This window comes from Acidimicrobiales bacterium (assembly GCA_035294085.1).
Taxonomy (GTDB): Bacteria; Actinomycetota; Acidimicrobiia; order Acidimicrobiales; family Bog-793; genus DATGLP01.
Genome location: DATGLP010000013.1, coordinates 1 through 57671 on the forward strand (window position 1 = coordinate 1; position 57671 = coordinate 57671).

The following is a 57671-nucleotide window of genomic DNA, read 5'->3' on the forward strand; positions in this document are numbered from 1 at the left end:
GCGGGGAATTCCGATGGCCGCGCGCGGGGAATTCACATGGCCGTCCGCGGGAAGCGAGGTGGCCGCGCGCGGGGAATTCTCGTGGCCACGCGCGGGGAGAAGTCATGGCCGCCTGTGGGGAGATCCTCGTGACCGTTGACAGCCGATCCGGCGAACATGCGCGATCCGATGCGCGGACCGGTCCCGGGACGGCCCGAGAGCAGCTCACGGAAGAGGTGGACGAGAGAGCCCTCCTCGATCTCGCCCGCACGCGCCTCACGACGTGCGCAGAGTCTGTCGATCTCGGCCGGCAGCTCGGCGATGCCGCGTCCGATGGTCACCCAGTGGTGGCGCTGGCGTCACGACGAGTACCACCGCGGCAACCTGGGCACCGTCACCCGCGTACCGGAGCCTCGTTCCGGTCCCGGCAGGTGACGGCGCTCGTCACCCGCTCCCGGGGCCGTCCAGCATGTCGCCCGCCGCTAGGGTGCCGTGACGCCCGACTCCTTGGGCTGCACCCTCACCCCAGCGCTCGGGACGAACAGCGTCTCGTGCCCGTCGTCCCAGCGCACCCAGAGCCGCTGGTGCCCCTCGTCGCCCTCGACGCGGACCACCTCCCCGCTCCGTCGCGCCTGACCGACCTTCTTCGCCTCGACCACGACCCGGTCACCTACTCGTGCCTGCACGTTCGCCTCCTTGTCCTCGGACCTCGCTCTCAGGATGAGACATGACGTCCTGGCGCGCGCTGGATGGCGGCCCGCAGGGCCACCTCGAGGCGGGCGTTGGCGATCGATCCCGCCTGTTTTCCGGGCGCTTCTCGCCAGGACCTCGCGGCACCGGGCGACCTCCTCGGCTACGTGCGCCGCCGGGCGTGCGACTCCCAGGGGCGCGCCGGACACCTCGGCGCGCCGCAGATCGAGCTCCTGCAGGACCGCGAGCGCCTCGGCGGGCGGCGGGTTGGCGTACTGCGCACCGGCGCACAGCCGCTCGTACCGGGCGGCCAGGCCGCGGAGCTCGGCCGTGGGGGAGTCAGCGGCGGCGCTGCCCACGATGGCCGGCGCGCTCACCGAGGACCTCCAGCGCTGGAGAGCGGCAACGGCGGTGACCACGACCTGGTCGAGCGAGGCCCGTCGCTCGGCGACGCCCTCCGGGTCGACGGCCGACCGCACCATCGAGGTTGGGCTCCCCAGCCGACTCCTGATCGACTCCCTGTTGCCTCGTCCTGACTCTTAGCACTCTCGGCGGGTGAGTGCCAGAGGCTCCGATCCTCCAGGCGCCGGGGCGGCACCCGGCCTCACGGTCCGGAGCCGATGAGCGACAGGACGTGGTCGACCGCTGCCTGGCCGCGACCGAGCGCGTCAATGGATGCCGCGAGCCGCCTTGCCGCGTCGGCGTAGGAGGGGTCGTCGAGCACGGCGGTCAGGGCCGCAGCGATGGACTCGGAGGCGGCTCCCGCCTCGAGGGTGATGCCTGCGCCACACGCCTGCACCCGCGCGGCGTTGAGCGGCTGCTCGCGCCCTTGGGGGATGCACAGCAGGGGAATGCCGTGGGCGATGCTGGCCATGACGGTGCTCAGCCCGGCGTGGGTCACCACCGCCGAGACGAGCGGAAGCACCTCGGCGTGAGGGAGGTAGCGGTGGACGGCGACGTTGGGAGGCACCGAGGGCAGCTCAACGGCTATCCCCCCGAGGGTGAGCAAGCCTCGCACCGACAGCCCGGCCAGCGCTTCGAGGATGGGGGGAAGGGCCTCCTGCTGACGCATGGGGGTCGTGCTCAACGACACGAGCACGAGGGGACGGTCGTCGGTGGGGTCGAATCCCAGGTCGTGCGGCGTACCGGGAGGGGCCGGGTCGAGGATGGGGCCCACGTAGTGGGTCTCGTCGCCGCGCGGCGCGCCCGGGTAGTCGAAGGCCTCGGGTACGAGCACGAGCACCTTCGCGGCGCGCCGCAGCTGGTCGAGGGTCGCCGGTGCAGCCAGGTCGGCCATCCCGAAGGCCTTGCGGCACTGGCTCACGTTCACGGAGATGTCGCCCCAGAAGCACACGAAGGGCTGGTACAGCACGTGCACGAGCACCGCCGTGGGGAGCCCGAGCCGCTCCGCCGCGACCAGGCCGGCGCCGAGCATGCAGTCGACCACCACGACGTCGGGGCGGAACTGTGCCGCCGCGGCCAGGACGTCGTGCGCGGTGGCGAGCCCGTTGCGCATCTCGTGGAAGCGAGCCGGGTCCTCCTCCAGGCTCACCCCGGCGGGCCAAGGCTCCACCGAGCGGTACTCGAGGAGCTGCGCGCCAGACCGGGCCACGGCCTCGGCGACCGAGCGCTCCGCCGGTGCGGCGTCCGCCAGCAGGGCGACGTCGTGGCCGGCGGCGACCAGCCGGGCCGCCAGGGCTAGGGCGGGGGGGAAGTTGCCGCCGCCTCCCCAGCTGACGATGAGCACGCGCCCGCCGGCCAACAGGACGTGGTTCCGCCTCCGGCTTCGGCCTCGGCCTTGAGGCGCTCGAGGGTCTGGCGCATGGCCTGCTCGCGCCGGCGGTCGCGGTCGGCCATGAGGTAGTCCTCGGCGATGCGGGCCGACAGGGGAAGCCAGTGGACCTCGAAGGACTCGACGAGGTTCACCCCTCCGTCGGAGGGCTCGATCCGATACGACCAGGTCACCATCTCCTTGCCCCGTACCAGGGTGGACCAGCTGAGCTCCTTGTTGGGGACCGCCGTCTTCACCTGGCAGGCGACCGACCACCTCATGCGCCCGTAGCGGTTCCAGCCCCGAAAGCGCGCCCCGGGCACGGCGGGCGAGCTGGCGCCACCCTCCCAGGCGACTCGGTAGCACTCGGGGCTCCACTCCCCCATGCGCTCGAGGTCCGACAGCAGCGCCCAGACCCGTTCCGCTGGGGCGTTCACGTGGACCTGGACGGTTCCCGTGCGGGCGGTTCTCATCGTGGACCTCCCTGTGTGCTCGTCCCGGCCGGCCGGCGCGCGCCCTGGCGCCCCTTCCGGCGCTGCTTGCTCTTCAGGTGGTCGTAGGCCATGTCGGCCACGACGTCGATCAGCCGTGCCCAGCGGTCCCCGCCGGGGTCGTTGGCGATCTGCTGGTCGACGAGGCCCGAGCTCAAGGCGGTGAGCAGGTCCTCGTCCTCCTGGTCGTGCACGAGCCCCGCCCTGGCCAGGTCCTCCCGCAGCAGCGTCATCACCTCGACGGCCTTGGCGTAGGACGCAGGGGAGGGCTCGAAGCCCGGGACGGTCCTCTGGAACAGGAGCTGGTACCGGGCCGGGTCGGAGGTGCAGAACTCGAAGTACAGGCGGAACCCAGCGCGCAGCCGCTGACGGGCGTCGGTGGGCAGCTCGGCCCGGCGCTCCTCCAGGAAGGCCAAGAACTCGTCGTTGCCCTGGGCGAACATGGCGTCGTAGAGGTCGTTCTTCGAAGCGAAGTACTGGTAGAGCGATGGCACCCGCATGTCCACCCGGGCCGCCACCTCCGCCAGGGTGAGCCCCGCCAGGCCCCGGTGGCGGGCCACCTCCCACGCGGCCACCACGATCTCGGCCTTGGTCGCCTCGTGCCGGCGGGCTCGTCGATCGTGACTCGGTAGTCCTAATGCCACTAGAACATTCTCCGTGGCTTCGGCTGCCCTGTCAAGGTGCCGCCGCGCTGAGGGCGCTGATACCCCATGGCGTATACCGCCGACCGCGGCCTGCCTTCCCGCCGTCGGGCAGGTCGCTCCGCTGGCCAGCCCGCCGGCGCAGCCGGCCGGATTCAGAGAGCAGGCAGCCAGGGTGGCGCGCGATCGTCCGGCAGAAGCGCGCTTCGGGTCGCATCCGACGGTGGCCGCGCCTGTCGTGGGCGGGCCATCGGTCTCGGCGCGCCAGGCCCCGAGCCGTTGTCCGAGGGACCTGCCGAGCACTCGTCACGCCCGGCGGGGCGGATGCGGCGGCGTGCTGCACGAGGCTGTTGCGGAGTTCCAGAGGCGTGGCGTTCGCCCCGCGACGGCCGGTTCGCGGCCGTGGGCCGCGGGCAGTGACGATCGGCCCTTGTCCACGGCGCTCGGCGCGTGTCGCGATGGCAGGTGTGGGCGGCGGCGGCACCTCGGTGGGCTCGCAGGCGTTCTCGATCCGAAGCACGGAAGGAGGCCGCATGAGCGACATCGCACGGGTGACAGAGATCTCGGCCCGCTCACCGGAGAGCTTCGAGGCCGCGATCAGGCTTGGCGTCAAGCGGGCGACCGAGACGCTGCGGGGCGTCACGGCTGCCTGGGTGAAGGACCAGCAGGTGAAGGTCCAGGGCAACGAGGTCGTCGAGTTCCAGGTGAACATGCTCGTGACCTTCGTGCTCGAGTAGTCCCGCGACGGAACGGACGCTCGGGCTGGCCCGAGCCTGTCGCGCGTCCAGGGCGCCTCGGGGACAGGCTCGGCGGTGCGACGGGCTCACTCCGACCGCCGGGTTCGTGTCCGCTAGCGTCCGAACGGATGTGCTGAGGCATGGAGGCCACCGAGCCCTGGCGGCAGCGCGCAGCGGATGCCCGACGCTTCCTGGAGACGGGCGAGTGGGTGGAGTGACGAAGGTGCTCACGAGGGAGGACTGCGTCGTCAACTGCTCGATCCTCTTCGGGGAGTACCCGCTTCGCGATCGGCCGTCGCGGGCGTTCGCCGCCGGTTTCCGCCGCATCGAGCTGTGGTGGCCGTTCGCGAGCGCGGTACCCGGCGATAGCGAGATCGACAGGCTGTGCTCGGCGATTGAGGACGCGGGGGTGCAGCTGTACGGGCTCAACCTGTTCGCGGGGGACATGGCCGCGGGGGAGCGGGGGATCCTGTCGGCGCCGGCGCGGTCGGCGGAGTACGACGACAACCTGGCGGTTGTCGCGAGCATCGCGACCAGGCTGGGGTGCCGGACGTTCAACGCGCTGTACGGCAATCGGCTGGAGGGCGTCACCCCCGACGAGCAAGACGAAGTCGCCTGCGAGCGACTGCGCGAGGCGGCGGCGATTCTCGGACGGGCTGGCGGTCGGGTGCTCGTCGAGCCACTCAGCGGCGGAGCCGGCTATCCGCTCCGCCTGGCTGCCGACGCGGTACGGGTGATCGAACGGGCCGAGGCGGCGTCGCCGCTCGGGAACGTCTTCCTGCTCGCGGACCTCTACCACCTGGCCGTCAACGGGGACGACGTCTCGGCCGCGATCCGGCGCTTCGGGCCTCGGATCGGCCACGTGCAGATCGCCGACGCGCCGGGCCGCCACGAGCCAGGCACCGGCGGGCTCCCGCTCGCGCGGTGGATCGGCGAGCTGCAGGCCGCGGGCTACGAGGGCCCGTACGCGCTCGAGTACCACCCGAGCACGCGGACCGAGGCGAGCTTCGGTTGGCTCGCGCGGACGGCTGTCCCCAGGCGGTCCGCTGACGAACCGGAGAGCCTCGGTCCTTCGACGTCGTAGAAGCTGGCCGCTCGACGAGAGGGCGACCTCGTCGCCCGGAGATGGCGGACGACGCGCGAAGCGCCTCGCGCCGAGCAGGGCGAGGCTCCGGCGTCCGCGACCCACCGGACGGCGCCAGCTCGCGCGCCGGCTGGGCCGGAGGTGCTGGTGAGGGCGGGGCGCAGGGGACGGGGCCGGGTGCGCCCGAGCCACCCTTCGTGGACCCGGCGAGCAGCTGGAGGGGACGCGCCTAGCCGAGCCTCCAAGGAGGGCGACGGGCGCATAAGGTATGCACCAGTATACGACAGTTTACGAGTTGTGGAGGCAGCGTTGGGTGCCTGGCTCCGGTCCGGTCGATCACGCGGCCCCACGCCCGCCGAGGGGCGTGGGCCCGTGCGCGCCGCAGTCGACCTGCTCGACGCGGGTCCGTTCGACGTCGTCGTCCTCGGCGGCGGGAACGCGGCCCTCGTTGCGGCGCTGACGGCGCGGGAGGCCGGTCGCCGTGTCCTGCTCCTCGAGCGTGCGCCGGAGGCGCAGCGTGGTGGCAACAGCCGGCACACGAGGAACATCCGCTGCGTCCACGACGGGAACGACGGCCGCTCGGTGGGCGGCTACGGCTTCGACGAGCTCTGGTCCGATCTCTGCGGCGTCGGGGACGGGCCTGCGGACGAGAAGCTGGCAGCGCTCACCATCCGGGCTTCGGCGGAGCTCCCGGCCTGGATGAGCGCGCGAGGGGTGCGCTGGCAGGCTGCGCTCGCCGGGACGCTCCAGCTGGATCGCACCAACAGGTTCTTCCTCGGTGGCGGGAAGGCGCTAGTGAACACCTACTACCGGCGTGCCGCCGCCCTCGGCGTGCACGTCGCCTACGGCGTGACGGCCGAGGATCTCGTCGTCGAGGGCGATCGGTGCACGGCGGTCGTCGCGAGCTGCGCCGGCCGGACCTTCGAGGTCGCCGCCAAGGCAGTCGTGTGCGCTGCTGGCGGGTTCGAGGCGAACCTCGAGTGGCTGCGCGCCTACTGGGGGGACGCCGTCGACAGCTTCGTCGTGCGGGGACCGCGCGACAACGACGGCCGTGTGCTGCGCGCCCTCTACCGTGCCGGTGCGCGCCGGGTCGGGCGTGAGGAGGGCTTCCACGCGGTCGCGGTGGACGCGCGCTCGCCCCGCTTCGACGGGGGGATCGCGACGCGCATCGACGCCATCCCCTTCGGGATCGTCGTCAACCGGGATGCGCAGCGCTTCTACGACGAAGGCGAGGACATCTGGCCGAAGCGCTACGCGCAGTGGGGCCGCAACATCGCGCGCCAGCCCGGCCAGATCGCCTACTGCCTGTGGGACTCGAAGGCGGCGGGGAGGTTCCTGCCGCCGATGTTCCCGCCGCTGCAGGCGGGCTCGGTGGACGAGCTCGCTCTGCAGCTCGGCCTGGATCCTCGGGCGCTCGGTGCGACGGTCGACTCGTACAACTCGCGCGCGGGCGACCCCGCCACGTTCCGGCCGGGCGAGCCGGACGGGTGCGCGACCCGAGGCCTCGTACCTCCGAAGAGCAACTGGGCGCTGCCGCTCGACCAGCCTCCCTTCTTCGCCGTGCCGCTGCGCCCGGGGATCACCTTCACCTACCTGGGCGTCGCGGTCGACGAGCGGGGCCGCGTCGTGGGGGCGGACGGGACGCCATTCGTCAACGTGACGGCAGCGGGAGAGATCATGTCGGGGAACATCCTGTCGAGCGGCTACCTCGCCGGGTTCGGCATGACGATCGGCACCGTCTGGGGCCGCATCGCCGGGAGGACGGCGGCCGATGTCGCGGCGTGAGGCGCTGCGCGCCGAGGCGGTGCGCCAGCTCAGGATCTGCGACGCCTGTCGCTACTGCGAGGGGTACTGCGCGGTCTTCCCAGCGCTCGAACGCAGGTCGCCGGAGATCGAGGGGAGCGTCGACTACCTCGCGAACCTGTGCCACGACTGCCGCGCCTGCTACTACGCGTGCATGTACGCGCCGCCGCACGAGTTCGCGGTGAACATCCCGCGCATCCTGCAGGACGCCCGGCTCGCTGGCTACGACGAGTTCGTGAGCCGACGGGCGCCGCACCGGCCTCTGCTGCGGGGCCAGTGGGTCGTTCCTGCCGCGGCCCTCGGTCTCATCTCCCTGCTGGTGGCGACGGTCAGCGCGGCGAGCGTGGGCCTCGGCGCGTTCTGGCGTCACGGCCACGGCGCGGCCTCCCCCTACCAGAGCCTTCCCTACCCGGCCCTGCTCGTGCTCGCAGGGATCCCGACCCTGTGGGGGGTCGCGATCCTCGCCCGGGCGAACGTCCGCTACTGGCGCGCGACGGGCGGGCTACGTGGCGCGAGCGTTCGCCCGGCTGCGCTGTACCGGGCGCTGCGGGATGCGGCGGTGCTCGCGAACCTGCGAGGTGGCGGCGGTGAGTGCTTCTACCCCGACGAGCGCCCGAGCCCGCTCCGGCGCCGCCTGCACGCCGCCGTCGCCTACGGCTTCGTCCTCTGCGTTGCGTCGACCGTGAGCGCAGCGGTCGAGCAGGACCTCCTCGGCGTGCAGCCCCCGTACGGGCTCTTCTCGGTGCCGGTCCTCCTCGGGCTGGTGGGTGGCGTCGCGCTGGTCGTCGGGTGCGCGGGGCTGATCTGGCTGAAGCTGCGGTCGGACCCGGCGCCCGAGAGCGTGGCGATGGCCGTGCGCGACTACGGGCTGCTCTTCTGGCTGGGACTGCTGAGCGCGAGCGGCCTGGCCGTCCTCGGACTGCGGTGGTCCACCGTCGCGGGGGCGGCCTTCCTCGTCCACCTCGCCGTGGTCCTCACCGCCTTCGTCCTCGCGCCGTACACGAAGTTCGCGCACGTCGGCTACCGCGTGCTCGCGCTCGTCCAGGACGCGGCGGAGCGCGCTGGGCGACGAAGCGCACCGGCCCCCGCGCCGGGCGGCGGGCGCCCCGCCTAGTCCGCGCTCGCGTACATTTCGAGGCGGATGTCGCGCGCCGCGGCCATGTGCCGGGCGGCGAGCTCCCCGGCCTCCTCCTCGCGCTGGCGCGCGATGGCCTCGATGAGCGCCTCGTGCTCGGCGAGGACGGCCGGCCAGCGTCCCGGGTAGCCGAGCGTCGTCTCCGGGTAGCGCAGGAGCTGCATCTCGATGCGCTCGAGGAGGTCGACGAGCGTCCGGTTGTGGCTGGCTGCCCAGATGAGCTTGTGGAACGCACGGTTCGCCGCGACACGATCGTCGGCCTGCTGCTCAGAGAGAGCCGCCATGTCGGCGTGGGCACGGCGCAGGCGGCTCAGATCGAGGTCGGTGCGGCGCCGGGCCGCGCCGCGGGCGGCGGCGCCCTCGAGCAGGATGCGCATCTCGTAGATCTCGAGGATCTCCTCGGGGCTGCGCTGACGCACGACGTGGGCGCGGCCGCTGCGCTCGACGAGTCCGTCCTGGCGGAGCTGGAGGAGGGCCTCGCGCACGGGGGTTCTCGAGACCCCGAAGTGGCGCGCGAGCGCCGACTCGACGAGCGGCGTGCCCGGCGGCCGCTTCCCGGTCACGATGTCGTTGCGCAGCTGGGCGTACACCGACTTGGCCATGACGAGCCGCCGACCCTCCCTCCGGCTGCCTTCGGGCCGGCGGGCGCGCCCCGGAAGGGAGCGCTCGGATCCCGCTTCGGCGCGACGAAGGTAGCACCGAGGGTGTCGATGTGACCTGCCCGCGGATGCGGCCGCCGACCCGCCGGAAGGGCGCGCGAGGACCTTCGCCTCTGGGCCGCGCCGTCCGGCGGGGCGGAGCATGGCACCGGCGTTGGCGCGCACGCTCGGGGTGGAGGCGGGATGCGACGGAGGACCGTGGCCGTGGCGCTCGGAGCGCTCTCCGCTGCGTGCGTCGCGTGGTTCGGTCGCCGGCGGTTGGTGCAGCGGGCGCGGCCGTTCGCCGAGCGCTGCCGGCGCGTGGCGCGGCGATCGACGGGGCGGCTGCGCGGCCTCGGCTACCGCCTGCGGCGGGCTCGCCCGGACCCGGACGTCCCGGACCTCGTCCTCGCCGACAGGATCCGCTCGACGATCGGTCCGCTCGAGCGGCGGCTGGACGTGCCTCGAGTCCACGTGATGGTCGAGAACCACACGGCCCTCCTGCACGGCGAGGTTGCGAGCGTCGACGACGCGCGCGCGATCGAGGAGGCCGTCTCGAGGGTCTCCGGCGTGGCCGGCGTCGAGTCCTACCTCCACGTCGGGCTGACGCGAGGCGACACGCGTCCCTCGGGTGGTCGCCACGAGCAGGCGTCGCCGGCCCGCCGGCGCCTCGTCGAGGCGGCGCGCGCCGCCGGCGTGCCCGACGACCACGCCGTCGCGGCCGTCCGGGCGGTGCTGGCGACGTTCGCCGAACGGGTCCCCACCGACGAGCTGGACCACGTCCTCGCCCACCTGCCCGAGGACGTCCGGTCGATGCTCGAGCGGCCGCGCCGCTCCGGCATGCCTCGGCGGCACGACCCGCGCGCGGCCCTCCTCGGGGCCGTCGCGGCCGTGACGCCTCGCGGCGAGGAGGTCGCCCCGGCCGTCGTGGCGGCCGTGCTCGGCGAGCTGCGCCGGCTCGTCCCGGAAGAGGCCGCGGATCTCGCGGCCGTGCTCCCCGGCGAGCTGCGCAGGTGGTGGGAGGAGGCGGCAGAGCCCGCCCGCGGGGCGGGCCCGGAGACGGGAGCAGGGTCCGATGCGCTGTGACGTGTGCGGCAACGAGTACGACCGTTCCTTCGAGGTCGTGACGGACGGCGGCGAGCGGTTCGCGTTCGACAGCTTCGAGTGCGCCATCCACCGGCTCGCGCCGACCTGCGACCGCTGCGGCTGTCGCGTGATCGGGCACGGCACCGAGTCGCAGGGGCGCATCTACTGCGGCGCGCACTGTGCCGCCGCCGCAGGCGTCGTGGGGCTCGTCGACCACCTCTCGTAGCGCTCGGATGGCAGCCTCGCCCGGGCGAGCGGTGCCGGGCGCGCGGCAGCGCGCGCGCCCGCCGACGAAGGTGCGGGCGCGCGACGGCACCATTCGCCCCTTCGACGCGGCTCGCATCGAGCGGGCCGTGGAGCTCGCCGCTCGGGAGGTGGGCGCGGCGGAACCGGCACTCGGCGCGAAGATCGCCCGGGCGGTCGTCGACGACCTGGCGAGCGCGTTCCCCGGCGGGCTCGCGAGCGTGGAGGATGTCCAGGACGCCATCGAGCGTGAGCTCATGGCGGCCGACCTCGCTGACGTCGCTCGTGCCTACGTCGTGTTCCGCCGCCGCCGGGCCGAGGTGCGGGAGTCCAAGCGGCTGCTCGGCGTGCGCGACGAGCTGAAGCTCGGCATCGCTGCGGTCACGGTGCTCAAGGAGCGCTACCTGCGGCGGGACGCGCACGGACGCGTCAGCGAGTCGACGGGCGAGATGATGGACCGGGTCGCCGGCCACGTCGCCCAGGCCGAGGAGGCCTACGAGCCCGGTTCGTCGACCAGGTGGGCCGACGCCTTCGCGCGCGCGCTGCGAGGGCTCGAGTTCCTGCCGAACTCGCCGACGCTCATGAACGCGGGCACCGGCCTCGGCCTCCTGTCGGCCTGCGTGGTGCTGCCCGTCGAGGACTCCCTCGCCTCTCTCTTCTCGGCGCTTCGCGACGCCGCCCTCGTCCACCAGAGCGGGGGCGGCACGGGGTTCTCGTTCTCCCACGTGCGCCCCGCTGGCGACCGGGTGGCGAGCACGGGTGGCCGCGCGAGCGGCCCCGTCTCCTTCCTCAAGGTCTTCGACGTGGCGGCCGAGGTGGTGCGCGCCGGCGGGAGGCGTCGCGGCGCGAGCATGGCCGTGCTCGACGTGTCCCATCCCGACATCGTGGAGTTCGCCCGGGCGAAGCTCGAGGGCGACGCCCTCCCGAGCTTCAACCTCTCGGTGGCCGTGCACGACCGGTTCATGCGTGCCGTGGCGGGCAACGAGGTTCACCGGCTGGTCAATCCCCGCACCGGGCGGACCGTGGCGACGGTGCGGGCCGGGGAGCTGTTCCAGACGCTCTGTGAGGCGGCCTGGGCGAGCGGGGACCCGGGGCTCGTGTTCATCGACCGCATCAACCGCTCGAACCCGCTGCCCTCGCTCGGTCGCATCGAGGCGACGAACCCCTGCGGGGAGGTCCCCCTCCTTCCCTACGAGTCGTGCAACCTCGCATCGATCAACCTCGCCCGCCTCGTCGTCGACGGCCGAGTCGACTGGGAGCGCCTTCGCGCCGTCGCCGGCCTGGCGCTGCGCTTCCTCGACGACGAGATCGACGTCAACGGCTACCCGGTGCCGGAGCTGGGTCCAGCCGCGCTGGCGAGCCGCAAGGTCGGACTCGGCATGATGGGGCTCGCCGAGCTCCTCGCCGCTCTCGAGGTGCCCTACGACAGCGAGGAGGCGCTGCGCCTGGCCGGCCGCGTCGCGAGGACCATCGCGGCGAGCGCGCGCGACGCTTCGGCCGCGCTGGCGAGCCAACGCGGCCCGTTCCCGCTGTTCGCCGAGAGCCGCTTCGCGCGCCGCGGCTTCCCGCCGCTGCGCAACGCGCAGCTCACCGCGGTGCCGCCGACCGGGACGGTGTCGCTCATCGCCGGGACGACCGCCGGGATCGAGCCCCTGTTCGCCGTCGCGTACGTCCGCAACGTCCTCGGGCGCCACCTCGTCGAGGTGAACCCCCTCTTCGAGCGCGTCGCCCGCCGGCGCGGCTTCTACTCGGAGTCGCTCGTCGCCGACATCGCGCGCACCGGCCGGGTCGGCGACGACCCCCGCGTGCCGCCGCGCACGCGCGCCGCGTTCGTGACGGCCCTGGAGATCCCCCCCGCCTGGCACCTGCGCATGCAGGCGGCGGTCCAGCGCTACACGGACGCGGCGGTGTCGAAGACGGTGAACCTGTCCGCAGACGCGTCCGTCGAGGACGTGCGGTCGATCTTCCTCGGGGCGTGGCGCGCCCGCCTGAAGGGCATCACCGTCTACCGCTACGGCAGCAAGGAGGGTCAGGTGCTCACGCTCGTCGGGGACGGGGACGGTGCACCGGTCGTGCGCGCGGCGGCGGAGTACGCAGGCGGCTGCGCAGGCCGCGCCTGCGAGTTCTGAGCGGCGCCGCGAGCGCGACCTGGCCGCCCCGGCGGGCTGACGTCAGCCGCGCCCTGGGTGGCGCAGGCCGTGTCGGTGCTTCGCGAAGGGCCGCGTCCCGGAGGCTGGTGGCGCTGGCGCCGGCGCCCAGCGCGCCCAGCGGCGGTGCCGGTGGCCGGGGGCGTGCGCCTCGTCCACGGCGGGCGGTTGGGCCGCGGTCGAGACCTCCGGCGCGGGCGGGGACATGACGGACGCCGCGAAGTCCTGCGCGGCGCGGGCCAGCCGTGACCGCCGGCGCGAGCGAGCCCAGGCGAGCCCGACGGCCGACGCGGCGCCGAGGGCCGCGTACCTCCTCGTGATCCGCATCACCACCACCTCCGGGCGCGAGTCGGCGTCATCGCGCCTCGTCCTCGTCCTCCGAGACGCTCCGGCCGCGCCCGACGCCGCGGGCAGGACGGCCGGCGGCGCGCGCCTGGCACGTGATGCAGCGCGTCGCAGTCGGGATCGCCTCGAGGCGGGCGCGGCCGATCGACTGGCCGCACGACTCGCACCGCCCGTAGGTGTGGGTGTCGATGCGTCGGAGGGCGTCGTCGATCCTCGCCAGCCGCTCGACGGCGGCGGCGTGCTCGGCGCGGGCGCGCTCGAGCTCGACGCTCGCCGTCTCGCCGGTGCCGAAGCCCTCCTCTGCCGACTCGCCCGCCTCGCGGCGCCGGAGGAGGGCGTTGACCTCGGTGGCGAGCATTTCGACGGTACGCGCCTCGCTGGCGCGTAGCTCCTCGAGCAGCGCGCGCTGGTGCCGGAGGAAGTCCTCGTCGACCACGTCTGCCTGCGGTGATGTGGTCACGCAGCTTTTCCTACCCAGATCGGCGTCGGCGCGCTCGCTCGAGCGAGGGGGAGGCGTTCCGGCGGGACGGGCCCGGCCTGCGCGGCGCTCCTGCCCGCCGCCCGGCACACGCAACGTGCGGCGCGCGCTAGCGCTCTGGCAGACTCGGGCCGTGCCAGGCGCGTCGGGGTGGCGACCGAGAGACGGGCGCGCCTCGCCGAGCGGCTGCCCACGGCCGTGCCGGCGCCTGCCCGTCCCTGCGGCGGGGGAGCGGGCCCGGTCGCATGGCGCAGCGCGCCGGTGCCTCGCCGGTGCGGGCCGGTCGCGCGCCGCGAGCCGTTCGCGATGCTGAGCCGCTACCCGGCCGTGATGGCGGTCGGCGCGCTCGCGCTCGCGGTGGCGGGCGCGCGCCTCGCTCGCCTCGCCCGCCTCCTCGCGAGCGGCCGGCCGGCCGAGGGTCGGACGTCCGGCTGGGACCGGCGCCTGCGACGGGAGCTGCGGGAGGTCGTCGCACAGCAGAAGCTCCTCCGCTGGACGGTGCCAGGGCTCGCCCACGCCTTCACCTTCTGGGGCTTCATCGTGCTGCTGCTCACGATCATCGAGGCCGTCGGCGACCTCTTCGACCCGAGGTTCGCGATCCCGGGCATCGGGCGCAGCGCCGCGGTGGGCTTCCTCGAGGACGCGTTCGCCTGCGCGGTCCTCGTCGCCCTCGTGGTGTTCAGCGTCATCCGGGCGCTCTCGGGGCCCCGCCGTCTCGAGCGACGGTCGCGCTTCTTCGGGTCGCACACGCGCGCCGCGTGGCTCGTGCTGGCGGCGATCGCCGCCGTCATCATCACGCTCCTCCTCTACCGTGCCGCCCAGACGAACACCGGGGACTTCCCCTACGGTTCGTGGGCGTTCGCCTCGCACGCGCTCGGCCGAGCGCTGCACCCGCTCGGGGTCTCGACGAACCGCACGCTCGAGACGGCCTTCGTCGACGTGAACGTCGCGGTGATCTTCGCCTTCCTCGTGTTCGTGGCGTACTCGAAGCACCTCCACATCTTCCTCGCGCCGCTGAACGTGGCGCTCGCGCGCGAGCCGCGCGCGCTCGGGGCGCTCGCCACGACGCCGAACATGGATCCGGAGCAGGTCAGCGAGGACACGGTCTTCGGGGCCGGCAAGATCGAGGACCTCACCTGGAAGCAGCTGCTCGACCTGGCGACCTGCACGGAGTGCGGCCGCTGCCAGAGCCAGTGCCCGGCCTGGGCGACCGGCAAGCCGTTGTCGCCGAAGCTCCTCGTCATGGACCTGCGCGACGAGCTCTTCGCTGCGGCGCCGCGCCTGCTCGCCGCGAGGCGGCAGCGAGGCGGCGAGGTGGGTGGGGTGCCGGGCGCGAGGGCACTCGTGCCCGACGTCATCGCGCCGGAGGTGCTGTGGGCGTGCACGACCTGCGGCGCGTGCGTGGAGGAGTGCCCGGTCGACATCGAGCACGTCGACACGATCGTCGACCTTCGCCGCTACCAGGTGCTGATGGAGGCGCAGTTCCCGTCCGAGGCGGGCTCGATGCTGCGCAACATCGAGGCGCGGGGCGACCCCTGGGGCCTCGGCCCGGCGAAGCGCCTCGAGTGGCTCGCGGACCTCGGCTTCGAGGTACCCGTCGTGGCCGATGGCATGCCCCCCGACGTCGAGTACCTGCTGTGGGTCGGCTGCGCCGGCGCTCTCGACGAGCGGGCGAGACGCACGACGCAGGCGGTCGCACGGGTGCTCCGGCAGGCCGGCGTCTCGTTCGCGGTGCTCGGGCCCCGGGAGTCGTGCACCGGCGACCCGGCGCGGCGCCTCGGGAACGAGTTCCTCTTCCAGGACCAGGCCCGCCGCAACGTCGCGACCCTCGAGGGCGCCGGGGTCAAGAAGGTCATCGCGACGTGCCCGCACTGCTTCAACGCCTTGGCGCGCGAGTACCCGTCGCTCGGCGGCACCTTCACGGTGGTGCACCACTCGCAGCTCCTGGCGTCCCTGCTCGCCGACGGCCGACTGGAGGCGGGCTGCCTCGACGCCACCGTCACCTACCACGACCCGTGCTACCTCGGACGGCACAATCGGGTCTTCGACGAGCCGCGAGCGGTGCTCGAGGCCGTCGACGGCGTGCGCACGGTCGAGATGCACCGCTGCCGCGAGCACGGCTTCTGCTGCGGGGCAGGCGGCGCGCGGATGTGGATGGAGGAGACGATCGGCACGCGCATCAACGCGAACCGCATCGACGAGGCGCTCGGCACGGGCGCGGCGGTCGTCTCCACCGCCTGTCCCTACTGCATGATCATGCTCGACGATGCGGTGAAGGCCGCCGGCCGCGGGGACGACGTGGAGGTCCTCGATCTGGCCCAGGTCCTCGAACGATCCGTACACGCTCGTGTCGAGGCCGCCACCTCCGGCGGCCGCCGGACCGGTGCCCCGGAGGAGCCGGGGCTCGCCTGACCCTCGCCGGCTCGCCGAGCGTCTCGGGGGGAGCGACCCCGAGAGGTCGCTCCCCCCGCGCCCGTGCGGCCCCCGGCCCCTACGACGCGTGGCCCTGGTCGATGACCTCGAAGGCGCTGCTCGCCTCGAGCGCCGCGACGTCGGCGTCCTTCGGCGCGCGCACCTTCACGATCCCGCGGTCACCGGCCGTGATGGGCGCCCGGTCGTGGAGCACGACGCGGGTCTTCGTCGTCGTGGGGATGACGAGGGTCTGGCCCCGGAGGGTCGCCCGCCCGAAGTTGGACGCGGCGACCGTGATCGAGACCGAGCCGTCCGCGCTCGACGACGCCGGCGTGTAGGCGCCGAGCGTCCCACGCAGCACGAACAGGACGCTCGGCGACGGCGCGGCGGTCGGCTTGCCGCGGGTGCCCTGGCTGCCCTTCGAGGCAGGGGGGCTCCCGCTGCCGGCGGAGCCGTGGCCCTGGTCGATGACCTCGAGGGCGCTGCTCGCCTCGAGCGCCGCGACGTCGGCGTCCTTCGGCGCGCGCACCTTCACGATCCCGCGGTCACCGGCCGTGATGGGCGCGCGGTCGTGGAGCACGACGCGGGTCTTCGTCGTCGTGGGGATGACGAGGGTCTGGCCCCGGAGGGTCGCCCGCCCGAAGTTGGACGCCGCGACCGTGATCGAGACCGAGCCGTCCGCGCTCGACGACGCCGGCGTGTAGGCGCCGAGCGTCCCCCGCAGCACGAACAGGACGCTCGGGTGCCCGTGCGAGCCGCGGGTGGAGTGCCTGCTCGTGGCCGAGGTCGGTGGGCCCGAGGGGTGCGTCGGCGGTGACGCCAGCGCGCTCGCCGGCGCGAGGGCGCCGAGCAGGAGTGCGCCTGCGGTTGCCATCAGGATCCGTCTCATGTCGTTCCTCCCCATCTCAACGAAGCGGTCGGTTGACCGCTGGTTCACCGTCCCCGGATGCTCCGGGGCCGACCTGGGTGGCGCCGGGCTCTGTCGTGCCGGTCGCTCCTGGCGTCGCCGTCGCCGGCGAGGCGCCCGTCTGGTGCCGTCCGTGCCCGCCGGCGGGCGGCGAGCTCCCGGCGACGGGCGACGAGCTCGTGGTGGGCGTCGACCGAGGCGGTCGCGTCCGCTGGACGCTCCCGCTCGTGCTCGTCTGCCTCCCGTGGCTCGGTCCACGGCGCTGCGGGTGGGAGTGGTGTCGCGCGCCGGCGGGAGCGTGGCGAGGCGTCCCCTCGCCGTGCGCGCGCGTGGGCTGGGGCGAGGACGGGGCGGGCGCGGGCGGGCTCGTCGGCGGCGCCGAGGTAGCCGGCACGCTCGTGGAGCTGGGCGACGTGACGCGCGTGGCGCTCGTCGGTCGCCTCGTCGGTGTCGCGCACGGCGTGTGGTGCCGCGCGGGGCTCGCCGTGCGCTCGTGCTCGCAGCGCCCCGCGCCACGGCGCGGAGCGTGGCTCGACGTCTCGGTCCGCCGCCTGGCAGGCACGGTGCCGGCCGGCGGGCGGGGGAGGGAGATCCCCAGGTGGTGCAGCGCGCGCGCCACGGGCGCCTGCAGCGACGCGGGTAGCGCGCCCGTGGCGGCCGCAGCGATGCCCCCGGTCAGCGCCGCGCCGAGGGCTGCCGCCGCGATGCGCAGGGCGAGGCGAGGAGCGAGGCGCCGGGCGGGGGCCACCTGGGGCACCGGGCGGCTGGCGCGCACGAGCGCGGCCACCTCGGCGACGAGCTCCTCGGTGCCGGCGAGCTCGAACGGCGCGGCAGGTGCCTGGGCCGCCCGGATGAGCGCGGCGAGCGCGGCCAGGTCCGCGGGCGCGTCCTGCGGGTCGATCCGCCCGGTGAGCAGGGCCTCCTCGAGATCGTTGCGTCGCATCGCACCGGAGACATCGTCCGACGCGCTCACGGCGTTACCGCGTCCCGGCCGAGGCGCGCCGCGAGCCTGCGCAGGGCGCGGTGCTGGAGCACGCGCACCGAGACGGTGCTGCGCCCGAGCACCCGGGCGACCTCCTCGGCGCGCAGGCCGGCGACGACGCGAAGGAGCAGCACCTCCGCCTGCTCGGGCGGCAGCGCCTGCACGAGCGCCTCGATCGCCGCCTGCGCGCTCGCAGCGCCGAGGACCTCCTCCTCGGCGCCGCTCGCCGCGGGGTCGGCGGGCGCCTGCGCGAGCGGCACGGTGCGCGGCCGGCGCAGGTGCGCGCGCTGGTGGTCGACGAGGCGACGCCGAGCGATCGTGAACAGGAGCGCGCGGAACTCACCGAACGACCCCTCGAACGTCGGCAGCAGTCGTGCCGCTGCGAGCCACGTCTCCGACGCGAGGTCCTCGGCCGCCGTGGGCGCCCGCTGGCGCAGGTAGCGGAGGAGCTGGGGGTGCAGCGCCCGGAAGAGCTGCGCGACGGCACGGTCCTCGCCCCGCTGGGCCCCTGCGAGCGCCTCCTCGAGCTCGGGCGAGCTCATCGTCGGTGGCGGCGCGCGCCACGAGGCGCGCGCCCTCCCGACGCGGCCTGCCGGCGCAGGGCGCGCTCGGTCCGAGCGCGCCCGGGGCCCGGCACGCCACCGGGCGCTGGCGAGGTCGCGACCACGTGGCGTGCGACGAGAGCACGAGCCGCGCGGCGCGGCCCGCCTCGCGCTCGAGACCCGGGGCGATCGCTCGCGAGGCGCGCCACCTCACGAGGTGGCGCGGCAGCGGCGCCGGCGCTCGGGCGCCCCGGTGCCGCCTCGCAGGAGCGCTCGGGCGCGAACGGGACGCGTGCTCGCGGCTCGCGGCCCGTCGGGGCGCTCTCGCTCACGGGCGGCCTGCGCACCGGCGCAGCGGTCGCCGGCTCGTCCACCTGGTGCGGCGCGACCGCGGCGAGGGCGGGCGGTCGTCGCTCGATCGGTGCGTCGGCCTACGGCGTGCCCTGGGGCCTGCCGCACAGGTTCGCGTTGGCGCTCCCGGTGGCGGGACCGCTCGCGCCGCGCCCGTTCGGGCCGGACGGCGCCCCGCCGAGGTTCGAGATCCCGACGCCGAAGTTGTACTCCCGGCCGAAGGCTCCGAAGGACCCGTGGCCGGCGCAGGTCGTGTGGCCGAGCGCGACGGTCGACCCCGGCACCGGCTGGGAGCCGTCAGCGGCGAGCGCCGGCGTGCCGGTGGCCACGAGCAGCGCGCCGCAGAGCACGGCGGCGACGAGGTAGCGCTTCATGAGTAGTCCTCTCCCAGGCACGTTGCGGATGGCCAGTCTTCCAGCCGCTCTGCCGGCCGGCAAGGACTCGCTGCGCCGGCGCCGCCCCTGCACGGGCACGAGCAGCGAGGTCGTGTCGGTCGCGCTTGACCGGCTCGGCCGCCTCGGGCTAGCCAGGACTGCCCGCGAGGCCGACGGGAGATGAGATGACCTTCACCGATCAACTGCTCGAACGGGCGAGGCGCCGAGCGTACGAGGCGGGGGGGCCGTCGAGCGCGCCGCCGAAGGTGGCCGTGCTCGCCTGCATGGATGCCCGCATCGACGTCTACCGGCTGCTCGGCCTGTCGCTCGGCGACGCCCACGTCCTGCGCAACGCCGGCGGGGTCGTCACCGACGACGCCATCCGCTCCCTCGTGCTCTCGCAGCGCCTGTTCGGCACGAGGGAGATCGTCCTCGTCCACCACACGGACTGCGGAATGACGACCTTTCACGACGATGCGCTGCGAGACGAGATCGCCCGCGAGGTGGGCTTCCGCCCGCCCTTCGCCCTCGAGGCGTTCGCGGATCCCCGCGAGGACGTGCGCCAGTCGATCGCTCGCCTGCGCGCGTGCCCCTTCCTCCCCCACCGAGCACACGTCCGTGGCTTCGTGCTCGACGTGCACTCCGGCGCGCTCGAGGAGGTCGTCGCGCCGGGCGCGTGACCCTGGCGCGTCGACCCTCCCCGGTGGAGCGAGCGCCCTACGCGCTGTGCGGCTGCTGGTCGCGCCGGCCGGCGCCGGTGCGCGGGTGCGCCGGCGGGAGCGGCACGACCGGAGCGCCGACGAAGGACTCGTAGCGCTTGACCCGCTCGTTCACGTGCTCGGCGACGCTGCGCTCGAAGTCCGCCGCGTGGCGGGCGGCCTCCCGCAGCTGGTCCTCGGAGGTGAGGATCCGCACGAGCGAGGGGGGCTCTCGTGGTGGTGTGGCGGCTGCCCTCGGCCGCCCTCGCCGCCAGCTACCGGCGACCCCGGCGATCGAGACGACGACCGCCGCCGGAACGACGAAGAGCGCGAGCTCTCGCATCACCGACCCCCTTGCTGCAACCTCCTGTTGTCCTCGCGAACCCCCCGTGCGCGCTTCGCCTTCCCAGTATGACAGCCGGCACCAGGGTCCAAGGTCACGCCCGCGCGCGCCGACCCGTCGGCGGCCGCCGGTCCGACGGGCCGCGAGGGCCTAGGTGGACCCGGCCGGCCCGTTGAGGCGCTCTCCCGAGAGCCCGGCGTGGACGAGCATCTGCAGCGCCTCGGGCTCGAGGATGGACGCCCCGGGGCTCAAGAGCCGAAGCTCGAGCGGCACGAGCACGTCGCGCTGCACCCGCAGGAGCGTCGCCGGGTCGCCCCTCGTGAGCTGCAGGAGCTCGCCGGCAAGCTGACGGGTCACCGACGCCCACGGCCCCGCGAGGGGCGACTCGCGCCGCCAGGCAGAGAAGCGGGACCTCGCCAGGCGCCGCAGGCGGCGCGCGTCGCCGTGGGCGAGGGGGTGGATCGAGATCCACGGGGACGTCGACGGCTCGCGCCGCCGGTCGGCGCGCGGGACGTCGCCGTCGAGGAAGAGCTCGCACTGCGCGACGAGCCGGTGCGGCGCGACGCGGCGTAGGAGCCACCTGCTCCACCAGCCAGACATGGCACCTCCTTCCTCTCGACGAGCCGATCTTGGCCGGGGGTTCCCGGTCCGAGAAGGGACGAAGGTCACCGAAGCCCCGCGGCCGACGCCCTCGTCGGCGAGCTCAGCGCCACCGCGGCGACGAGCCGGTCCCGGAAGGGTTCCGACCGCGATCCCCGTCGGCCAGACCCGCCTCGTGGAGCTGGGCGAGGCGGTCGCGGAACTCGGCCTCGTCGATCTCGCCAGCGGCGAAGCGGCGGGCGAGGATCTGCGCGGGGTCGTCGTCGCGGCGGGTCGCGGGCGGTTCCCGGTGGGAGCGGTAGGACCCGACGAGGGCGAGGACGACCCAGACGAGCACGCCCCAGAACGCCACGGTGAGGAGGAATCCGAACAGGAAGCCCCACCAGTGCACCCCCGAACTCCAGTACCACATCATCGCGCCGATCCTCCTCGCCGGGCGCCGTCCGGTGCCCTCCTCGTCCAGTTCGGGCCGGCGACGGCGCTGGGTGGTAGTGGCGGAGGTCCCGAAGGCGACGCCCGACCGAGCGCGTCGGTGCGGGGCCCCGTGTCCGCCCCTCAGCGGCCTGGAGAGGGGCGCGCCGGGCGCGGGACGCCCGATCCGTCGGGCGGCAGGGCGTCCCGGTCGATCCGCGGACGGCGCGGCAGGTCGTGCCAGTCGCGCCCGCGACCGCCGGCGCGCCGTCTGCCCCAGAACGGTGCGTCGAGCGCCATGAAGCACACGATCGCCACGCCCGCAGCGCCGAGGATGTACCAGGGCCAGGGGCCGAGGACCCGCAGGAGGGTCCAGTTGGACGGCGGGCGGCGCAGGAACATGTAGTTCGCGCCGAGCAGGAAGTCCATGAGGCCGACGAACGCGGTGTAGCCCGCAGAGATGGCGGTCACGCGCACGACCGCTGCGCGCCGGGGGACGACCCTGAGCCCGAGGACGAGATCGAGCGCGGCGACGACGATCCCGAGGTGGCCCGCCACGTACTGGAAGAAGACGAGGTGGGGGAAGCCGACGCTGAGGTCGGGCGTGATGATCGCCTGCAGGGCGCCGGTGAGCCCCCAGAAGTAGGCGAGCTCGACGAGCAGCGGGTGCGGGACGAAGCACGCCGTCGCGCTGACGAGGACGGCGACGTTGCACAGGGCGAGGGGGAGCGAGGTCCTCGGCGAGAAGGAGCCGCGCGCGACGAGGGCCGCGACGTAGCTCAGGGCGTCGGCGGCGAGGACGGCCCCGACGAGGCGGGAGGAGAGGGACGCGCGTCCGGGTGGCGAGCGGCGTGCGGCGACGACGAGCGCCGCGCCGGCCAGCGCGGCGAAACCGACGGCGGCGCCGTAGGCACCGGGGCTGACGATCGCGACGAGCAGCGCTTCGGTCACCGGCGGCGCGCCTCGCCCGAGCGCGCCACCTGCACGCGAACGGTGGGGTCGGCGAAGACCGGGCGGGTCACGGCGCCGGTTCGGCAGCGCGGGGCGGGCATCGCTCCTACGACGAGGCCTCGAGGAGCGCCTCGCCGCTGAGCTCGGCGATCGCCTGTCGCGCCTCGTCGCGGCACGCGACCTCGGCGGCGAACGTCGGCGCAGGAGCGGGCAGGGTGCGTCCGACGCGGATCGTGACGTCGGCGCGTCGGGGTAGGAGCCGTCCCGGGCGCAGGATGGCGCGGGTACCGACGATGCCGACGGGCACGAGCGGGCAGCCGGCGCTCGCGGCGACGGCGAAGGCGCCGAGGTGGAAGGGGCGGATGCCCGGCGCCGGGTCGAGGCGACCCTCGGGGAAGACGACGAGGCTCGCGCCGGCGCGCGCGTGCGCCGCGACGCGCGCGAGGTCCGGCTCCGTCCGTTCGGGGGAGCCGCGGTGGACGAAGACGCAGCCGATCCGCCGGAGGAAGCCGCCGACGAGACGGGCGCGCTCGAGCTCGGTGCTCGCCACGAAGGTGAGCGGCCTGCTCGACGCGGCGAGCAGGGCGGCGCCGTCGACGAAGCTCGCGTGGTTGGCGACGACGACGACCGGGCTCTCGCGCGGCAGCTCGCCCTCGGTCTCGATGCGGATGCCCGACGCCCGGCACAGCGCGCGCGTCGCGGCTCGGGCGAGGGCCCAGCGGCGCGCCGAGGGGAGCGGCAGGCGGACGAGGAGGTAGGTGGCCGCGGCGAGGGCGAGCGCGACCGACCAGGCGAAGGCGCCGAAGGCGACCTGCGCGCCGGCGCGGCCGAGACGTCCGAGCGCGGGCCGGAGGCTCGAGGCCGCGAACCGGAGGAGCTGCACGGCGGCAGGTTCCGGGGCACGGCCGAGGGCGCCTGCCTCGTAGGCGTCGCGCGTCGCCGAGCGCCTGATCTTGCCGCTCGCCGTTCGCGGGATCGAACCCGGCCGGACGAAGACGACGTCGTCGACCGGCTGGCCCACGAGCGACGCGGCGAGCGAGGCGACCTCGGCGCGCAGCGACGCCGGGTCCTCGAGGACCTCGGCCTCGGCGACGACGACGACCCGCTCGGTGCCCTGGCGCGGGTCGGGGACGCCGAGGACGGCGACGTGCCCCTGGCCGAGCGCCTCGAGCTCGCCGAGGCGCTGCTCGAGCTCTTCGGGATCGATGTTCCTGCCCCCGCGCACGACGGTGTCCTTCGAGCGCCCGGTCAGGAAGAGCTGGCCGCCGGCGAGGTAGCCGAGGTCGCCGGTCACGAGCCAACCGTCGTGCCAGAGCTTCGAGGTCGCGGCCTCGTTGCGGAGGTAGCCCGAGGTCGCGGAGGGACCGCGGCACTCGACCTCGCCGAGTCGGCGCTCGGGCAGCACGGCGCCGGCGGGGTCGACGACACGGATCTCGTAGCCCGGGAGCGGAACGCCGCTGCCCACGACGGCCCGCGCGTCGGGATCCTCGGGCCGGGTCGGCACGGCGCGGCCCGAGCGGGCGAGCGCCGAGCGCGCGACGACGTCGACGACTGGTCCGCGGCCGATCGGCGTGAAGGTGGCGCCGACGCCGACCTCGGCGAGGCCGTAGGCAGGGCACATGGCCTCGCGCCGGAAGCCCCAGCGAGCGAAGCGGCTCGTGAAGCGCTCGATCGTGGGCGCATGAACGGTCTCCGAGCCGTTGAAGGCGATCCGCCAGGAGGAGAGGTCGACCCCGTCCATCTCCTCGTCGGCGACCCGGCGAGCGCACAGCTCGTAGGCGAAGTTCGGTGCCGCCGACAAGGTTCCCCGGTACTGGGAGATGGCCACGAGCCAGCTCGCGGGGCGGGCGAGCAAGCGGAGCGGCGAGAGGACCACGAGGGGCATCCCGATGACGAGGCTGGCGTGCCACGCGCCGATGAGGCCCATGTCGTGGTAGAGGGGGAGCCAGGAGACGAAGACGTCCGCCGCGCTGGCCGCCGCGGCGTCGCCCATCGCCGCGATGTTGGCGAGCAGCTGGGCGTGGGTGAGGACGACGCCCTTCGGCTCGCCGGTGCTGCCCGACGTGTACTGGACGAGCGCGACGTCGTGCGGGCCAGGCTTGGGCAGGGCCGCCGGCGCGCCGCCGGCGAGGTCCTCCGGGCTGCGCAGCGCCCGCAGCGAGGGTACCTGGAGCGCGAGGAGGCGGGCCGCGAGGAGGGCCTCGCGCACGGTCACGAGCATCGACGCGCCGGCGTCGCTCAGGAGCCGCGCCTGGCGACGGAGGTGCTCCTCGAGCTGAGCCGGCCGCGCCGGCGGGTAGAGGGGCACCGGCACGGCGCCCGCGAGGAGGACCCCGAGGAAGGTGACGAAGTACTCGCCACCGGTCGGGAGCATGAGCGCGACGCGCGCGCCAGGCTCGATCCCGTCGTGCAGCAGGGCGCAGGCGACCCCTCCCGCCGCGGCGCGCAGCTCGGCGTAGGTGAGCTCGACGGCTGGTCCTGCTCGATCGCCGTCGAGGATGCGCAGGCACGGGCGTCCCGGGTGCGCGCCGACGTGCCAGTCGAGCGCCTCGACGAGCGTGCGCGCCGAGCGAGGCCAGCCCTCGCCGTGCGGCGGCTCGGGTCCGGCGGCGCGCTCGTCCGCGGGAGCGAGCTGCGGCGCCGCACGCGTGCCGCGCGCCTCGAGGACCGCCTGCAGCCAGTCCCGGGGCGTCGCCGCGCTCGCGAGGACCTGCTCGGGCAGGCGCACGTCGAAGGCCTGCTCCAGGCGGCCAGCGAGCTCGACGAGGGCGAGGCTGTCCAGCGCGGCCTCGACGAGCAGGTCGCTGTCGAGCGAGAGCGGTCGGTGCGCGCCGCCGTGGAGCTGCGCGACGAGCGCGTCGACCTCGGCGAGCACGAGCGCCGCCGCGTCGCTCCGCTCATCGCGCACGGTCACCGGCGGACCTGCCGGCGGGCACGGCCGCCGGCCCGGCGACGGCTGGGATCCATCGCCGATGATCATGCACCCCGCCCTCGGGAGGCGGAAGGGCGGGCGAACCCACCCGCCTCGCCGCCTCGTCGAGCGCGTCTGGCACGGCGCGTCGCCACGGTGGACGCCCGTCGCGCGCCGGGCGGCGCCGTCGGGGAATAGCTCGCCGTGGGGCGCGGTTGGGGTCTTCTGCTACGTCATCGACCACGGGAGGTCCTCGTGAGCGCCGTCGGGCAGTCGGTCATCCCAGCAAGTCTCACGGGCGAGTACGCCCTCGATCCGGCGCACACGCGCCTCGGCTTCGTCGCTCGCCACGCCATGGTCACGAAGGTGCGCGGCTCGTTCAACGAGTTCGAGGGCCGCGGCTACCTCGACGCGTCCGATCCCTCTCGCTCACGCGCCGAGGTGACGATCAAGGTGGCGAGCATCGACACGCGAAACGCCGATCGCGACGCCCACCTGCGCAGCAACGACTTCTTCGACATGGAGCGCTACCCCGAGATCCGCTTCGTCAGCACCTCGGTCGAACAGGTCGGCGATGCGACCTTCCGGGTGAGCGGCGACCTCACGATCAAGGGGGTGACGCGTCCGATCTCGATCGACTTCGAGTTCACGGGATCGGCCGTCGACCCCTTCGGGAACCAGCGCGTCGGTTTCGAGGGCTCGACGACCATCAACCGCAAGGACTGGGGCGTCAACTGGAACGCGGCCCTCGAGGCGGGCGGCGTCCTCGTGAGCGAGCAGGTCACGCTCGAGTTCGAGATCTCCGCGATCAAGCAGGCCTGACCGCCACGCGCCGCTCAGCCGCCGGCGAGGGCCCCGACGACCAGGAAGGGTTCGGCGCCGCTGCCGACCGCCGCGGGCAGCGGCGCGTCCGGCGGCTCGTGCGAGAGGTCCTCGCCGCACGCGAAGAAGCGGACGAAGGGTCGCCGGCGCTGCGTCGCCTGGTCGCGGATGGTGCCCCGCAGGGATGGGTAGCGTGCCTCGAGCGCGTCGAGGAGGCGCCGCTGTGTCGCCACGCCGGCGAGGTCGAGCCGCACCTCGCCGGCGATGCCCGCGAGCGTCCGCAGGTGCGGTGGGAGAACGACGCGGACCACGGCAGGCCTGCGGCGGTCACGACAGGGTCTGCGCTGCGACGGCGAGGACCGGCGGGAGGTCGCGCACGACGGCCTGCCAGCTCTCCCCGCCGTCGGCCGACGCGTAGACCTGGCCGCCGGTGGTGCCGAAGTAGACGCCGCACGGGTCGAGCGAGTCGACGGCCATCGCGTCGCGCAGGACGTTCACGTAGCAGTTCGCCTGGGGCAGACCCTCGGTGAGTGCCTCCCAGTCGTCGCCGCCGGTCCTCGTGCGGTAGACGCGCAGGCGGCTGCCCGGCGGGTAGTGCTCGGCGTCGCTCGTGATGGGCACGACGAAGACGGTGTCCGGCTCGTGGGCGTGGACGGCGATCGTGAAGCCGAAGTCGCTCGGCAGGTTGCCGCTCACCTCGCGCCAGGAGCGGCCACCGTCGTCGCTGCGCAGCACGTCCCAGTGCTTCTGCATGAAGAGCACGTCGGGCCGGTCCGGGTGGGCGGCGACGCGGTGGACGCAGTGGCCCACCTCCGCCGTGGGGTCGGGGAGCATCTCGGAGCGCAGGCCGCGGTTCGCCGGCTGCCAGGTCGCGCCCGCGTCGCCGGTCACGAACACCCCGGCGGCGGAGATAGCGACGAGGATCCGGCTGCGATCGGTCGGGTGGAGCAGGACGGTGTGCAGGCACATGCCGCCGGCCCCCGGCTGCCAGCTCGGCGCGCTCGCGTGCATGCGCAGGCGCGAGAGCTCCTGCCAGCTCTCGCCGCCGTCGCTCGACCGGAAGAGGGCGGCGTCCTCGACGCCGGCGAAGACCACGTCGGGGTCCTCGGGCGAGGGCTCGAGGTGCCAGACGCGCGCGAACGTCCAGGGCCGTGGCGTCCCGTCATACCACTGGTGGGTCCCGACCGGCTGCTCGTAGGCGAAGGCGTTGCTGACGGGTGCCCAGCTTCGCCCGCCGTCCGACGAGCGCTGGACGACCTGGCCGAACCAGCCGCTCGACTGGGAGGCGTAGAGGCGGTCGGGGTCGGCCTGGGAGCCGGCGAGGTGGTAGACCTCCCACCCGCCGAACAGTGGGCCGTGGAGGTCCCAGCGACGGCGCCGGCCGTCGGCGGCGAGGATGAACGCGCCCTTGCGCGTGCCAACGAGCAGACGAACGCGCGCCATCGGCCCCGACCTCCTCCGCCCGGCACGTCGCGGGCTGGCTCCACGCTAGGGCGTGGCGGGTCCCGCCGCCGGGCGCGCCCGCCCCACCCCTCGCCTTGGGGGCGCAGCGCAGGGCCCGCCGCTCACGGACTGGCGCGCCGGCCCCTCACGAGGAAGAAGGCGAGGGGGAGCGCTCGGCCAGCCGGCCGCAGCTCGAAGGCTGCGAGGTGGCGCTCCACGATCGCCGTGGCCTCCCCGAGGCGCTCCTCGGGTATCCCCATGAAGCGGAGCTGGTCGTCGTCGACGAGGTCGTCCGGGTCGAGCTCGACGACGAGCTCCTGGGGGCGAACCTCGACGTCGCGGAAGCCGGCCCGGCCCAAGAGCGAGACGACGCGGGTCGCGTCGGCGAGGGCGAAGGGGCCGGTCGGCGACTTGCCGGGGGCGGGAGGCGGGGGAGGCGGCAGGAGGGGCTCGAGGGCGGCCGGGAGGTACCACGGGTTGGCGTGCACCGGCTGCCAGCAGACGAAGGCGAGCCGCCCGTCCGCCCGGAGGTGGCGCGCCACGTTCGCGAAGGCGGTCTGCGGCTCGTCGAAGAACATCACCCCGAACTGGCTCAGCGCGGCGTCGAACGGGCCGCCCGCGAGGGCTTCGCGCTGGACGTCCGCGACGGCGAAGGTGACGTTCGCCGCACCGGCCTCGCGGGCCCGCTGCGCCGCGATGGTCGTGAGCGGGGCCGAGATGTCGGCCGCGACGACTCGGCCCCCCGGCGTGACCTCGCGCCAGATGTCGAGCGTGGCGGCCCCCGCACCCGAACCGATCTCGAGGACGCGCTCGCCGGGGCGAAGCTCGGCTGCATCGAGGAGGAAGGGCGTGACGGCGCGCGTCAGCCGCTCCCGCCTCGGCCATACGCGCGTCCAGCGCTCGTCGTTCCAGCGGCGTCGCTCGAAGGCGTTCGCCTCGACGTCGGCGCTCGCCTCGAGGCCTGCGGGGTCGGGGTCCACGGGATGGACGATAGGCGTCTGGGCCGTCCGCGCCGGCGCGCCTAAGGTGGCTCGACGTCGTGGCGACGCGTGGCGCGAGGCGGCAGGGGACGGAGCGAGCATGGACGAGCTGTGGAGCGAGGTCGACCGGTTCATCGAGGACCGCCTCGTCGGGACGGACGTCGTGCTGCACGGGGCGCTCGAGGCGAGCGCCCAGGCCGGCCTGCCGGCGATCAACGTCGCTCCGAACCAGGGCAAGCTGCTCATGCTCCTCGCCCAGATCCAGGGCGCGCGGCGGATCCTCGAGATCGGGACCCTCGGCGGCTACAGCACGATCTGGCTGGCCCGGGCGCTGCCGGCGGACGGGCGGCTCGTGACGCTCGAGGTGGACCCCCGCCACGCCGAGGTCGCCTCGGCGAACCTCGCGGCCGCTGGCCTCGACCGGCTCGTCGAGGTGCGCCTCGGGCCTGCTCTCGAGCAGCTCCCGCTGCTCGCGAGCGAGCCGCCCTTCGACTTCGTCTTCATCGACGCCGACAAGGGGGGCTACCCGGAGTACCTGCGATGGTCGCTGCGGCTCACGCGTCCGGGAGGCCTCCTCGTCTTCGACAACGTCGTGCGCGCCGGGAGGGTCGTCGACCCGCCAGCGGACGACACGGACTCGCAGGCCATCCGCCGCCTCTACGACGACCTGGCGGCCAGCGCGCACCTGAGCGCCACGGCGATCCAGACCGTCGGGGTCAAGGGCCACGACGGGCTCGCCTTCGTCCGCGTCGGCGCCGAGGGCTGAGCGCAGGCGCGGCTGGCGCCGGTGCGCCGGCCGTTAGGGTGCGCAACGGAGGCGTGAGCGTGCGAGGCTTCGTTGCGACCGCGCTGGTCGTGCTCGCCGCGATCGGCGCCGGCGTGGGCGCGGAGGCGGCGGCGGGCCCGTCCGGGCCGCAGGTCGTGCAGCTGTACGCGCCGCACGTCGACCTCGAGCCGCTGAACGGCGGCGCCGAGGCGCTCATCGAGGCGGGCGGGAGAGCGCCAGGGACCGGGACCGTCCTCGTCGTGCACGGGGAGGGCTACGTCGTGCGCTACAGGGTCACGTCGTCGTCGCAGCTCGGCTCGTACTTCCGCGCCTACGGCGCGCTCGTCCGCTGAGCGACCGGGGCGCCCGGGTCGATAGGCACGTCGCTCGCAGGCACGCGGCGTCGTCGCGCCCGCCCACGACGCGAGCGCGCCGCGCACGTCGAGCGCGCGGGGACCGGGCGCTGCAGCGCAACCGCAGGCGGCGCCTGTGGCGCCGCGCCTCGCCAGGGCTGCGCCGAGGTCGCGCCGGCGCGACCGGTCACCGTCGTCCTCTCGTCCTCGCCGGTCGTGGCAGGAGGAGGGGCCTGCACCCTCGCCGGGGGGCCTTCGATCGCGACGGCGTCAGGCGAGTCGGAGCCGGGCCGGTGCCCGGGCGACCGGTGTCGTGGGTGGCGCGCCGGCCGCGAGGGTGCGCAGCGCCGCGACGTAGCGTCGGCGCGAGGCGGGCGAGAGCTGCCCCGGCGGGAGCTCGACGACGAAGGCGGAGTTGGCGACGAGGTGGTCCTCCCAGCCGATGGCGCTGCCGGGGTAGTCGGGGAGCGGCGTGAGGGGGAGCCCGACGCGCGCCGCGAAGAGGCGCTCGAGGCGCCGCGGACCCTCCGAGTCGTCGACGAGGCCGAGCGGCTGGTGGAACCACACCGCGACGCCGGGTCGAACCGCCTCGATGAGGCTCGCCATCGCCCGCGACTCCGGCTCGGACAACGGTCGCGCCCCCGCGTACTCCGCGCTCCCTCGCGGCCCGAGGGGGCGCCAGGCGTCGGGGAAGTTCCGGTTCAGGTCGACGCCGCGAGCGTTCGCTCGCGTCCGGGCGGCCACGCCGTCGGGGTTCATGGTGGGCACGATCCACAGCGCGACGCCGCGGACCGGTCCGCTCGCGGCGAGCGCGTCCGCCACGGGGATGCCGGCCGTCTCGTTCCCGTGGGTGCAGCCGACGACGAGCATGCGCCGCGGCGCGCGCTCGCTGCCGACCAGGATGGCGACGATGGGCCGCCGTTCCAGGGAGTAGCCGATCACGAAGCGGCGTTCGGCCGGGGGCGCAGCGCGGCGCTGGCCGGCCGTCGCGGCGTGCGTGCCGCTCGCGAGGGGGAGGAGACCGACCAGGACGGCGCCGAGGACCGGCCTGGCGCGGCGCGTCGGCCCGGTGGTCGTACCGAGCCTGGGTGCCAGGCGCACGGGGTGATCCTTCACCGGAGGAGCCGGGAGAGACGGCGGTCCGCCAGCTCCGGGCCACCCGTCTGGCACGGCGGGCAGCAGACGAGGCCGTGGTGCTCGGAGGCGACGCGCCGAGGCGGCTCGGCGCAGCGGGGCCGGGGCTGTCCCGTCCGATCGTGGACGACGAAGCGGTCGTCCGGCGCGACGCCCACCGCCCCGGCCGGGCGTGCGCGCGCCCGAGCGAGCGCCTCCTCGAGGGTCGCGTCGAGGGCCTGCACGAGCGCGAGGCGATCGACACGCCCGAGCGAGCGCAGCGGGGCGACGGGCGAGCGCGCGGCCCGGTGGAGGATGTCGTCGGCGTACCCACGCCCGAGGCCGGCGACGGGTCGCTGGTCGCGAGGGAGCGAGTGACGCGGTCGAGCAGTCGTCTCGGCGAGGACGCGCCGGGTACCCTCGGGCGAGCCCGGCTCGGGGTCGAGGTGGGAGAGCGGGCCGGCGTCACCGGGTCCGAGCACCCAGCACCCGGCCCCCCGCTCGCGGCCACGCTCACGAACGAGCTTGGCCGCGTCGGACCCGGCGCCGAGGCGCACGAGCGCGCCCCTCGGGCGGGTGGCGCGTGCCGGGAGCTCGAGGTCGAGCCGGCCACGCTGGCCGAGGTGGAGCACCACTCGGTACGCGCAGCCGACGTCGAGCACGAGGTACTCGTCGCCCCGGCGGCCGACCGTCCCGAGCGCGTGCCCGCGGACGTCGGCCGGCGGTGGCGAGGCGGTCGTGAGCGTCGAGCAGGCGAGGACGTCGAAGCGCTGGAGCACGCGATGGCCGAGCGCCGGTGCGAGCCGCTCGACGAGGGCCCGGAGGTCGGGGGGCTCGGGCACGTCAGCTGCGGGCGCCCGGCCCGTGCGCGCCCGCGCATGGCCCGGTGCGCTCGTCCCCGCCCGCGCGCTGCACCGGTGCGCGTCGGCGCGCCGCGGGCGAGGGCAGTCTCGCCGCGACGAGGGCGGAGAGCCGCCGCTGCTCGCTGGCGGGCTGGTAGGCGCCGCGGGCGAAGCGCTCCTCGTAGAGCGCGACGAGGTCGGGGCGCTCGCGGCGGAGGAAGGCGAGGAAGTGCTCGCGAACGCCGGCGCGCAGGTGCAGCGGGACCACCGTGACCGAGGCCGCACCGGCCGCCGCGCACGCTTCTGCGAGCTCGCGTACCTGCGCGTCGGCGTCGGAGAGGCCCGGCAGGATCGGGGCGATGAGGACGCCGCAGGGCACGCCGGCGTCGTTCAGGCGCCGCACTGCTGCGAGGCGCTTGTCCGGCGGAGGCGTCCCGGGCTCGGTGAGGCGCCACACGGAGCGGTCCAAGGTCCCCACCGACAGGTGCAGCCGCACCTCGGTGCGCTTGGCGGCCTCGACGAGCAGGTCGAGGTCGCGCAGCACGAGGGTCGACTTCGTCACGATGCTGAAGGGGTTCCGGTGCTGCGACAGGACCTCGATGATCCCGCGCGTCAGGTGGTACCGGCCCTCCGCACGCTGGTAGGGGTCGGTGTTCGTCCCCATCGCGATGTGGTCGCCCTGCCAGCGGCGGGAGCGGAGCTCGGATCGCAGGCACTCCACGGCGTTGACCTTGACGACGATCCGGCGGTCGAAGTCCTCGGCGATGCCGAGACCGAGGTAGGCGTGGGAGGGGCGGGCGAAGCAGTACGCGCAGGCGTGGCTGCAGCCGCGGTAGGCGTTGACGGTGAAGCGGAACCCCAACCGGCTCGCCTGGGGCACCTCGTTGATGATCGTGCGCGCGTTGACGTGGAGGAACTCGAGGCCCGCGAACGCACCCGTGCCGACGTGTCGGTCCACGAGGCCATCGACGTCGAACAGCCTCGGGTTGTCGTCCGCCCCGGCGAGCGCCCAGCGCAGCTTCGTCGAGGCGGTCACACGGGCAGTCTAATCGAACACCTGTTCTGCAAGCGTTCAGTCCGCGCAGGGCGGGATTCGACGGTGCGATCCCGCCGCTAGGAGAGGCCGGGCAGGCCGTCGATGCTGCGAGCGTTGTGGTCCTGCCAGTAGCGCTCGATCCCGGCGGGACCCTTGCGCGCGGCCCACTCGTCCAGCGTCGGCCGGTGCTGCTCGAAGGTCATGAGCGGCACGCCGAAGCCGCACGAGTCGGAGATCCGCTCGACCGAGACGACGATCACGCAGCGCGTGCCCGGGGACGGGTCCGCCGCGAAGGACGAGAGGAGCTCCTCGAGGCGCGAGTCGCCGGCGCCGGTGACCGATCCGGTCCCGTGGAGCCTGACGACGCGGGGCGGTCCCGAGAAGGCGCAGAACATGAGGACGATTCGCCCGTTCTCGCGCAGGTGGGCGACGGTCTCGATGCCGCTTCCGGTGCGGTCGAGGTAGGCGACGAGGCGCGGCCCGAGCACGGCGAACTCGCCCCGGTTTCCCTTCGGCGAGCAGTTGACCCGTCCCGTCGGCGAGAGCGGCGCGGTCGCGACGAAGAAGACCGGCTGCGCCTCGAGGAAGCGGGCGAGGGCGTCGTCGATGCCCTCGCGGACGCGCCCCACGGCACGAGGCTACCCGGTGCTCTGGCGTCCCTGGAGGAACGGCGCCCGCCGGTCCTGCGGGCCGCGCGGGCCGGGGCCCGGAGCCGCGCGGCACCGCGTGGACGGTTCGAGGCCGTGGCGCGCGCCGACCAGCCTGTGCTCGGCGAAGCGCCGGCGGGCGGCGGCGCTCGCCGAGGACCCGCATCGTCCTCGCCCGGGCGGCGCCGCGGTCCCAGGTGCCGTGCCGGGGCAGTCGCGCTTCCCCGGAAAGGGGGCCTCACCAGGCCGGGCGGCCCGTGGCCCAGGCTCGGCGAGGCCGCAGCTGCCGAGATCCCCGGCGCCCTCGCGGCGCGGCGTGGCTGACGGCGAGCAGCGCGACGCGCACGCTCGCGCCGCCAGGCGCCGGTGCCGACTCGCGGCGCGCGAACCCGCGCGAGCGGTGGTCGGCGCCGGCGCGTGGACGCCGGCGCCGCGGGCGGCAAGTCCGGTGGCGAGGCGCGCCGCGCTCTCGGGCGCCGCGCTCAGCGCGCGTGCCGGCGGGAACCGGCACCCGGACCTGGCAGGTCGAGGGGGCGCGGCTCGAGGACGAGGCGCAGGTCCTTCGGCAGGCCGTCGACGTGCACGTCCGTCCCGTCGACGTCGATCGTCAGGCGGTGGCCGGCGAGCGGCACGTTCTCGAGGTGGAGCGGACCGAATCCGTCGCCGAGCGACGGCGCGAGCCAGACCGTCCGATCCGGGACGCAGGCATCGAGGCGCAGCAGGACGGACCGCACGAGCAGGAACGGTGCGGCCGACGCCCAGGCCTGGGGTGAGCAGGAGGTCGGGTAGCGGACAGGGAGCGGGTACTCCTCGCGGTCGAACCCGCACATGAGCTCGGGGAGCCTCCCGCCAACGGTCTCGGCGGCGTCGAGGAGGGCACGCGTGACCGCGTGCGCCTCCTCGAGGAAGCCGTAGCGAGCGAGGCCTGCGGCGCAGATCGCCGTGTCGTGCGGCCAGACCGAGCCGTTGTGGTAGCTCACGGGGTTGTAGGCGGTCATCGACGCGCCGAGCGTTCGGATCCCCCAGCCGCTGAACAGGCCGGGGCTCACGAGGTGCTCCGCCACGCGTCGGGCCTTCGCCTCGTCGACGACCTCGGTCCACAGCAGGTGGCCCATGTTCGAGGTGATCGAGTCGATGGGCCGCTTGTCGGCGTCGAGGCCGAGCGCGAAGTACTCCCCGTCCGCGATCCAGAAGGCGTCGTTGAAGGAGGCCCGCAGCGCGCTGGCGCGCGCCTCGTAGCGCTCGGCGGTCGCCTCGTCGCCCGTCCCGCGCGCGAGCAGGGCACGCGCCCGGAAGGCCGCGTACACGTACCCCTGCACCTCGGCCAGCGCGATGGGAGGCTCCGCGAGGCGGCCGTTCGCGAAGTTGACGCCGTCGAAGGAGTCCTTCCAGCCCTGGTTGCGGAGGCCCCGGGCCGTCGCCCGCTGGTACTCGACGAACCCGTCCTTGTCGCGGTCCCCGTAGTCGTCGATCCACGCGAGGGCGCGATCGACGTGGGGGAGGAGCTCCTCGACGACGTCGGGGCTGGCGCCCCAGCGGTAGAGCTCGCCGACGAGGACGACGAAGAGGGGCGTGGCGTCGATGGAGCCGTAGTACGGCGTTCCGAGGGGCAGCTCCGGGCCGACCTGGAGGCCCCGGCGCACCTCGTGGAGGATGCGGCCCGGCTCCTCCTCGGAGAGGGGGTCGACGCGCCGTCCCTGGAAGCGCGCGAGCGTCTGCAGCGTGCCGACCGCGAGCGTCGGATCGACCGCGAGCGTCATGAGCGAGGCGATGAGCGAGTCACGCCCGAAGAGCGTCATGAACCACGGGGCGCCGGCCGCGATGACGGGTCGAGCCGGGTTGGCGGGGTCGAAGATCCGGAGCGCGCCGAGGTCCTCGATGCTCTGCGCGAGGGCGACGTTGAGGCCCGGGCGGCCCGAGATCGCCTTCGGGGTCCGCTGCTGCCAGGCCCGCAGCCGGGTGACGGGGGTCGAGTGCTCGACCGGCTGGCCCTTGTGGTAGCGGAGGTTGATGCGCTCCCCGTCAGCCGCGAGCTCGAGCTCGAAGGAGCCGCTCCACTCGTCGCGCGGCTGCACGACGACCTCGAGGAGGATGAGGTTCGCCGAGATCTTCGCCTCGGGCGGGCAGTGGACCTCGAGACGGCGCGTCGACTCCCGGTCGGAGTAGTCGAAGATCAGGCTGGATCCGTGCGCGGCGATGGTGCGCTGGCCGCGGACGCGCACCCGCCCCTCCTTGACCTCGAAGAGGTGGGCGAAGTCGGCGTCCACCTCGAGGCTGAGCGAGCAGGCGGCGGCCTCGCTGCCGAGGTTGCGGATGACGAGGTCCTCGCGCATGCCGTTGCCGACGTAGCGGTCGCGTCGGACGAGGATCGTGCTGTCGGCCTGACCGGCGGCCGGCCGGCCGCGACCGAGGAAGCTCGCGGCGAAGGGCTCCTTCGGGATGACGACGAGGTGCTCGACGGGGGCGTCGGCGACCGTGAGGCGCCAGGACGAGACGAAGCGGGTGTCGTGGCAGAACAGCCCCTGGGCCCCTCCGGGCTCGATGTCGCCGCCCGGTGTGGAGATGGCGAAGGTCGCCCCCTCGAGCAGGGTGACCGACTCGCTCGCCAGGCCGCTGACGATCGGGGCGGCGCCGTAGGTCCACGCGCTGGTCATGGCCGCTCCGTCGCTGCGCGCCGTCGAGCGCCGAGGAACGGGCGCGGCCGCGCGCGCCCGAGCGATGCCGCAGCGGCGCCGGCCGCGTCGTTCGGTCTGGGTGCTCGCATGGGACCGCCAACCTGTCTAGCCGCTCGGCACGCGCCCGACGGCGCGAAGCCGCCGGGAAGGCTCCGGCAGGGAAGGGCGCGACGGTCGGGCGCCGGGCGCCGTGCGCCCGTTCTGCGCCGACGCGCGCCCGAGCGCCGGCCGCCCGGGCACGTCGTCGCTCGCTCGATCACGCTGCTCCTCGCACGCAGGCCGGCTAGGCGAGGGCCTGCGCGGCGAACTCCTGCTCGATCTCCTCGAAGGGCGAGGGGTGCTCGTCGAGGACGACGACGATGTAGCTCGTCGAGCCCTCGGCGAGGTCGAGCCGCAGGCGGACGTCGGTGACGATGGCGGCACGGCTCCCGCCGGTGATCTCCACGACGCTGCCGATCGGGGGCCACAGCGGATCGTGGATCTCCGCGAGGCGCTGGCCGTCGCGGTCGACGAGGATGGTGTGGGCGTGGGGCGAGCTCGGCACTGCTCCGTGCTCCTCTTGCATCGGCACCTCCTGGAGCGGCCGAGCCGCAGGCCGCGGCTGCGGACGACGACGCGACGCCGGGGTCCGGCGCCTGCTCGACGACGGCTCGCCTCGCGCGCGATCTTGGCTCACGAGGAACGCCGCGACAACCGGAGCCGTGGTCGCCACCGCCCCGGACCGCGCGCGCCGCGCACCGCTCGGGCCTGTCGCACGCGCACCTGGGCGGCGGCGCCGGACCGGCGAGGGGCGACGCTAGGGACGGGCCAGCCACGGGTGGCCGTGGCGCCAGACGACGAGGACCACCCGGCCGACGATGCTCGTCCTCGGAACGGTCCCGAAGCTCCGGCTGTCGAAGGAGTCACCGCGGCAGTCGCCGAGCACGAAGTAGTGGCCGGGAGCGACGCGCTGGGGGACGATGCGGTAGGCGGAGACGGCGCAGGCGCCCGTGAGTCGCGGCAGCCAGCGCTCGGCGAGCGGCCGGCCGTCGATGAGGATGCGCTTGGCGCGCGACGCGATGCGTTCGCCGGGGAGGCCGACGATGCGCTTCACGACGAGGGTCCCCGCCGGCAGCGAGGCATCGGCGCGCACCCGCCGGAAGACCACGATGTCGCCGCGGTGCAGCACGCCAGGGAGCCTGTCCACGAGGACGCGGTCGCCGACTTGCAGTGTCGGGCTCATCGAGACCGACGGGATCGTGACCACCTCGAAGGTGGTCGCCTGGAGGAGGAAGGCAGCCGTCGCGCCGAGGGCGACGAACGTCGCGCCGACCGCGACCCGCCGGCGTGCCGGTGTCGTCCTGCCGTCGGCGCCTCGCGGCGCAGGGGAGGGTGCTCGCGGCGCCGGCCTCGTGCGCGCCGGCGGGACGAGCCCGGCGATGGTGACCTGCGGTTCGTGGCCGTCCGCCGGGTGCGCAGGCGCCGTCGCTCGATCGACGCGCGCGTCGGCTCGGAGGCCGGGAGCCGTCCCCGTGGCGCTCGGCAGCGCTCTGCGTCCGGCGAGCGCCTCGTGCCAGCAGCGGCGCTCGGCTCGCAGGAGCGGCACGGCCGAGACGAGGTCCTCGTCGCGTGCGACCTCGACCCAGGCGGCCCAGGCCGCGAGGCGCTCGAGGACCCCAGCCGCGCTACCGGGGGGCAGGACCGGCTCGAGCGCGGTGAGCCGGCGCCTGGTCGGCGCGAGCCGCGCTGGAGCGAAGTGGCCGCGCCATCGCCTGGCCGCCGCCGCGCCAGCTGCGCTCGCGACGGCGCCAGCGAGATCGGCGAGCGCGCGCCCGAGGTCACAGGCCTCGGCGAGGCGGGGGTCGAGGCCCCAGAACGCGTCCTCGAGGCCGTCGTGGACGGAGGCGAGCGCGCACGAGAGCCGGTCGGGATCGCCGAGGCGCGCCGCATCGAAGAGCGCGACGAGGTCACGGCGGGCATCGAGGCCATGGCGCTCCAGGCGGAAGGCGAGCGGGCGCGCGAGGAGCGCGACCACGGCGTACACCGCCGGGGACGGTGGTCCGGCATCGCTCCGCCGGGCCAAGGTCGCGAGCTGCCCGAGCTGCCAGCCGACGTCGACGGCCACAGCGGGGGTGACCGCCGCGGCACCCGGTCGGGCGAGGGCCTCGATCTCAGCTGCCGCCACGGGCCGTCCCGGCCGAGCTGGCGGCCCGCGGCGGGCGACGAGCGCTGCAGCCTCGTGACCTCGCGCCGCGGCGGGCGGGGTGCTCCGGGGCCGCCTCTCGGCGGCCCCGGAGCTTGTGCTCGTGGTGTCGCCCGCCTAGTGCTGCCACACCCGCACGTAGTCGACGAGCATCGAGGCGCCGGTGACGGTCGGTCCCTGCCCCGCGCCCATGTTGAGGACAAGGTACTGCGGGCTCGAGGTGATCGAGGTCGTCGCCGACGTGAGCGTGCGCACGACCTTGCCGTCCCAGTAGACGGTGATCGAGCCCGGCTCCCAGTCGACGCCGTAGGTGTGCCATCCCGCCGACCACGTACCCGGAATCGTGTTGGAGTTAAAGGCCCCGGAGGAGTTGTGGTAGTTCGACGTCAGCGTGCCGAGGCCCTCGGCGATGTCGATCTCGCCGTCGGCCGGCCAGTTCTGCCCGTCCGTCCAGAACGCCGGCCAGTTGTCGATGGTGGACCCGCTGCCGGGGAACCAGATGCGTGCCTCGGCGTACCCGTAGGTGAACTGGAACCCTGGGGATGCACCGCCGTTCGGGTTCGTGCTGACGAGCGCCCCGCTGGAGGGGCTGGCCAGCTTGAGGGAGAGGACCCCGTTGGCCACCGAGACGTTCGAGCTGTAGGTCCCGACGTTGTTCATGGACCCGCCGTTGCCGAACCAGTCCGGGGCCCACTTCGAGGTGTCGAGCGAGCTGCCGTTGAACTCGTCGTCGAAGACGAGCCTCCAGGTTCCCCCCGGCCCGTCCGGCATCGGCGTTTCCGACGAGCTGGCGCTGGCGGCCCCTGCCGCCGCCGTGGTCGGGCTCGTCGGGGCGCTCGGCGGGGAGGACGAGCCGCCGGCGGGGGTGGAGGTCGTGGCCGGCTGCGTGGAGAGGCTGGACGCGGCGCCGGCGCGGTCGACCGCGTCGAGCGCGAGCGTCCCGAGCTGGCCGCCGCCGTTCTCGACCTCGAGGCCGACGTAGCGCAGGCCGCCGCTGAGGGCGGGCACGGTCCAGGTCACGGTGGTCCACTGCCCCGGATCGAGGTGCACGACGCCCGTGAAGTGGGCCTTCCACGTGCCGTCCATGGCGTACGGGTCGACCTCGAGGTCGAGGGCGCTCGGCTCGTAGATGTGGTAGGTGAGCTCGGTCCCGGCCGTCACGCCGGTGAGGTTGCCGGGCGAGGAGATTCCGGGGTTGCCGGCACCGAGCAGGTGGATGGCGAGGGAGTGCATCCCGGAGAACGCGACGGCCGTGGTGTTCGCCACCGTGGCCGGCCCCCAGTCGGCGAACCAACCCTGGGTCGTCCCGTCCTCGAAGTCGAACATCGGCGCGCTCGACGTGGTGGGGCTGTCGGCCGGGGGAGCGGTGGTCTGCGAGGTCGAGCCGAGGGAGGGCGGCGGGCTCGTCTGGGCGTCGTGGGCGGCGAGCTGGGAGGCGCTCGAGGTCGCGCCTGCAGGCACCGGATCCGAGGCGCTCACGGCGTCGAGCGCGAGCGTCCCGCGCTCGCCTCCGCCGTTCTCGACCTCGAGGCCGATGTAGCGCAGGCCGCCGCTGAGGGCGGGCACCGTCCAGGTCACCGTCGACCAGCCGCCTGGCGTGAGCGTCGCGGCCGGCGCGAAGTGGGCGCTCCACGCCTCGTCCATCGCGTAGGGCGTGACGGCGAGGTCGAGGCCAGGCGGCTCGTACACGTGGTAGGTCACGGCTGTGCCGACGCCGATCCCGGGGGGCTGTGGCGGTGACATGATGCCGGGGTTGCCGGCGCCGGTGAGCGTGATGGCGAGCGAGTGCGAGCCACTGAAGGCCATGTCGGTCGTGTTCGCGACCGTCGCGGGCCCGTAGTCGACGGACCAGCCCTGCGTCGTTCCGTCCTCGAAGTCGTAGAGGACGGTACCGGCCGATGCCGCCGTCGAAGTCGCCGGGTTCGGCGGCGTGCTGCTCGTGGCTGGGCTCGGTGCCGGTGCGCCCGACGAGAACACCGCGAAGGGCGACGCCGAAGCGGAGGCGCCGAGGGGGGCGAGGCCGAAGGCGTCCTCGATCGTCCGCAGCAGCGAGTTGTGGTCGTAGTACTCGCCGTACGTCCCGGGCGTCACGTTCGCGCCGGCGACGATCGCGGCGACGTTGTTGCCGTTCTCGCCGGGCTGGTTGGCGTTGTAGTTCGGGTCGCTGTCGTTCTCGTCCCAGACGACGACCAGCATGCTGTCGTTCTGCCTCGCCCACTGGAGGTAGGGGTCGATGTTGGTCCGCAGCCACGCATCACCCGACGCGATACTACCATTGTGCATGTCATTGGCGAGATCTGGCACGACGAAGCTGATCTGTGGCAGCGCAGCGTAGTTCCCGCTCGGGAAGTCGGTGAACGGGTGGGATAGCCCGGCCGAGTCGCTGAACTGGGCCATCGGGTTGTGGCGGCAGACGTAGCTTCCGGTATCGGTGGCCGGCGAGGTGCCCATTCCCTCGAAGTACCCGGCGATGGAGATCCCCGCGGCGCGGGCTTCGCCGCCGAGCGAGGGTGCGCTCGAGGTCGTGCAGGCGTCGCTGCCGTCGGTGCCCTGCGTCGAGCCGGAGTAGATGTCGAGGTAGTTGGGCTCCGAGGGGTGGGAGACGGCGTGGTAGTTGGTGAGGAGCGCGCTGGAGCTCGCGAGCGAGTTGATGTAGGGAGCGTTGGGGTTCCCGATGATCTCGTTGAAGCCGTAGTTCTCCATGATCACGACGACGAGGTGCGCGGGACGCGGGACCGCGGCGGCCTGCACGTCGCCGACAGCCCCGCTGACCCCGCCTGCGATCGCCATACCGAGCGCAACCGCCGCGATGGGGCGGAGCAGACGCTTTCGCAGCATGCTTCTCCTCTCAGGCGCATCGCGGCCGCCTTCGCGCCCATCGGTGCCGGATCGGTCGAGCGCGCTCGGCGGGACGCGGCAACGCCGTTGGTTTGCGGGATGCTTCGAGCGGGTAAAACTACGGCCCGAAAAACTGCTCATCCAGCATGGTTCCGCGCGGCGCGACGCGAGCATGGCTGGCTTCGCGTCGAGCGAAGGGCTTCTGCAACATGGGCATTAGCGCCGTGCCCGAACGGGCAACTCTCTGCAAGAACGCAGCGTTTCCCGCGGCGGAGACGGTATCGGGCGGGTCAGGAAATGAATGAAAGGGCAGCCGAGGCGTAGGTGTGGTGCCCGATCGAGCAGGCGCGCCGGTGCAAGGCGGCGCGCGCCAGGCGCGCGAGGCGGGCTGGCCACGAGGGCACGGAGGTTGGCGCGTGGTGCGCGTGGACCTGCACGGCGCGCAGCGTGCCCTCTGGTGCGCTGCGCTCCTAATGGGAGCGGAACGGCCTCCGGTGGGAGGCTGGTCTCCGAGCCACCTGGCGGTGAGCACTGCGTGCTCCCGAGCTTCGAGCTCTACTGCTCGAGCGTGCCCCGCCAGGCGGTGAGGAGTTGGACGGCTGGTGGGGTGTCGTGCCTCGAGCACTGATCCATTAGGTCGCCGCATCACTCCTCGGGCTCGTCGATGGTCGAGAGAGAGGAGGAGCGGTGCTCGTTGTCGGAGTGGACTGGGCCGAGGACCACCACGAGTGCTGTGTGCTCGCCGAGGACGGAGCGGTGCTCGCCAAGCGCCGGGTCGCCGACAGCGTGGTCGGGATCTCGGAGCTCGCCCGCGCCTACTACGACAAGCTCCGCAGACGCGGCAAGAGCCATCGCCAAGCGCTCCGCCAGCTCGGCAATCGCCTCGTCGGCATCTTGCACCACTGCCTCGAGCACGGTGAGCTCTACGACGAGAACCGTGCGTGGCCACCCTCGATCGCGGCGGCCGCTTGACGGCTTCGGGCCGTGGGGTGTCTAGCATGGAGGAGCGCAGCGCCCGTGCACCCGGCCAGGACGCGTCACGCGCGGCGGCGCGCCCACGGTCGGCGCGGTCGGACCGGAGGAGGACCATGCAGCTCGGCTTGCACATCTCGGACTTCACCTGGCCCGGCGGGGCGCCCGAGCTTCGGAGCACGTTGCGGCGGGTCGCGGCCGCGGCCGAGGAGGCGGGCTTCGCGAGGATCAGCGTCATGGACCACTTCTGGCAGATCGGCGCGATCGGACCGCCGGAGAACGAGATGCTCGAGGCGTACACGACCCTCGGCTACCTCGCGGCGCACACCGAGCGGGTCGAGCTGCTGACCCTCGTGAGCGGCGTCATCTACCGGGAGCCAGCCCTGCTCGCGAAGGCGGTGAGCACGCTCGACGTCCTCTCGGGCGGCCGCGCCTGGCTCGGCATCGGCGCCGCATGGAACGAGGAGGAGTCGCGCGGCCTCGGCTTCCGCTTCCCGTCGGCTCGCGAGCGGTTCGAGCGGCTCGAGGAGGCGATCCAGATCTGCCTCCAGCTGTGGAGTGACGAGGAGGCCCCGTACGTGGGGCGCCACTACGAGCTCGGGCGCACGCTGCACGCACCGCAGCCCATCTCACGCCCGCACCCGCCGATCCTCATCGGTGGCGGCGGCGAGCGGAGGACCCTGCGCCTGGTGGCGCGCTACGCGCGGGCCTGCAACCTCTTCGCGGGACCGGACGTGAAGCGCAAGCTCGACGTGCTCGCCGAGCACTGCGAGCGGGAGGGTCGGCCCTTCGAGGACGTCGAGAAGACCGTCGCGTACACCTTCGACGTCGGCGCCTCGGGCGAGCGCGTCGACCGGATCGTGGACGAGCTCGGCGAGCTCGCCGGCCTCGGCTTCAGCGTCGCGATGGGCCGGGTGGTCAACGCGTCGGCGATCTGGCCGATCGAGCTCATCGGCGAGCGGGTCGTCCCCGCCGTCGCCGGCCTCTGAGCGCCGCGGCGCCGAGGCCGCCGGCGCGCCGCGCCGTCGCGGCGGCGATCCTCGCGCTGGCAGGCGGTTCTCTCGCCCGTGCGCCGGTGCTGCCACCACGGGCGAGCTGTGGCTCGCCGGCCCGGTGGCCCCTGGCGCGGCTCGCGGCACGCGTCCTCGCCGTGCCGGTGGACGAGGCCAACCCGCAGACGGTCACGCCGGAGGTGGCCGCCGGGGCGGGTGGGGTGCTGCTCCTCGGCTCCTCGGCGCCCGCCGACCTCCGCCAGCGGCTCGTGGCGCTCGCGCGCGCCGCCAGCGGCGGACCTCCGCCGCTCGTCATGGTGGACGAGGAGGGCGGGTCGGTGCAGCGGCTCGCCGCGATCGTCGGCCCGGTGCCCTCGGCGCGCGCGATGGCAGCGACGATGTCGGCCGCCGCGATCGAGGCCCTCGCCTACCGCCTCGGGCGGCGCCTCGCCGCCCTCGGCGTCACGATGGACCTCGCGCCGGTCCTCGACCTCGACGCCGGACCGGGGCCGAGCGAGTCGGATCCGGACGGGACCCGGTCCTTCGGGCTCGACGAGCGCCGGGTGGCGGCGGACGGCATCGCCTTCGCGCGGGGGCTGGAGCGAGCCGGCGTGATCCCCGTCGCCAAGCACTTCCCCGGCCTGGGTGGCGCCAGTGGCAACACGGACTTCGAGCCGGCGAGGACGCCCCCCCTCGCCGTCCTGTGGCGGCACGGCCTCGTGCCCTTCGAGCGCGCGGTCGCGGCCGGCCTGCCAGCGGTCATGGTGGCGAACGCCACGATCCCCGGGCTCACCTCGAAGCCGGCGAGCCTGTCGGTTCGGGCCATCGCCGGGCTACTGCGCGCACGCCTCGGCTTTCGGGGGCTCGTGCTCACGGACTCGCTCTCAGCCGTTGCCGTCTCGTCGGCTGGCTACTCGGTGCCGGACGCCGTCGTGGCGGCGATCAGGGCGGGAGCGGACATGGTCCTCTACAACGCGAGCCAGGGGGACGTCGCGCGCCTCACGCACGCGTCGATGGCCGCGCTCGTGGGCGCTGTCCGTTCGAAGCGCCTCGCGCGCGACCGCCTCGTCTCGGCAGCGGAGGACGTGCTCCGGGCGCAAGGTGCCGCGTGCCGGGACGGCGCGCGCTGAGCGCTTGGGCCGCCGGCGCGCTCGGCGCGAGACTGCTCGCGTGCTCGCGTGGGTGGTGGCGCGCCCGGGTCCGATCGAGACCTCGCCGCTTCAGCGCGTGGACCGCCCGGCCCCCGAGCCGGCGCCCGGGGAGATCCGAGTCCGGGTTCGGGCCTGCGGCGTCTGCCGCACCGACCTGCACCTCGCCGAGGGCGACCTCCCGCCCCGCCGGCCGGGCGTCGTGCCCGGGCACGAGGTCGTCGGCGTCGTCGACCGCCTCGGCGCGGGATGTCGTCGCTTCGCGCTCGGGGCGCGCGTCGGCATCGCCTGGCTGCGCCACACCTGCGGCGTGTGCCGGTACTGCGCCCGTGGCGACGAGAACCTGTGCGTCGCGCCGGGCTTCACCGGCTGGGACGCGGACGGCGGCTACGCGCAGTTCGCGGTCGTCCACGAGGACTACGCCTACGAGCTGCCGGCGGGCTGGACGGACGAGCAGGCCGCACCGCTGTTGTGCGCGGGCATCATCGGCTACCGCGCGCTGCGCCGCGCCGATCTGCCCGCGGGCGGCCGTCTCGGCATCTACGGGTTCGGCGCCTCGGCGCACCTCGCAGCCCAGGTCGCGCGCTTCGAAGGGGCCACGGTCCACGTGATGACCCGCTCGGCGCGCGCCCGGGCGCTCGCGCTCGAGCTCGGCTGCGCCTCCGCACAGGGGGCGGAGGACCCGCCGCCCGAGCCGCTCGACGCGGCCATCCTGTTCGCCCCCTCGGGCGCGCTCGTGCCTGTCGCGCTGCGCGCCCTCGACCGTGGGGGCACGCTCGCAGTCGCCGGCATCCACCTCTCGTCGATCCCGGGCCTCGACTACGAGCGCGAGCTGTTCCAAGAGCGCGTGCTGAAGAGCGTGACCGCCAACACGCGCGCCGACGGGGAAGCCTTCCTCACCGTCGCGCGCCGCGCCGACCTGCGGGTCGTCACGACGCCGTATCCGCTCGAGCAGGCAGACGTGGCGCTGCGAGACCTCGCCCACGACGCCGTCGAGGGTGCGGCCGTACTCGTGGCGAGCTGAGCGGTCGGGGCCGGCGGGTCGGGCGGGGCGGCTCGCGTCGCGCGCTCTGCCAGCTTGGCCGGTCGGCGCCGGCGGGCTCCCTGCCGCTCGACCGACGCGCCGCGTCCTGGCGGTGGCTGCTCGCGCCGTCGCTCGGTGTGGCCGGCCGGAGCGGGTCGGCTCCAGCACGGCGCGGCGTGGCGCGACCTGCGGCCGGGGCCGCTCCGCTAGCTTCGGGCGGTGCGCTGGCGCCGGATCTCGTTCGTGCTCGCCGTCCTCGCCGGAGCTTCCCTCGTCGGGCCGCTCGCAGGGGCGACGACGTCGAGGGCGCCGGGCCGTGCGCGAGCCGGTGTGCCGGCCTTCTCGCACGTGTTCGTCGTCGTGATGGAGAACCTCGGCTACGCCGGGGCGATCGCCGTCCCGGGCTTCGCCCGCCTCGCCGCGCGCTACGCCTCGGCGACCCGCTACTACGCGTTCGGCCACCCGAGCCTGCCGAACTACCTCGACCTCACGAGCGGCTCGTCCTGGGGCATTGCGAGCGACTGCCCGACGTGCTACGTCGCCGCGCCGAACGTCGCCTCCCAGCTCCAGGCGGCGCACGTCTCGTGGGGTGCCTACATGGAGGGCGTGCCGAGCCCGTGCTGGCTCGCCCCCTACGGGCCGGGGGGCTACGCCGGCAAGCACGACCCGTTCGCCTACTACCTGGCCATCCGCGACAGCCGCGCCGCCTGCTCGCACATCCGGCCGCTCCCCGACCTCTACCGCGCGCTGGCGGGGCCCGCTGCGGCGGTCCCGCGCTTCGTGTGGGTGACGCCCAACCTGTGCCACGACGGCCACGACTGCCCGCCGAGCGTGGCAGCGGCCTGGCTCGACGGCTTCGTCGGGCGTGTCGTCGCGAGCGCCGCCTGGCGACACCGGGGGGTCCTCTTCGTGACCTGGGACGAGGCGAACGGGGACTCCTCGGGCGTGGGCGCGTCCGGTCGCGTCACGGCCGGCGGGGGCGGTGGGCGGGTGCTCACCCTCGTGATCGCGCCGGGAGTACCCGCCGGACTGCGAGTCGGCGCCGTGTACGACCACGACAGCCTGCTCGCGACGGTGGAGGACGCCTTCGGGCTGCCGCTGCTCAACGGGGCGCGCCGCGCGGCGCCGCTCACGGCGTTCTTCCAGGCGCGCCGGACGCCGGCGCGCGCCGGCGCGCGGCCGGCGAGACGGGCGCGCGCGTGACCGGCCGCGCGCGGGGGGGCCAGCTCGGCTCGCGGCGCGCCGGGCGGGGCGTCGGTGCGACAGCCGTCGCGCTCGTCCTGGTCGCCGAGGCGCTGGCCGTGGTCGGCGGTCCGCTGCCGGCCGGCGCGGCAGCGAGCGGCCTCGCGTGGCGGCCGTGCGCGACCCGCTTCCGATGCGCCACGCTGCGTGTTCCCCTCTCCTACGCCCATCCGGACGGGGCGACCATCGGGCTGAGCGTCGTGATGCTGCCGGCCACGCGCCACGCGGCCGGGGACGTGGTCCTCAACCCCGGCGGGCCGGGCGGGTCGGGCGTTGCCTTCCTCGAGCAGGCGTGGCGGGCCTTCCCCGCTGCGCTGCGCTCGTCGTTCAACCTCGTGAGCTTCGACCCCCGCGGCGTCGGCCGCAGCGACCCGGTTCGCTGCGTCGGACCTGCCGGGACGCGCGCGCTCTTGCGGGTGGACCCGGCGCCGGTCACGGCCCGCCAGGTCCGCGCCCTCGTCGCGGCGACGAAGTCGTTCGTCGCCGCCTGCCGGGCGCACACCCCCGCTGCGCTGCTCGAGAACGTGTCGAGCCTCGACACCGCGCGCGACCTCGACCGTCTGCGCGCCGCGCTCGGTCAGGCGCGCCTCAACTACCTCGGCTTCTCCTACGGCACCTACCTCGGTGAGCTCTACGCCTCGCTCTTCCCGTCGCGGGTGCGTGCGCTCGTGCTCGACGGCGTCGTCGACCCGGCGCTGTCGACCGTCGCCGGCGACCTCCAGCAGGCGCGAGGGTTCGAGTCGGAGCTCGCGCACTTCTTCTCCTGGTGCGACGCCACGCCGAGCTGCCGGCGGGAGCTGCCCGGTGGGGCGGCGGCGGCCTACGGCGCCGTCTTCGCCCGCCTCGTGGCGGGCCATGCGCTGGTCGCGCACCTGCGACCGGCCTTCGGCGGCACGCAGCCGGTCACCTACGGCGTCGCCGTGGTGGGCGCCGTCGCCGCCCTCTACTCGGAGAGCACCTGGCCGGACCTCGCCGCCGCGCTCGCGTCGGCGCGGGCAGGCGACGGCGACCTCTTCGCGGCGCTCGCCTTCAGCTACGCGGGCGCCGAGCCGGACGGTCAGTTCACGAACGAGCTGGCGGCGGAGACCGCGATCAGCTGCGTGGACCGGCCCGCCCCGCGCACGCTCGCCGCCTACGAGGCGCTCGCGGCTCGGCTCGCGCGCCTCGCCCCGCACTTCGGGGCTGCCGAGGCGTGGGGGACGCTGCCGTGCGCCTACTGGCCGGTGCGGCCCTCGGGCGTGGTCGGGCCGATCCGCGCGCCGGGCACGCCGACCATCCTCGTGGTCGGCACGACGGGCGACCCCGCCACGCCCTACGCGGCTGCCAGGGCGGTCGCCCACGAGCTCGCGCACGCCGTGCTGCTCACGCGCGTCGGGGAGGGGCACACCGCCTACCTCGGCAGCACCTGCGTCCAGCGCTACGTCGACCGGTACCTCGCCACGGGGATCGCGCCTCGGCCGGGCACGACCTGCCGAGGCTGAGGCGGCCCCGGCGCCCGTCGGGCCGGTAGGGTGCGCGGGGGTGGCCCAGCACGACCGACCGCTGCGAGAGGACGAGGCCGGAGAGGACCCTGTCGAGCTCCTCGCGCGCTGGTACGAGGAGGCGGCGCGCGCGCTGCGCCTGCCCGAGGCCATGGCGCTCGCGACCGCAGGTCGCAGCGGTCGCCCGAACGTGCGCATGGTGCTGCTGAAGCGCTTCGACGAGCGCGGCCTCGTCTTCTTCACGAACTACGAGAGCGCGAAGGCACGCGAGCTCGACGAGAACCCGCGCGCCGCCGCCGTGCTCCACTGGGACCCCCTCGGCCGCCAGGTGCGCGTCGAGGGCGAGGTGGTGCGCGTCGCCGCGGCCGAGTCGGACGCCTACTTCGCCACCCGGCCGCGGGCCGCGCAGCTCGGGGCGTGGGCCTCGCGCCAGAGCGAGCCGATCGCGAGCCGCGAGGAGCTCGACGCCCGGGTCGCGGCGGTGGCGGCGCGCTTCGCCGGCCGAGCCGTCGAACGGCCACCGTTCTGGGGCGGCTTCCGGCTCGTGCCCGACGCCTTCGAGTTCTGGCAGAACCGGGCCGATCGGCTCCACGACCGCCTCGCCTACCGCCGAGCCGGGACGGGCTGGCGCCGGACGCGCCTGCAGCCGTGAGCGGCGCGTCGGGCAGCCGTCAGCGCGTCGGGCGGCCGTGCTCGAGGGCGGCCACCTGGCGCTCGAGGCCGGCGGTGCCCTCGCGGCCGAGGACCTCGTCGACGACCCGTCCGCGCGCGTCGAGGAAGAAGGTCACGGGCAGGTCGGCGACGCCGTAGGCGCGGGCGAAGGCGAGGCTCGCGCTGTCCCGCACGACCGGGTAGCGCGCGCCGGCGGCGCGCAGGAGCGAGAGCGCGCGCCCGGGGGTCGAGTCGTTCGTGTCGACGCCGAGGAACCGGACGCGCCCGTCCGCGGCTCGAAAGGCGCGCGCGAACGCCCCGAGCTCGGCCGCGCACGCCGGGCACCAGGAGGCGAAGACGTTGACGACGGCCGGGTGGCCGGCGAGGAGCGAGCGGACGCGAAGCGGCCGCCCCCCGCCGAGGCGGGGGAGCACGAAGTCGAGGGGCGCTCGGGCGCCGAGCCGCAGCGTCGCCGACGCCGCGGGGGAGACGGCGACGGCCGCGGGCGGGCTCGCGCGCCACGCGGCGAGCGCGCCGGCGGTGGCGAGTCCTCCGACGCCCACGAGGATGCCCGCCGCGACGAGCGCCCGGTGGCGTCTCGCGCCCGCGCGCGCCACGTCGGTTCCCCTAGCCCCGGACGAGGCGGGTGGCGGCGCTCACGATGTGCGGGGCGGAGATGCCGGCCGCGTCGAGCAGCTCGGCCGAGGTGCCCGAGCCCACGAGCGTGCGCACCGCGAGGTGGGCGACGCGCACGGGCACCCCGGCGGCGGCGAGCGCGCTCAGCACGGCCTCGCCGAGGCCGCCGGCGGGGTAGTGGTCCTCGGCGACGACGAGGCGGCCGCCGGTCGCCTCGCAGCTCGAGACGAGGAGGTCCACGTCGATCGGCTTCACGCTGTAGCAGTCGACGACGCGCGCCGAGATGCCGCGAGCGGCGAGCGTCTCGGCTGCCCGCAGCGCCTCGTGCACCGTGACGCCGGCCCCGACGAGCGTGACGTCGTCGGCGGCGTGCGCCGAGACGAGCTTCGCGCGCCCGATCGGGAACTGCTCGGTCGGGCCGTAGATCACCGGGTAGGCGCCGCGGGTCGTCCGGATGTAGGTGATGCCGGGGTGGTCGGCGGCGGCGATCGTGAGCGCGGCCGCGCTCGTCGCGTCGCAGGGGTACAAGACGGTGGAGCCGTGCACGGCGCGCATCGCCGCGAGGTCCTCGAGCGCCATCTGCGAGGGTCCGTCCGCGCCGATCTCGACGCCCGCGTGCGACCCCGCGAGGCGGAGGGAGACACCGGAGATCCCGGCCATCCGGACGAAGTCGAGCGCGCGCGAGAAGAAGGCGCCGAACGTAGCCGCGTAGGTCACGTAGCCGCGGACCGAGATCCCCGTCGCCGCGGCGACCATGAGCTGCTCGGCGATGAAGCACTCGACGTAGCGCTCGGGTGCCGCCTTCTGGAACTCGTCGGCGTGCGTCGAGTTGCCGACCTCGGCGTCGAGCACGACGACCTCGGGGCGTGCCGCGAGGGCGGCGAGCGCGTCCCCGAAGGCGCGGCGGGTCGCGAGCTTCGCGCCGAGCTCGTAGGTCGGAACGGCGACCTGCGCCTTCGGGTCGGGGGCGATGGCGGGCGTGCCGGCCGGCGGGGGGAGGGACGCGACGCGGTAGGAGGTCGTGCCGCCGAGCGCGGCGACGGCCCGCTCGGCGAGGTCGGGCGGGAGCGCGGTGCCGTGCCAGCCGTTGCGGTCCTCGATCTCGGGGACGCCCTTGCCCTTCACGGTCTTGGCGAGGATGACGGCGGGGCGGTCTGCGGCACGGGCCTCGCCGAGCGCTGCATCGATCGCGGCGAGGTCGTGGCCGTCCACCGTGAGCGCGCGGCAGCCGAAGGCCTCGACGCGAGCCGCGTAGGCGTCGAGGTCCCAGCCGAGCTCGGTGGGGCCGCGCTGGCCCAGCCGGTTGACGTCGACGAGCACGACGAGGTTGGCGAGGCCGTAGAAGCCGGCCTTGTCGAGGGCCTCCCAGACGGCGCCCTCGGCGAGCTCCGAGTCGCCGCAGAGCGCGTAGACGCGGGCGTCGAGGCGGTCGAGCCGGCTGATCGCGTAGGCGATCCCCACGCAGGTCGCGATCCCGACGCCGAGGGAGCCGGTCGCCACGTCGACCCAGGGGAGCGCGGGGGTGGGGTGCCCCTGCAGGGGGGAGCCGAAGCGGCGGTAGGTACCGATGAGGGCGTCCTCGTCGATGACGCCGACCGCCCGGTACAGGGAGTAGAGCAGCGGGGAGGCGTGGCCCTTGGAGAAGACGAGGTGGTCGTTCGTCGGGCGCTGCGGGTGCTCCCAGTCGTAGCGCAGGTGGCGGGTGGCGAGGACGGCCACGAGGTCGGCGGCCGAGAGCGAGGACGTCGGGTGCCCCGAGCCGGCCGCCGTGGAGCAGCGGATCGAGTCGACTCGGAGCTGGCGCGCGAGATCGCTGGCTGCCTGGAGGTCCTGAGCGAGCATGTTGGCACCTCGGACGAGTTGGGGACTCGCCCTAGGCTAGTGGCGCTCGCCCGGCCCGGCTCCGCAGCCGGCGGCCCGGACCTAGCGCCGGCGCGACCGGGTCGTCCCGGTGAAGAGGCTCTGCAGCGTCAGGACCATCACCCTCTCCGACGCGAGCGCCGAGCGGCTGAGCCCGTCGCGTAGGTAGTGCCAGCTCTGCCACGCCGTGGCGAGGTCGAGGGCGTCGAGGAGCGACCTGCCGGCGTCGGCTCGGGCCGCGAGCTCGGGTCCGAAGGCGCTGGCGACGTGGTTGCGGCGGAGCACCCTCGTCCGCCGCAGGCCCTTGGCCATCTCCGGCGAGGCGTGCTCGTCGAACAGGGTCGCCCGGCGGATGGGCGTGATGGCCTCGTAGAGCTTGCGGCACTGGCGCGCGACGATGGCGACGCGCTCGTCGAGCGGGAGCGTCGGGTCGACCGGCTGCAGCGCCTCGACGTGCCGACTGAGCTGGAGGTCGAGTGCCATCCTGCGCAGCGCCTCGACGTCCTCGAAGTGGTGGTAGACGGTGCGCAGGGCCACGCCGGCCCTCGCCGCGATCTCCTGCGCCGTCGGGCGTACCTGTCCTTCCTCGACGAGGGCGAGGAGGGCCTCGAGGACGCGCAGGCGCGTCCGTTCCCCGCGCGCGCGCCGGCCGTCGACCCGGGCAGGGCTGGTTTTTGCAACAGCGGGCATGAGCCCTAGCCTACCCACGGCCGTCCGGAGGACGGCAACTCGCTTGTCATTGCACGGCAAATGTAAGGAATCTGCTGGAGATCGGCCCCGTCACCCGCCGCTCCAGCCGGCAGTGCGTGCGGGTCGCAGCTCGCGGGCTACGGGACCGCGCGGGTGCGTCGGCGAGCCGCGAGCGTGCACGCCGCGAGCAGGATGAGGCCGATGCCGGAGACCACGATCCCGACGAGCAGCTCGCGCGGCGCGTAGCGCCACGTGACGAGCCACCTCCCGCGCCCGACGTCGACGGCCTGGACGAGGCCGAAGCGGTGGGCGGCGACGACGCGGACGGGTCCGCCCGAGCGTCTGGTGATACGGGCCGTCCAGCCGGGGGCGTAGGTCACGGAGCGGACGAGCACCGCGGGGGCCTCGGCGTCGACGACCATCGTCGTGGCGCCGGCGGTCGCGCCGCCGAGCACCCGGACGGTGCCCGGTGCCCGGCGGTCGGTGCGCGGCGTCGTGTCCCCGAGGGGCTGGAGCCAGGCCAGGCCGGCCGTCTCGTGGTTCTCGAAGGCGCTGAAGGGGCCGACGGCGCCTGCGTAGGTCCAGTGCGGAGGGACGAGCGCGCCCTGGAGGGGCCCGTCGAGGAGGAGGCGCTGCGCGGGCGAGCGCGTGACGACCGTGACGGCGCCGACGAGGGCGGCCGTGCCCGTCGGTGCTGCGACGCTCACCGTCTCGACGGTCTCGGGAGCAGGCAGCCGGACGAGGGCCTCGCGGTGGCGGACGGGCACGACCACCGGCGCGGCGGGGTAGCCGGGCCCGCTCGTGACGACGTGCAGCGTGCGCGGCACGCCGCCGAGCTGCGGGAGCAGGTAGACGGTCAGGCGCGCGACGGTCGCCGGCGCGGGGAGGAGGAAGGACGCCGGGTGGCTGGCGCTCGCCGGCCAGGGGCCGGCGGGCGCCGCGGCGGACGAACCGGGGAGCGGCACCGGCGCCCCCGGGGCGATCGGGTGCGCGAGGTAGGGGGGCAGCGTGAGCAGGAGGCGCAGGTCGAGCGTGTTGAACGACTCGCCGCTCAGGCGATCGACGGCGAGGTTCTCGAAGTCGTGGGTGCTCGTGACGTCCTGGTAGGTCCCCTCGACGAGGGAGCCGTAGCCCTGGACGCTCGAGGTGCCCTGGATGACGTTGATGTCGGTGAGCCCGGCGGCGTTCAGCGCGCTCTGGCCTGCGGGAGGCGTGATGAACGACGGGTTGTAGATCGCGAACCGGCCGTCGCTCCCGGTCGCGGCGGCGATGCGCCGGCTGAGGCTGGTCGGCCCGAGGGTCGCGGCGGGCACCGTGGCCCAGCTCCCGAACGCGAGGTAGAGGCCGACGTCGGCGAGGCAGGCGGCGGCGAGCAGCACCCGGCGGTCGCGCCACGACAGGCGGCGGGCGCCGAGGGCGAGGCCGAGGGACACGAGCGCCAAGAGCGCGCTCGCGACGAGGTACCCGGCGAGGGCCCGGAACAGTCCCGGCGACACCACGTAGGCGTGCAGGCGCCGCTGCAGGCTGGCCGGCCTCGCGAACGCGTAGGCGACGAGGGCGAGCGCTGCGGCGCCGGGGAGCGCGCCGAGCAGGCGGCTCGTCGCGCTCCGAAGCGTCCGGCTCGCAGCCCCGGCCCGGCGCGACCACAGGTCGTCGGCGAAGTAGCCGAGCAGGACGCACAGCCCGAGGTCGATGAGGACGGCGTTTCGGTTCTGGAGGCGCTCGCCGCCGTAGAAGGGGAGGCGCGCGAGCAGGTGGCCGGCGGGCGAGGCCGTGCCGAGGGTGAGCACGGTGCCGACCGCGACGAGCGCGTACCAGACCCCGAGAGGGCGGTTCCCGGTGCGTCGCGACACGCCGCGCAGCCAGGCGGCGAGGGGGGCGAGGAGCTCGGGCACGAGCGCGAGGGCGGCGACGAGCGCCGTGAAGCCGACGCCGACGGTGAGCTCGGGCAGGTTGTAGCTGCCGAAGTAGACGGGCTGGCCGAAGTTGCCGTTGCCCCCGAGGAGGAACGGCAGCAGGAGCAGGCTGAGCAGGTGCGGGAGGCTCACCGAGCCCGCGGCGAAGAAGTCGTAGGCGGTGGCGCCCCGCTGGGAGGCCCGCACGAAGCCGAGGCCCGGCAGCCACTGGACCGCCGACACGGCGACACCGAGGAGCGTGCCGGCGAGCACGAGGGCGAGCAGGCGCGCGCCGCCGCGTCCGCGCAGCGCAGCGGCGAGCGCGAGCACGCCGATCGCGATCGCCGCGCTCGACACGGCTCGGGGGTCCCCTGCCAGGACGGCGAGCCCGAAGGCCGCGCCGAGCAGGGCGAGGTGCCCGAGCGTGGCTCGCTCGTCCGCCCGGCGGGCGAGCCCGTCCACGGCCAGGAGCATCCAGGGGAGCAGCGCGCTGCCCTCGGTGAGGCCGAGGTGCACGATCTGGCCGTTCATGAAGCCCGTGTACGAGAAGGCGAGCGCGGCGAGCAGGGCGGGGACCGGCTGGCAGCCGAGGCGGCGGACGAGCGCGTAGGTGCCCGTCCCCGCCACGGCACCGACGGCGGCGAAGTTGACCGTCCAGGCGGCGACGGGCGGGAGCAGCGCGAACAGGAGGGTGCCGGGGAACAGGGCGCCCGCGTTCCACCCCGCGAGCAGCGGGGTGCCGCTCCAGATGAGCGGGTCCCACGACGGGAGGTGGCCCGAGGCGAGGACGCGGCCGGCGAGGACCCGGAGGGGGTAGTTCTGGTAGAGGTCGTCGCCGGGGAGCACGGGGTGCCCCGCGATCGCCAGCGGCGCGTAGAGGAGGATCGGCAGGGCGACGAGGGCCGCGAGGGCGAGGCGGTCGTGGCGGCCGAGGCGTCGTAGCGGAGCGGCCAGGCGCGCGGCGACGGGCAGGGCGGGGGCGCTCGTGATCACGGCCGGCGCGCGGCGGGACCTGGGCCTGCTCGTACACTCGTGCGCACCGTGGTCAACACCCTGCTCCACCCGATCCTCGGCCTCGGTGGCTGGGAAGCCTACGTGCTGGTCGGAGCGCTCTGCTTCGGGGAGGCCGCGATCTTCCTCGGCTTCGTGATCCCCGGCGAGACGGCGGTCGTCCTCGGCGGGGTGCTGGCGGCCGAGCACCACGTGTCACTGCCGGCGATGGTGACGCTCGTCGTGGCGTGCGCGATCGCGGGCGACACCGTCGGCTACGAGGTCGGCCGGCACCTCGGTCCGCGGCTGCTGCAGCTGCGCCCGCTCCGGGCGAACCCGAACGTCGAGCGCTCGCGCCGCTTCCTGCAGCGACGCGGGCCGGTCGCGGTGTTCCTCGGCCGCTTCACCGCGGTGTTCCGCGCCCTCGTCCCGGGCATCGCTGGCCTGTCGGGGCTGTCGTACCCCCGCTTCGCGCTGGCGAACGCCGCGGGCGGGATCGTGTGGGGCGCCGGCTTCACGCTCGCCGGCTACGCCGTCGGCACCGGCTACGAGAAGGTGCTGCGCGCCGCGGGGACGGCCTCGACGGCGCTCATCGCCGCAGCCGCGCTCCTCCTCGTCGGCTGGTTCGCCTGGCGCCGGGTCCGGGAGCGGCGTGAGCGGGCGGCGCTGCGCGCCGGGCCAGAAATCCGACCCACGAAGTCGACATTCGGCGCGCCCGCCGGTAAGATCGGACGGCGACGACACGACAGCGACGACGAGGAGAACCCCATGGCACTGCAGCTCGGCGACCCCGCCCCTGACTTCACCGCCGACTCGACGGAGGGTCCGATCCACCTCTACGAGTACCTCGGCGACAGCTGGGGCATCCTCTTCTCCCACCCCGCCGACTTCACGCCCGTCTGCACGACCGAGCTCGGCGAGGTCGCGCGGCTGAAGGGCGAGTTCGACAAGCGCAACACGAAGGTGCTCGGCCTGTCCGTCGACCCGGTCTCCTCCCACAGGGACTGGGCGCAGGACATCAAGGACGCGACCGGCCACGCCCTCAACTACCCGCTGATCGGCGACCCGGAGCGCAAGGTCGCCGACCTGTACGGGATGATCCACCCGAACGCGAACGACACGCTCACGGTGCGATCGGTCTTCATCATCGGTCCGGACAAGAAGATCAAGCTCACCATCACCTACCCCGCGTCCACGGGCCGGAACTTCCAGGAGATCCTGCGCGTCCTCGACTCGCTCCAGCTGACCTCGCAGTACTCGGTGTCCACGCCGGTCAACTGGAACGACGGCGAGGACGTCATCATCGCCACGGCGATCTCCGACGACGAGGCCAAGCAGCGGTTCCCGAAGGGCTTCAGGGCCGTCAAGCCCTACCTGCGCTACACGCCGCAGCCGAACCGCTGAGGGGCGGCGCCGGGTCCGGCCGACGGTGCCGGACCCGGTCGACGGTGCCCGGCTCGGCGGAGGCGCGGGGCTACCATCACGCCGTGCGCGCCCGGCTCTACGACCTCGGCCGTCGCTGGGGCGCGGCGCCCGGGATCGCGCAGGACGCGTTCTTGTACTTCGCGTCCGCCGTCTACGCCCTCACGACCGTCGCGACGGCCGCCGGCGGCGACTACCGGTCGTGGGGCGAGATGGCAGCGGTCGCCTACGCGCTCGCGGCCGTGCTGGGCGCCGTCGCCGCCGGCGTCGCACGCCGGGGCCGGCTGGGACCTCGCGCCCTTCGCGTCGCGCGCCGCGTCCTCCTCGTCGCCGTCTTCGTCGGCGCCCTCGCGATTCCTCTCGGTGCGCAGCTCGCCTGGCGCGCCGCGGCGCGGCCCGGGCCCCACGCCCAGCCGGAGGTCGCCGTGATCGAGCGCGCCGGCGACCGGCTCGCCAGCAGCCACGACCCGTACCTCGCGTCGCCGCGATCGGTCGGGGTCGCACCGTCGAGCGACGCCAGGGCGGTCGACGAGAGCACCTTCTTCCCCTACCTGCCCGGCATGGTGCCGTTCGGCCTCCTCAACGCGCTCCACGCCCCCTCGCCCGTCACCGATGCCCGGATGAGCTTCCTCGCCTTCACCCTCGCCGTCGCCGCCGCGGCCCTCGGCCTGAGCGGCGCGCCGGCCAGCCAGCGGGGGCGGGCGCTGCAGTTCCTCGTGGTCCTCCCCTCGGGCGCGCTCCCGCTCGTCACCGGGGGGGACGACCTCCCCGTGCTCGCGCTGATGCTGCTCGGGCTCGTCCTCGCGACGCGTCGGCACCCGGTGCTCGCGGGCCTCGCGCTCGGCTGCGCCGGCGCCCTGAAGCTCACCGCGTGGCCGCTGCTCGTGCTGCTCGGGCTCGTCGTGCGCGACGCGACCGACCGGCCGGCCCGCGCCCGGTACGCGACGGCGGCGCTCGGCGTGCTCGTGCCCGTCCTCGCGGCCGGGCTGGTCCCAGATCCGCGGGCGTTCCTCGTGAACGTGGTTCGCTTCCCGCTCGGCCTGGCACGCGTCGCGTCGCCCGCGGCGAGCCCGATGGTCGGCCAAGTGCTGGCGAACGCCCTCCCGCACGAGCGCCGGCTCGTCACGATCCTCCTCGCCGTCGCGGTGCTCGCCATCGTCCTCGGCGCGCTCGCCCGGCTCCGGCCCCGGGACCCGGCCGACGTGGCGCGGCTCAGCGCCCTCGCGCTGAGCGTCGCGACGCTCCTCGCGCCGGCGACGCGCTTCGGCTACTTCATCTACCCCGTGAACCTGCTCGTCTGGAGCTTCTTCCTACGCACGGTGCCCGAGCGCCCGGCCCTCGCGGCCTGGCCGGTGCTCGCTCAGCCGAGGTCGTCGACGGCGAGGAGCCGCAGGGAGAGCGAGCTCGTCGGGCCGGTGCCGTCGCCGGCGAGGGCGGGGCTGACGAGGGGGTTGCGGGGCGTAACCCGCACCCCGGCCTCCCACTCGTAGCCGTCGGCTCCGGCGTGGGTGGCCAGGATGAGGGTGGAGCCGTCGGTCGCGGCCGTGACGCCGACGAGCGACCAGTGGGCGGCGCGCAGCTCGGTGCGGTAGAAGTCGACGAGGGCGCGCGCGTCCTGCTTCACGGCGAAGGTGATCGTGCGGTCGTAGAGCCCGACACCGCCGTCCTGGCGGGTCGTGCCGGTGACCGTGGCGCCCGCCGGCACGACGAGCGCAGCGAGCACGTTCGCGGGAGGCTCGTCGGGCGAGCGGATCGGCCGCAGGATCGGCGCCGCGGCCACCGCCGCGATCCCGTCGGCCCGCGCGACGACCGGGCCGCCGGCGCTTCGCCCGGGTCCGCCGGCGAGGGCGCCGGCCAGGCCGCCGGCGAGCGCCACGAACGCAGCGAGCCCCACGACGAAGAGGGCGGGGCCGCGCCGCACGGGGCGCTGCCAGGTGGCCGCGGCGCTGGGGGGCGTCGGGCCGTCGAGTCCGGGCTGGGTGGTCACGGCGGGCAGGGCCATCGTAGTGCGAGCGCCCCGTCTGGTCGGCAGCGGCGGTACCCTGGCGTATGGCCGTCGTCGACCCGCTGAGCGACGAGGGCGTCGCCGTCCGCGGCGGCGCGGACACCACCGTCGAGCCGAGCTTCGAGGGTCTCCTCGCGCTCCTCGAGGCGCACCATCCGGGCCAGGAGGTCTCGATCGTCGAGCGGGCGTACGCGCTCGCCGAGCGGGCGCACGAGG

Annotated in this window: 51 protein-coding genes (1 of these 51 running past the window's edge); 22 read left to right on the forward strand and 29 right to left on the reverse strand. The window is 74.8% G+C overall.

The genetic code is table 11. From position 1 onward, the window contains the following. Positions 1–461 precede the first annotated feature (461 nt). The 4 genes from VKV23_04570 to VKV23_04585 all read right to left on the reverse strand — a co-directional run bounded on the left by VKV23_04570 (position 462) and on the right by VKV23_04585 (position 3509). Positions 462–1151: a DUF1918 domain-containing protein gene (locus VKV23_04570; GenBank protein HLI15310.1), complete on the reverse strand. Its 690-nt coding sequence runs from the start codon at positions 1149–1151 to the stop codon at positions 462–464. 122 nt (positions 1152–1273) lie between these two features. After that, entirely contained in the window at positions 1274–2416 is a 1143-nt protein-coding gene (locus VKV23_04575; protein HLI15311.1) for a glycosyltransferase, read from the reverse strand. Next, a complete protein-coding gene (locus tag VKV23_04580) occupies positions 2368–2913 on the reverse strand; it encodes an SRPBCC family protein (protein HLI15312.1) in 546 nt (181 codons plus the stop codon). Before VKV23_04580 ends, VKV23_04575 begins: the two co-directional genes overlap by 49 nt. After that, on the reverse strand, positions 2910–3509 hold the full coding sequence (locus VKV23_04585) for a TetR/AcrR family transcriptional regulator (GenBank protein ID HLI15313.1): 600 nt from the start codon (positions 3507–3509) through the stop codon (positions 2910–2912). Before VKV23_04585 ends, VKV23_04580 begins: the two co-directional genes overlap by 4 nt. Positions 3510–4105: 596 nt before the next feature. Between VKV23_04585 and VKV23_04590 the strand changes: the two genes are divergently transcribed. The 4 genes from VKV23_04590 (at position 4106) to tcuB (ending at position 8310) form a co-directional block, all read left to right on the forward strand. Further along, positions 4106–4309: a dodecin family protein gene (locus tag VKV23_04590; GenBank protein ID HLI15314.1), complete on the forward strand. Its 204-nt coding sequence runs from the start codon at positions 4106–4108 to the stop codon at positions 4307–4309. Positions 4310–4523: 214 nt separating this feature from the next. Next, the gene (locus VKV23_04595) at positions 4524–5393 is read left to right on the forward strand and encodes a TIM barrel protein (GenBank protein HLI15315.1); all 870 of its coding nucleotides are present in this window, start codon (positions 4524–4526) and stop codon (positions 5391–5393) included. Between the two features lie 372 nt (positions 5394–5765). Then, positions 5766–7178: an FAD-dependent tricarballylate dehydrogenase TcuA gene (tcuA, locus tag VKV23_04600; protein ID HLI15316.1), complete on the forward strand. Its 1413-nt coding sequence runs from the start codon at positions 5766–5768 to the stop codon at positions 7176–7178. Beyond that, the gene (gene tcuB / locus VKV23_04605) at positions 7165–8310 is read left to right on the forward strand and encodes a tricarballylate utilization 4Fe-4S protein TcuB (protein ID HLI15317.1); all 1146 of its coding nucleotides are present in this window, start codon (positions 7165–7167) and stop codon (positions 8308–8310) included. Before tcuA ends, tcuB begins: the two co-directional genes overlap by 14 nt. On the opposite strand, the gene VKV23_04610 is transcribed toward tcuB, so the two are convergent. Then, entirely contained in the window at positions 8307–8933 is a 627-nt protein-coding gene (locus VKV23_04610) for a GntR family transcriptional regulator (protein ID HLI15318.1), read from the reverse strand. The two genes, tcuB and VKV23_04610, sit on opposite strands and share 4 nt — an antisense overlap. 261 nt (positions 8934–9194) lie before the next feature. Between VKV23_04610 and VKV23_04615 the strand changes: the two genes are divergently transcribed. From VKV23_04615 to VKV23_04625, 3 genes are read left to right on the forward strand one after another with little or no spacing between them, the layout of a single operon-like run. Continuing rightward, positions 9195–10055 (forward strand): DUF2267 domain-containing protein, encoded by an 861-nt coding sequence (locus VKV23_04615; protein HLI15319.1) that lies wholly within the window; start codon positions 9195–9197, stop codon positions 10053–10055. Beyond that, the gene (locus VKV23_04620; GenBank protein HLI15320.1) at positions 10045–10281 is read left to right on the forward strand and encodes a hypothetical protein; all 237 of its coding nucleotides are present in this window, start codon (positions 10045–10047) and stop codon (positions 10279–10281) included. The genes VKV23_04615 and VKV23_04620 overlap by 11 nt, the downstream gene beginning before the upstream one ends. 31 nt (positions 10282–10312) lie before the next feature. Then, entirely contained in the window at positions 10313–12427 is a 2115-nt protein-coding gene (locus tag VKV23_04625; GenBank protein ID HLI15321.1) for an adenosylcobalamin-dependent ribonucleoside-diphosphate reductase, read from the forward strand. Positions 12428–12800: 373 nt separating this feature from the next. Here the strand turns inward: VKV23_04625 and VKV23_04630 are convergent, their stop codons facing one another. Beyond that, a complete protein-coding gene (locus VKV23_04630) occupies positions 12801–13250 on the reverse strand; it encodes a TraR/DksA family transcriptional regulator (protein HLI15322.1) in 450 nt (149 codons plus the stop codon). Positions 13251–13574: 324 nt separating this feature from the next. Here VKV23_04630 and VKV23_04635 point away from each other — a divergent pair, with 324 nt between their 5' ends. After that, positions 13575–15680, forward strand: a complete 2106-nt coding sequence (locus tag VKV23_04635; protein ID HLI15323.1) for a (Fe-S)-binding protein — start codon at positions 13575–13577, stop codon at positions 15678–15680. 79 nt (positions 15681–15759) lie between these two features. Here VKV23_04635 and VKV23_04640 read toward each other — a convergent pair whose 3' ends face one another. The 3 genes from VKV23_04640 to VKV23_04650 all read right to left on the reverse strand — a co-directional run bounded on the left by VKV23_04640 (position 15760) and on the right by VKV23_04650 (position 18836). After that, positions 15760–16569: a hypothetical protein gene (locus tag VKV23_04640; protein HLI15324.1), complete on the reverse strand. Its 810-nt coding sequence runs from the start codon at positions 16567–16569 to the stop codon at positions 15760–15762. A 987-nt stretch (positions 16570–17556) separates the two neighbouring features. Further along, positions 17557–18111 carry a sigma-70 family RNA polymerase sigma factor gene (locus VKV23_04645; GenBank protein HLI15325.1) on the reverse strand — a complete coding sequence of 185 codons (555 nt, stop codon included), beginning with the start codon at positions 18109–18111 and terminating at the stop codon, positions 17557–17559. Between the two features lie 431 nt (positions 18112–18542). Beyond that, the gene (locus VKV23_04650) at positions 18543–18836 is read right to left on the reverse strand and encodes a hypothetical protein (GenBank protein HLI15326.1); all 294 of its coding nucleotides are present in this window, start codon (positions 18834–18836) and stop codon (positions 18543–18545) included. Between the two features lie 185 nt (positions 18837–19021). Between VKV23_04650 and VKV23_04655 the strand changes: the two genes are divergently transcribed. Continuing rightward, positions 19022–19516 carry a carbonic anhydrase gene (locus VKV23_04655; protein ID HLI15327.1) on the forward strand — a complete coding sequence of 165 codons (495 nt, stop codon included), beginning with the start codon at positions 19022–19024 and terminating at the stop codon, positions 19514–19516. A gap of 37 nt (positions 19517–19553) precedes the next feature. On the opposite strand, the gene VKV23_04660 is transcribed toward VKV23_04655, so the two are convergent. The 5 genes from VKV23_04660 to VKV23_04680 form a co-directional block, all read right to left on the reverse strand. Continuing rightward, positions 19554–19877, reverse strand: coding sequence for a hypothetical protein (locus VKV23_04660; GenBank protein HLI15328.1), 324 nt, complete (start codon positions 19875–19877; stop codon positions 19554–19556). A gap of 150 nt (positions 19878–20027) precedes the next feature. Beyond that, complete coding sequence (locus VKV23_04665; GenBank protein HLI15329.1) at positions 20028–20477, reverse strand: hypothetical protein; 450 nt, start codon at positions 20475–20477, stop codon at positions 20028–20030. A gap of 103 nt (positions 20478–20580) precedes the next feature. Continuing rightward, positions 20581–20892: an SHOCT domain-containing protein gene (locus VKV23_04670; protein HLI15330.1), complete on the reverse strand. Its 312-nt coding sequence runs from the start codon at positions 20890–20892 to the stop codon at positions 20581–20583. Positions 20893–21032: 140 nt separating this feature from the next. Beyond that, positions 21033–21839 (reverse strand): TIGR02206 family membrane protein, encoded by an 807-nt coding sequence (locus VKV23_04675; protein ID HLI15331.1) that lies wholly within the window; start codon positions 21837–21839, stop codon positions 21033–21035. 106 nt (positions 21840–21945) lie between these two features. Continuing rightward, positions 21946–24753 (reverse strand): AMP-binding protein, encoded by a 2808-nt coding sequence (locus tag VKV23_04680; protein HLI15332.1) that lies wholly within the window; start codon positions 24751–24753, stop codon positions 21946–21948. A 252-nt stretch (positions 24754–25005) separates the two neighbouring features. Here VKV23_04680 and VKV23_04685 point away from each other — a divergent pair, with 252 nt between their 5' ends. Then, positions 25006–25572, forward strand: a complete 567-nt coding sequence (locus VKV23_04685; GenBank protein ID HLI15333.1) for a YceI family protein — start codon at positions 25006–25008, stop codon at positions 25570–25572. Between the two features lie 14 nt (positions 25573–25586). On the opposite strand, the gene VKV23_04690 is transcribed toward VKV23_04685, so the two are convergent. From VKV23_04690 to VKV23_04700, 3 genes are all read right to left on the reverse strand, one after another. After that, positions 25587–25883 (reverse strand): MoaD/ThiS family protein, encoded by a 297-nt coding sequence (locus tag VKV23_04690; GenBank protein ID HLI15334.1) that lies wholly within the window; start codon positions 25881–25883, stop codon positions 25587–25589. Positions 25884–25899: 16 nt separating this feature from the next. Continuing rightward, positions 25900–27015 carry a hypothetical protein gene (locus VKV23_04695; protein ID HLI15335.1) on the reverse strand — a complete coding sequence of 372 codons (1116 nt, stop codon included), beginning with the start codon at positions 27013–27015 and terminating at the stop codon, positions 25900–25902. Between the two features lie 122 nt (positions 27016–27137). Then, positions 27138–27995, reverse strand: coding sequence for a methyltransferase domain-containing protein (locus tag VKV23_04700; protein ID HLI15336.1), 858 nt, complete (start codon positions 27993–27995; stop codon positions 27138–27140). A gap of 100 nt (positions 27996–28095) precedes the next feature. Between VKV23_04700 and VKV23_04705 the strand changes: the two genes are divergently transcribed. Both VKV23_04705 and VKV23_04710 read left to right on the forward strand, forming a co-directional pair. After that, complete coding sequence (locus VKV23_04705) at positions 28096–28761, forward strand: O-methyltransferase (GenBank protein ID HLI15337.1); 666 nt, start codon at positions 28096–28098, stop codon at positions 28759–28761. A gap of 53 nt (positions 28762–28814) precedes the next feature. Then, complete coding sequence (locus VKV23_04710; GenBank protein ID HLI15338.1) at positions 28815–29114, forward strand: hypothetical protein; 300 nt, start codon at positions 28815–28817, stop codon at positions 29112–29114. Positions 29115–29384: 270 nt separating this feature from the next. Here VKV23_04710 and VKV23_04715 read toward each other — a convergent pair whose 3' ends face one another. The 8 genes from VKV23_04715 to VKV23_04750 all read right to left on the reverse strand — a co-directional run bounded on the left by VKV23_04715 (position 29385) and on the right by VKV23_04750 (position 40447). Then, positions 29385–30215 carry a DUF2817 domain-containing protein gene (locus VKV23_04715; protein HLI15339.1) on the reverse strand — a complete coding sequence of 277 codons (831 nt, stop codon included), beginning with the start codon at positions 30213–30215 and terminating at the stop codon, positions 29385–29387. A gap of 11 nt (positions 30216–30226) precedes the next feature. After that, a complete protein-coding gene (locus VKV23_04720; protein ID HLI15340.1) occupies positions 30227–31069 on the reverse strand; it encodes a DNA-formamidopyrimidine glycosylase family protein in 843 nt (280 codons plus the stop codon). A gap of 1 nt (position 31070) precedes the next feature. Next, positions 31071–32105, reverse strand: a complete 1035-nt coding sequence (locus tag VKV23_04725) for a radical SAM protein (GenBank protein ID HLI15341.1) — start codon at positions 32103–32105, stop codon at positions 31071–31073. Positions 32106–32182: 77 nt separating this feature from the next. Continuing rightward, positions 32183–32734: a pyridoxamine 5'-phosphate oxidase family protein gene (locus VKV23_04730; protein HLI15342.1), complete on the reverse strand. Its 552-nt coding sequence runs from the start codon at positions 32732–32734 to the stop codon at positions 32183–32185. A 500-nt stretch (positions 32735–33234) separates the two neighbouring features. After that, positions 33235–35406 (reverse strand): glycogen debranching N-terminal domain-containing protein, encoded by a 2172-nt coding sequence (locus VKV23_04735; protein ID HLI15343.1) that lies wholly within the window; start codon positions 35404–35406, stop codon positions 33235–33237. A 304-nt stretch (positions 35407–35710) separates the two neighbouring features. Beyond that, on the reverse strand, positions 35711–35992 hold the full coding sequence (locus VKV23_04740; protein ID HLI15344.1) for a hypothetical protein: 282 nt from the start codon (positions 35990–35992) through the stop codon (positions 35711–35713). Positions 35993–36223: 231 nt separating this feature from the next. Then, the gene (lepB, locus tag VKV23_04745) at positions 36224–37591 is read right to left on the reverse strand and encodes a signal peptidase I (protein HLI15345.1); all 1368 of its coding nucleotides are present in this window, start codon (positions 37589–37591) and stop codon (positions 36224–36226) included. A gap of 135 nt (positions 37592–37726) precedes the next feature. Then, positions 37727–40447, reverse strand: coding sequence for an alkaline phosphatase family protein (locus tag VKV23_04750; protein ID HLI15346.1), 2721 nt, complete (start codon positions 40445–40447; stop codon positions 37727–37729). A 687-nt stretch (positions 40448–41134) separates the two neighbouring features. Between VKV23_04750 and VKV23_04755 the strand changes: the two genes are divergently transcribed. From VKV23_04755 to pdxH, 7 genes are all read left to right on the forward strand, one after another. Then, positions 41135–41419, forward strand: coding sequence for a transposase (locus VKV23_04755; GenBank protein HLI15347.1), 285 nt, complete (start codon positions 41135–41137; stop codon positions 41417–41419). A gap of 116 nt (positions 41420–41535) precedes the next feature. After that, the gene (locus VKV23_04760) at positions 41536–42408 is read left to right on the forward strand and encodes an LLM class F420-dependent oxidoreductase (GenBank protein HLI15348.1); all 873 of its coding nucleotides are present in this window, start codon (positions 41536–41538) and stop codon (positions 42406–42408) included. 161 nt (positions 42409–42569) lie between these two features. Continuing rightward, on the forward strand, positions 42570–43541 hold the full coding sequence (locus VKV23_04765) for a glycoside hydrolase family 3 N-terminal domain-containing protein (protein ID HLI15349.1): 972 nt from the start codon (positions 42570–42572) through the stop codon (positions 43539–43541). A gap of 40 nt (positions 43542–43581) precedes the next feature. Beyond that, complete coding sequence (locus VKV23_04770; GenBank protein HLI15350.1) at positions 43582–44583, forward strand: zinc-dependent alcohol dehydrogenase family protein; 1002 nt, start codon at positions 43582–43584, stop codon at positions 44581–44583. A gap of 219 nt (positions 44584–44802) precedes the next feature. Further along, positions 44803–45786, forward strand: coding sequence for an alkaline phosphatase family protein (locus tag VKV23_04775; protein ID HLI15351.1), 984 nt, complete (start codon positions 44803–44805; stop codon positions 45784–45786). Beyond that, complete coding sequence (locus tag VKV23_04780) at positions 45783–47306, forward strand: alpha/beta hydrolase (GenBank protein ID HLI15352.1); 1524 nt, start codon at positions 45783–45785, stop codon at positions 47304–47306. The genes VKV23_04775 and VKV23_04780 overlap by 4 nt, the downstream gene beginning before the upstream one ends. A 40-nt stretch (positions 47307–47346) precedes the next feature. Continuing rightward, positions 47347–47958 (forward strand): pyridoxamine 5'-phosphate oxidase, encoded by a 612-nt coding sequence (pdxH, locus tag VKV23_04785; GenBank protein ID HLI15353.1) that lies wholly within the window; start codon positions 47347–47349, stop codon positions 47956–47958. A gap of 19 nt (positions 47959–47977) precedes the next feature. Here the strand turns inward: pdxH and VKV23_04790 are convergent, their stop codons facing one another. The 4 genes from VKV23_04790 to VKV23_04805 all read right to left on the reverse strand — a co-directional run bounded on the left by VKV23_04790 (position 47978) and on the right by VKV23_04805 (position 54031). Beyond that, positions 47978–48574 carry a TlpA disulfide reductase family protein gene (locus VKV23_04790; protein ID HLI15354.1) on the reverse strand — a complete coding sequence of 199 codons (597 nt, stop codon included), beginning with the start codon at positions 48572–48574 and terminating at the stop codon, positions 47978–47980. Positions 48575–48584: 10 nt separating this feature from the next. Then, a complete protein-coding gene (locus tag VKV23_04795; GenBank protein ID HLI15355.1) occupies positions 48585–50435 on the reverse strand; it encodes a transketolase in 1851 nt (616 codons plus the stop codon). An 81-nt stretch (positions 50436–50516) separates the two neighbouring features. Next, positions 50517–51143, reverse strand: coding sequence for a TetR/AcrR family transcriptional regulator (locus tag VKV23_04800; protein ID HLI15356.1), 627 nt, complete (start codon positions 51141–51143; stop codon positions 50517–50519). 137 nt (positions 51144–51280) lie between these two features. Continuing rightward, entirely contained in the window at positions 51281–54031 is a 2751-nt protein-coding gene (locus VKV23_04805) for a hypothetical protein (GenBank protein ID HLI15357.1), read from the reverse strand. 39 nt (positions 54032–54070) lie between these two features. Between VKV23_04805 and VKV23_04810 the strand changes: the two genes are divergently transcribed. From VKV23_04810 to VKV23_04820, 3 genes are all read left to right on the forward strand, one after another. Beyond that, positions 54071–55432, forward strand: coding sequence for a redoxin domain-containing protein (locus VKV23_04810; GenBank protein ID HLI15358.1), 1362 nt, complete (start codon positions 54071–54073; stop codon positions 55430–55432). Positions 55433–55515: 83 nt separating this feature from the next. After that, positions 55516–56940 carry a glycosyltransferase 87 family protein gene (locus VKV23_04815; protein HLI15359.1) on the forward strand — a complete coding sequence of 475 codons (1425 nt, stop codon included), beginning with the start codon at positions 55516–55518 and terminating at the stop codon, positions 56938–56940. A 559-nt stretch (positions 56941–57499) separates the two neighbouring features. Beyond that, on the forward strand, positions 57500–57671 hold the start of the coding sequence (locus VKV23_04820) for a bifunctional (p)ppGpp synthetase/guanosine-3',5'-bis(diphosphate) 3'-pyrophosphohydrolase (protein HLI15360.1). The gene runs 2093 nt beyond the window's last position; the window shows 172 of its 2265 coding nt (coding positions 1–172); its start codon is at positions 57500–57502; its stop codon lies off the right edge, out of view.

Excerpts from the sequence above, each read along its gene's own strand:
- VKV23_04570 (HLI15310.1), bottom strand. The coding sequence starts at position 1,151 with ATGGTGCGGTCGGCCGTCGACCCGGAGGGCGTCGCCGAGCGACGGGCC.
- VKV23_04580 (HLI15312.1), bottom strand. The coding sequence starts at position 2,913 with ATGAGAACCGCCCGCACGGGAACCGTCCAGGTCCACGTGAACGCCCCA.
- VKV23_04590 (HLI15314.1), top strand. The coding sequence starts at position 4,106 with ATGAGCGACATCGCACGGGTGACAGAGATCTCGGCCCGCTCACCGGAG.
- tcuB (HLI15317.1), top strand. The coding sequence starts at position 7,165 with ATGTCGCGGCGTGAGGCGCTGCGCGCCGAGGCGGTGCGCCAGCTCAGG.
- VKV23_04610 (HLI15318.1), bottom strand. The coding sequence starts at position 8,933 with ATGGCCAAGTCGGTGTACGCCCAGCTGCGCAACGACATCGTGACCGGG.
- VKV23_04620 (HLI15320.1), top strand. The coding sequence starts at position 10,045 with ATGCGCTGTGACGTGTGCGGCAACGAGTACGACCGTTCCTTCGAGGTC.
- VKV23_04635 (HLI15323.1), top strand. The coding sequence starts at position 13,575 with ATGCTGAGCCGCTACCCGGCCGTGATGGCGGTCGGCGCGCTCGCGCTC.
- VKV23_04640 (HLI15324.1), bottom strand. The coding sequence starts at position 16,569 with ATGAGACGGATCCTGATGGCAACCGCAGGCGCACTCCTGCTCGGCGCC.
- VKV23_04645 (HLI15325.1), bottom strand. The coding sequence starts at position 18,111 with ATGAGCTCGCCCGAGCTCGAGGAGGCGCTCGCAGGGGCCCAGCGGGGC.
- VKV23_04650 (HLI15326.1), bottom strand. The coding sequence starts at position 18,836 with ATGAAGCGCTACCTCGTCGCCGCCGTGCTCTGCGGCGCGCTGCTCGTG.
- VKV23_04655 (HLI15327.1), top strand. The coding sequence starts at position 19,022 with ATGACCTTCACCGATCAACTGCTCGAACGGGCGAGGCGCCGAGCGTAC.
- VKV23_04660 (HLI15328.1), bottom strand. The coding sequence starts at position 19,877 with ATGCGAGAGCTCGCGCTCTTCGTCGTTCCGGCGGCGGTCGTCGTCTCG.
- VKV23_04665 (HLI15329.1), bottom strand. The coding sequence starts at position 20,477 with ATGTCTGGCTGGTGGAGCAGGTGGCTCCTACGCCGCGTCGCGCCGCAC.
- VKV23_04670 (HLI15330.1), bottom strand. The coding sequence starts at position 20,892 with ATGATGTGGTACTGGAGTTCGGGGGTGCACTGGTGGGGCTTCCTGTTC.
- VKV23_04695 (HLI15335.1), bottom strand. The coding sequence starts at position 27,015 with ATGGCGCGCGTTCGTCTGCTCGTTGGCACGCGCAAGGGCGCGTTCATC.
- VKV23_04705 (HLI15337.1), top strand. The coding sequence starts at position 28,096 with ATGGACGAGCTGTGGAGCGAGGTCGACCGGTTCATCGAGGACCGCCTC.
- VKV23_04735 (HLI15343.1), bottom strand. The coding sequence starts at position 35,406 with ATGACCAGCGCGTGGACCTACGGCGCCGCCCCGATCGTCAGCGGCCTG.
- VKV23_04740 (HLI15344.1), bottom strand. The coding sequence starts at position 35,992 with ATGCAAGAGGAGCACGGAGCAGTGCCGAGCTCGCCCCACGCCCACACC.
- VKV23_04750 (HLI15346.1), bottom strand. The coding sequence starts at position 40,447 with ATGCTGCGAAAGCGTCTGCTCCGCCCCATCGCGGCGGTTGCGCTCGGT.
- VKV23_04760 (HLI15348.1), top strand. The coding sequence starts at position 41,536 with ATGCAGCTCGGCTTGCACATCTCGGACTTCACCTGGCCCGGCGGGGCG.
- VKV23_04795 (HLI15355.1), bottom strand. The coding sequence starts at position 50,435 with ATGCTCGCTCAGGACCTCCAGGCAGCCAGCGATCTCGCGCGCCAGCTC.
- VKV23_04800 (HLI15356.1), bottom strand. The coding sequence starts at position 51,143 with ATGCCCGCTGTTGCAAAAACCAGCCCTGCCCGGGTCGACGGCCGGCGC.